This is a genomic window from Pseudomonas sp. CAN1 (assembly GCF_030462585.1).
Classification (GTDB): Bacteria; Pseudomonadota; Gammaproteobacteria; order Pseudomonadales; family Pseudomonadaceae; genus Pseudomonas.
Map to the genome: position 1 here is coordinate 113946 of NZ_JASMRU010000008.1, position 57671 is coordinate 171616.

The following is a 57671-nucleotide window of genomic DNA, read 5'->3' on the forward strand; positions in this document are numbered from 1 at the left end:
GCAAAACGTCGCCGTTCCTTCGACGGATCAGTCCCTTAGCCCCTGCACCCGGTCTAGCCCGGCGCCTTGCGCCACGCACCGCCCCTCAGCACTCCTGCGCCCTGCCTATATAGATGTCGCCGCGCCCGCGCGCCGGATGCTAATCGTCCCCATAGGTGGAGCCAGCGGCTGCAACTCCTTACAATCGCGCCTCGATTGCAGGAGCGCGCTTGTAGGAGACCGCACGATGCTGATGGTGATTTCCCCCGCCAAGACCCTGGACTACGACACCGCTCCGGTGACGCAGCGTTTCACCCTGCCCGAGCACCTGGACGATGCCCAGGAGCTGATCGGCATCCTGCGGGAGCTGACCCCGGCGCAGATCGCCGAGCTGATGCACCTGTCGGACAAGCTGGCCGGCCTGAATGCCGCGCGCTTCGGCAGCTGGCACCCGGAGTTCACCCAGGCCAACGCCAAGCAGGCGCTGCTGGCGTTCAAGGGTGACGTCTATACCGGCATGCAGGCCGAGGACTTCAGCGAAGCCGACTTCGATTTCGCCCAGCGCCACCTGCGCATGCTTTCCGGCCTCTACGGCGTGCTGCGTCCGCTGGACCTGATGCAGCCGTACCGCCTGGAAATGGGCACCAAACTGGCCAACGCCCGCGGCAAGGACCTCTACGCCTTCTGGGGCGAGCGCATCAGCGGCTGGCTGAACGACTCCCTCGCCGAACAGGGCGACGACGTGCTGCTCAACCTGGCCTCCAACGAGTACTTCGGCGCGGTGAAGCGCAAGGCCCTGAACGCGCGGGTGATCGACACCGAGTTCAAGGACCTGAAGAACGGCCAGTACAAGATCATCAGCTTCTACGCCAAGAAAGCCCGCGGGATGATGGCGCGCTACGTGATCAAGGAACGCCTGACCAACCCCGAAGGCCTGAAGGACTTCAACTACGCGGGCTACGCCTACAGCGCCGAGCATTCCAAGGCAGACCAGCTGGTGTTCCTGCGCGACCACGCTGACGATTGATCTGCCATTGCTGCAGTACCAGACGGGAGCCCTTAGGGCTCCCGTTTTTGTTTGCGAGCGCGAGGCCTGTTGCAGCGCCCTACGGGCATGATTGCGGGCATGTAGCGCCTACCGGGAAACATCGGTGTTGGGCGGTTCGCGAGCAAGCTCGCTCCTACAGTGCTGGCGCCAATCGGAGGCAGGTCCTGGGATAGGCACAGCCCGCCGCGGAGGATTTCGCGGACTAGGTCCGCTCCTACAGGGATATTCGGAGCAGTTCGTAGGGCGCATAACGCGCCAGCGTTATCCGCCGTGGTGGCAGCGGCGGATAACCCGTTCCGGGTTATGCGCCCTACGTACTTAAGCGGAAACGTCGGTGCTGCGCGGTTCGCGAGCAAGCTCGCTCCTACGAAAAGCCAATGCGCCGCTCTGGCTCTGGCTCTGGTTCTGGTTCTGGTTCTGGTTCTGGTTCTGAAGGCTTCCAGTGAAATTTCCGCACGCGCCGAACGCCCCTTTCAGGAGGCCGAAGGTGATCGGAGTTTCAGGGGTTGAGCGACATGGATGTCGCGAGAGCCGCGATGGGCCAGGGATGGCCCTTCGTGGGGGGACGCCTAGTTCGGGCCCCTGAAACTCCGAAGAACCGAGGGTACTTTTCGCGAAGCGAAAAGCCGGATGCAGGGGCAAGACCTTTTGGTTCCTTTTGGGGCGTTTGCCAAAAGGGACTCGCCCGAGGGGGCGAAACACAAGGCCCGCGCTCACGCCGAGGCGGCGCAGAACACCTCAGCAGAAGCAGCAAAAACCGGCACCACTTAAGCAAAGGCAAACGTCAGGCCTGCCGACGGCTCGCGGGCACGGCCCGTTTCTGCAGAAAATCACTCGCCACTGCCGCCCCGCTTCCGGTCTATTTCGCCCCCCGAATCGCCCCTGATTCCAACTGGCCTGTAAGCCATTGACCATACGACCACCCGGTCACCCATACCCAATCTGTACGTTTACTACCCAAAACACCCCCTGAAGACCACACACACCCAATGGTCAAAACGACCGTTCGTCCGCTTCAGGATTAATAGTGAGAAAATTTTTCGACCCGCCGGACAGGTCGATTGGATGGAAATCATCCTGATTCGCTCCCTGCCTTGTAATCCATTGGCCATTACCAGCCCTTGGCCATGACATGCATTTCACGATTGCACTTTGCAAGAGGCAAAGCTGAACGGCAGCTGAACGAATGTCTTAACGACGATACAGGGTCGTTTTCAACGAATTTTTCAATGGAACTTTCCCCAACCATGCACATTGCACTGGGCAAAGCGCCGTGCAATTGGCCATTAACTCGGCATCAGCTGATAGCAATTGGATATTTCAAATCATTTCGCAGGCGGGATGAGCGGAAGGAACTAACCGCATTTGAGATAAATCCTATTTGCGCAACGACCATCGTTGGCAAAACAGAAATGCCCCGGTGGAAATTGGCTTGTTCAGTTACAAGGTTATTTCGATCGGCTATCGACGACTTACCTTCAAACTGCAACCCAATGAAATCACTGAACTTTTCAGATGACGAGGCAATCATCTAACCAGACTAGAGCACGCCAGGCAGACACTGCACCAACTTTGCAATCTGCCTGAAACATAACAGGGCAACTATCGAAAGTTCGCCCCAATACTGTGCTCGAAAGTTTAGCACTCGATTCCCATGCCTGCCTGGAAGGAAATACGGAGAACACTCCAACAGTGAACTCCAGGGGTTCTTGCACCCTTTAAAAAGCGCCCTACCGGGCAACTTTAAACAGTTCGACCATTGAAGAGGTGAATGCGATGCGTATCAGCATCTTTGGTCTTGGGTATGTTGGCGCAGTATGTGCCGGCTGCCTGTCCGCACGAGGCCATGAAGTCGTTGGGGTGGATGTTTCCACCACCAAGATCGATCTGATCAACAACGGAAAGTCGCCCATCGTCGAGCCGGGCCTGGAGCCCCTGCTGGAGCAGGGCATCCGCACCGGTCGCCTGTCGGGCACCACCGACTTCAAGAAGGCCGTCCTGGACACCGACGTGTCGTTCATCTGCGTCGGCACCCCGAGCAAGAAGAACGGCGACCTGGACCTTGGCTACATCGAGTCCGTCTGCCGCGAGATCGGCTACGCCATCCGCGAGAAGAAGGAGCGCCACACCGTGGTCGTGCGCAGCACCGTGCTGCCGGGCACCGTGAACAACGTGGTGATCCCGATCATCGAGGACTGCGCGGGCAAGAAAGCCGGCGCCGACTTCGGCGTGGGCACCAACCCGGAGTTCCTCCGCGAATCCACCGCGATCAAGGACTACGACTTCCCGCCCATGACCGTCATCGGCGAGCTGGACAGCCAGACCGGCGACCTGCTCGAAGAAATCTACCGTGAGCTGGACGCGCCGATCATCCGCAAGACCATCGAGGTCGCCGAGATGATCAAGTACACCTGCAACGTCTGGCACGCGGCCAAGGTCACCTTCGCCAACGAGATCGGCAACATCGCCAAGGCCGTCGGCGTCGACGGCCGCGAGGTGATGGATGTGATCTGCCAGGACCGCAAGCTGAACCTGTCGCGCTACTACATGAAGCCCGGCTTCGCCTTCGGCGGCTCCTGCCTGCCCAAGGACGTGCGCGCCCTCACCTACCGCGCCAGCCAGCTGGACATCGAGCACCCGATGCTCGGCTCGATCATGCGCAGCAACCAGCACCAGGTGCAGAAGGCCTTCGACATCATCGCCGCCCACGGCAGCCGCAAGGTCGGCCTGCTCGGCCTGTCGTTCAAGTCGGGCACCGACGACCTGCGCGAAAGCCCGCTGGTGGAACTGGCCGAGATGCTCATCGGCAAGGGCTACGAGCTGCAGATCTTCGACCGCAACGTCGAGTACGCCCGCGTCCATGGCGCGAACAAGGAGTACATCGAATCGAAGATCCCGCACGTCTCCTCGCTGCTGGTTTCGGACCTGGACGCGGTCGTGAAGTCCTCCGACGTGCTGGTACTGGGCAACGGTGACGAGCTGTTCGTCGACGTGGTGAAGCAAGCGCCCGAAGGCAAGAAGGTCGTCGACCTGATCGGCTTCATGCCGAGCACCACTGACGACCGCGCCGAAGGCATCTGCTGGTAACGCGCCGCTCTTCGTAGGAGCGAGCTTGCTCGCGAACGCTCTCCGCCGCACCACCGTGCCCAGCGGGTTCGCGAACAGGTTCGCTCCGACAGGAGCCCCTCCTCCCCAGAAGCGACAGACGGATTTCGACGATGGAAACCTACAAACGAGTAATCGGTGAAGCCACCGGCTGGCTGGTCTTTCTCGGCCTGCTGATGCTGCTGGCGCTGCTGGTGCCGCCGACGGTGTTCGACGCCGACTCCAAGGACTTCCTGCTGCTGATCGGCGCAGTCGGCATCTGGCGCTACTCCATGGGCGGCCTGCATTTCCTGCGCGGCATGTTGTTCCTCTACGTGGTCTACCCGCACTACCGCCGCAAGATGCGCAAGCTCGGCGAGGCGGCCGACCCGTCCCACGTGTACCTGATGGTCACCAGTTTCCGTATCGATGCGCTGACCACCTCGATGGTCTATCGCTCGGTCATCGAAGAAGCCATTGCCTGCGGCTACCCCACCACCGTGGTGTGCTCCATCGTCGAGATGTCCGACGAGGTGCTGATCAAGCAGCAGTGGCAGAAGCTCAACCCGCCGGACCACGTGCAACTCGACTTCGTGCGCATCCCCGGCACCGGCAAGCGTGACGGCCTGGCCCACGGCTTCCGCGCCATCTCCCGCCACCTGCCGGACGAAGATGCGGTGGTCGCGGTGATCGACGGCGACACCGTGCTCGAGCCCGGCGTGGTGAAGAAGACCGTGCCCTGGTTCAAGCTCTTCCCCAACGTCGGCGGCCTGACCACCAACGAATTCTGCGAAGTGCAGGGCAGCTACGTGATGAGCGAGTGGCACAAGCTGCGCTTCGCCCAGCGCCACATCAACATGTGCTCCATGGCCCTGTCCAAGCGCGTGCTGACCATGACCGGGCGCATGTCGGTGTTCCGCGCCGCCGTGGTCACCGACCCGGACTTCATCACTGACGTGGAAAGCGATCACCTGGACCACTGGCGCCTGGGTCGCTTCCAGTTCCTCACCGGCGACGACAAGTCCAGCTGGTACAGCCTGATGCGCCTGGGCTACGACACCTTCTACGTGCCGGACGCAGCGATCAACACGGTCGAACACCCGCCGGAGAAGAGCTTCATCAAGGCCAGCCGCAAGCTGATGTTCCGCTGGTACGGCAACAACCTGCGGCAGAACTCCCGCGCCCTGGCCCTCGGCCCACAACGCCTGGGCTGGTTCACCAGCGTGGTGCTGTTCGACCAGCGCCTGTCGATGTGGACCTGCCTGCTCGGCCTGGTCGCCGCGATCATCGCCAGCATCAAGTACAGCATCGCCTTCCTGCTCATCTACCTGCTGTGGATCGGCATCACCCGCTTCGTGCTGACCCTGCTGCTGTCGCTGTCGGGCCACCACATCGGCCCGGCCTACCCGGCGATCCTCTATTACAACCAGATCGTCGGCGCGCTGGTGAAGATCTACGTGTTCTTCCGCCTCGACCAGCAGTCGTGGACCCGCCAGAACACCAAGCTCGACCGCGGCCTGGCCAGCTTCCAGCGCTGGTTCAACACCTGGTCCTCGCGAGCCATGACCTTTTCCGCGGCCAGCGTCTTCGTCGCCGTACTGCTGACCATCGTCTGACCCGACTTCTATCTACGAACAGGACTCGACCTCATGAATACCGCCGTCAACGTCAATGTCGTGCATGAATCCGAAGCCCAGCGCCAGCACGCCCGGGTCAAGCTGCCGGCTCGTATCCGCTACATCGCCACCAATCGAGAAGGCGCAGACGCCCGCCTGCTGGACCTGTCCGCCGGCGGCTTCGCCTTCACCTCGGCGAACAACACCCCGGTACAGGTCGGCGACCTGCACAAGGGCAAGCTGCTGTTCCAGATCGACAGCATCAGCTTCTCCCTGGAAGTGGAATTCCAGGTGCGCTCCTATGACCGCGAAAGTGCCCGCGTCGGCTGCGAATTCCAGCACCTGAAGCCGCGCGAGATCGCTGCCCTGCGCTACCTGATCACCTCCTACCTGGCCGGTGAAGTGGTCAGCGTCGGCGATATGCTCAACACCCTGCAACGCGAGAACTTCACCAAGGCCCGCAAGCACGGCGCTGGCTCGGGCGGCATGGGCTTCTTCGGCCGCTTCCGCGCGGTCACCGTGAGCACCGCGATCTTCGTCGTCGGCGTCGGCGCCTTCGCGGTGATCCTCAACCAGATCTACAACCTGTACTTCGTCACCCATGCCGATTCCGGCGTGGTCAGCGTCGCCAACCAGCAGATCACCATGCCCCGCGAGGGCACCGTGGAAAGCCTGGTGGAGCCCGGCGCCCAGGTCGCCAAGGGCGCACCGATCGCCTCCTTCTCCGCCAACCTGCTGGACCTGCTCAAGGGCAACCTGACCGAAGAACAGCTCAACCCGAGCAACATCGAGAAGCTCTTCGGCCACCAGATGAAGGGCACCCTGACCAGCCCCTGCGATTGCATCGTGGTGGAACAGCGCGTCGCCAACGGCCAGTTCGCCAACAAGGGCGACGTGATCTTCACCCTGACCCCGCGCGACAGCCTGGCCAGCGTGGAAGCGCGCTTCCCCTACCGCAATGCCGCCGAACTCTCCCCCGGCACCCACGTGAACTTCCAGGTCGCCGGCGACAGCGAAGTGCGCGGCGGCCGCATCCAGCGCACCGCGCCGGTGGACGGTGACCTGTCCTCGGAAATCCGCGTGCAGATCACCCCCGACCAGCCGCTCGACAGCCAGATGGCTGGCCGCCCGACTGAAGTCAGCATCGGCGGCCTGCCGGGCCGCACCCTGCTGAACAAGGCGATGGCCCTGGCCACCGCCCGCTAAGAGGACCGCCCGCATGAATCGACCTGTCCTGCGATACGCCCCGCACCTCGGCCGACATATTGGATTGGCCCTGGCCATCGCCGCGGCCGCCGGTTGCGCCGGCCTGCCCGACCAGCGTCTGGCCCAGGAGGCGCTGGAGCGCGGCGACATCGCCACCGCCCAGGCCAACTTCCAGGCCCTGGCCACCATGGGTTACGCCGACGCACAGGTCGGACTGGCCGACATGCAGGCCGCCACCGGCGACCCCGACGAACAGGCCCGCGCCGAGAAGCTCTACCGCGAAGCGGCGGAAAGCTCGCCGCGTGCCCGCGCCCGCCTCGGCAAGTGGCTGGCAGCCAAGCCCGGCGGCAGCGATGCCGAGCACCGCGAAGCCGAACAACTGCTGACCCGCGCCTTCGACGAAGGCGAGGACAGCGCACTGGTGCCGCTGATCGTCCTCTACCTGCAGTACCCGCAGGCCTGGCCGAACGTGAACCCGCAGCAGCGCATCGACCAGTGGCGCGCCCAGGGCCTGCCGCAGGCGGACCTGGCGCAGATCATCCTGTACCGCACCCAGGGCACCTACGACCAGCATCTGGGCGAAGTCGAACAGGTCTGCCAGCGCTGGCTGAACCGCATGGACGTGTGCTGGATGGAACTGGCCACCGTGTACCAGAAGCAGGGCAATGCGGATAAGCAGAAGGCCCACATCGAAGCGCTCAAGGCAGGCTGGAAGGCCGGCCGCGTGCCGTCCGAGCGCGTCGAGTCGGTGGCCGGCGTGCTGGCCGACCCGAACATCGGCACCGCCGACCCGCAGGCCGCCCAGGCGCTGCTCACCGAGATCGCCCCGACCTACCCGGCCGCCTGGGTCAGCCTGGCCAAGCTGCAGTACGACAACCCCGACCTGGGCGACCTCGACCAGATGCTCGACTACCTGAAGAAGGCCCAGGACGCCGCCCAGCCCCGCGCCGAGCTGCTGCTCGGGCGCCTCTACTACGACGGCAAGTGGGCACCGCAGGAACCGCAGAAGGCCGAGCAGCACCTGCTCAAGGCCGCCGCTACCGAGCCGCAGGCGCACTACTACCTGGGGCAGATCTACCGCCGTGGCTTCCTCGGCCAGGTCTACCCGCAGAAGGCCGTGGACCACCTGATCATCGCCGCCCGTGCCGGCCAGGCCAGCGCCGACATGGCCCTCGCCCAGCTCTATTCGCAGGGCCGCGGCATCCGCCCCAACCTGGTCAACGCCTATGTCTTCGGCGAGCTCGCCCAGCGCCAGCAGGTGCCCACCGCCAGCGACCTGATGGCGCAGATCGAACCGCAGATCCAGCCGGCCGACCGCAGCGCGGCCCAGCAGTTGCTCAAGCGTGAAGAACAGGCTCGCGGCGCCAACTGGCAAGCCACCGTCAGCCTTCTGCAGAACAACCAGGAACAAGAAAATCTATGAAGCGCACCGACCCGATGTCCACCCCGCTGTTTGCTCTCGTCGATGGAGTTCAGCCGCGCGCTCTGGCTTCCGCTGTCCGCCGCGCCCGTCTGTTCCCGATCATGTTCGGTGCCGGCCTGAGCCTGGCCGGCACCCTCTTCGGCAGCCTCGCCCACGCGGCGGAAGAGCCACCGAAGAACTTCGGCCTCGACATCAAGGTGACCGCCGAATCCGAGGACGACCGCGACCTGGGCACCGCCCACGGCGGCGACCTCAACGGCATCGGCCTCGACCTGCGCCCCTGGGCGTTCGGCCAGTGGGGCGACTGGAGCGCCTACACCATGGGCCAGGCGGTGACCGCCACCGACACCATCCAGACCGACACCCTGCAGGAGGACAACAGCGCCTCCAACGATTCCGACAACCAGGACGACGGCCGCGAGCGCGACGACAGCTACCTCGCCCTGCGCGAATTCTGGGTCGACTACGCCGGCCTTACCCAGTACCCCGGCGAGCACCTGCGCTTCGGTCGCCAGCGCCTGCGCGACGACAGCGGCATGTGGCAGGACACCAACATCGAAGCGCTGAACTGGACCTTCGACACCACCCTGCTGCGCGCCCACGCCGGCGTCGCCCAGCGCTTCTCCGAATACCGCACCGACCTCACCGAACTGGCCCCCGAAGACAAGGACCGCACCCACTTCTTCGGCGACATCTCCACGCAGTGGCTGCCCAACCACTGGGTCGGCCTGCGCCTGCACCACGCCGATGACAGCGGAAACCTGAAGGACCCGGGCGAGGAAGTCGACTCCCTCGACAAGACCTACACCGGCGACCTCACCTGGGTCGGCATCGAGGCCAACGGCGACGGCTACAACTACCGCTCGCAGATGCCGCTCAACTACTGGGCGAGCGCCACCTGGCTGACCGGTAACCGCGACCGCCTGAGCAGCACCACCATCGGCAACGACCGCATCGCCACCGGCAAGCAGAGCGGCGACGTCAACGCCTACGGCGTCGACCTCGGCCTGCGCTGGAACATCGACGAGCAGTGGAAGACCGGTATCGGCTACGCCCGCGGCAGCGGCGGCGGCAAGGACGGCGAGGACCAGTTCCAGCAGACCGGCCTTGAGAGCAACCGCTCCAACTTCACCGGCACCCGCTCGCGCGTGCACCGCTTCGGCGAGGCCTTCCGCGGCGAACTCTCCAACCTCCAGGACGCCACCGTCTTCGGTGCCTGGCAGCTGCGCGACGACTACGACGCAAGCCTCGTGTACCACAAGTTCTGGCGCGTGGACGGCGACTCGGACATCGGCAACAGCGGCATCAGCGCACCGATGGTGAACAACTCCAAGGACGTCGGCCAGGAAGTCGACCTGGTCGTCACCAAGTACTTCAAGCAGGGCCTGCTGCCGGCCTCCATGAGCCAGGCGATCGACGAGCCGTCGGCGCTGATCCGCTTCCGCGGCGGCGTGTTCAAGCCCGGCGACGCCTACGGCAGCCACGTCGACTCGACCATGCACCACGCCTTCGTCGACGTGATCTGGCGCTTCTGAGGACTGTAGCGATGACTATCCGAGCACCCTTCCCCGCTCCAACACCCTCACCCCAGCCCTCTCCCAGGGGGAGAGGGGGCGCCCTGGCGTTGGGTTGCGTGCCGTGCCAGCCGATCGCTCCGAACAGCCCCCTCTCCCTCCGGGAGAGGGTTGGGGTGAGGGGGCCGCAAGGCCAGCGCAAGCCCGGCGCCGTGCAGTGGTCCACCCTGCTGCTGGGCAGCGTACTGCTGGCCAGCACTCCGGCCTGGGCGGCGCAGCCCGCGGCCAAGGCCCCGGCGAGCGCTGCCGCGCACAAGGATGCAAATGCCGCGAAAGCCCAGCAGGACGGCGACAAGCCAGGGCAGGACGCCGACAAGCCAGGCCAGGAAGAACCCGGCCACACCCAGACGCTGAAGGAATCCGGCAACTACACCGTCACCGCCGCCCCCAGCGAACCGCTCAAGCTCGACCCGCCCAAGCTCCCTGACCTCAGCGGCTACACCGCCGAGGCGGTGGAGAAGAAGATCGAGCGCAACAAGCGCGGCAAGGCGCAGGTCCAGCGCATGGTCCAGCAGCAGCCGCTGAAGGAATTCACCGGCGGCAAGAACCGCCTCGCCGAATGGGTGAAGCGCCAGCGCCAGATGCCCCAGGCGATCTTCATCGACGGCGGCTACGTCAACCTCGCGGACCTCGTCGGCAAGCTGCCGAAAACCGCCCTGGAGCAGACCGAGCCGGGCGTCTACATCGCCCGCCTGCCCATCGTGGTGAGCCAGGGCGCGACCCTGGAAATCGACGGCAAGGTCAAGGAGCTGCGCCTGTCCCAGGACCGCGGCGCGTTCCTGGTCAACGACGGCAAGCTGTTCGTCCGCGATACCAAGGTCACCGCCTGGAACGAGGCGAAGAAGGAGCCGGCCTGGTTCAAGACGCCCAACGAGTTCCGCCCGTTCCTGATCTCCTGGGGCGGCGCCGAGGCCTACCTGGTGAACAGCCACTTCACCAGTTTCGGCTACAACGCCTCCAAGGCCTACGGCATCTCCATCTCGCAGTACAGCCCGGGCATGGACAAGACCATGAAGCGCCCGCGGCCCAAGGGCTGGGTGATCGGCTCGACCTTCGAGGACGCCTGGTACGGCTTCTACTGCTACGAGGCCGACGACCTGGTGGTGCGCGGCAACACCTACAAGAACAACATCGTCTACGGCATCGACCCGCATGACCGTTCGCACCGCCTGATCATCGCCGAGAACACCATCTACGGGACCAAGAAGAAGCACGGCATCATCGTCTCCCGTGAGGTCAACGACAGCTGGATCATCCACAACAAGACCTACGACAACCACCTCTCCGGGATCGTCCTCGACCGTAATTCCGAGCGCAACCTGGTGGCCTACAACGAGGTGTACCGCAACCACTCCGACGGCATCACCCTCTACGAGTCGGGCGACAACCTCATCTACGGCAACCAGGTGCTGGCCAACCTGCGCCACGGCATCCGCGTGCGCAACAGCGTGAACATCCGCCTGTACGAGAACCTCGCGGCCGGCAACAAGCTGATCGGCGTCTACGGCCACATCAAGGACCTTACCGACACCGACCGCAACATCGACCTCGACCCCTTCGACACCAAGGTCTCGCTGATCGTGGTCGGCGGCAAGCTCGCCGGCAACGGCTCCGGCCCGCTGTCGGTGGACTCGCCGCTGTCGCTGGAGCTGTACAAGGTGGCCATGCTCGGCCCGACCAAATCTTCCGGCATCTCCTTCAACGGCGTGCTCGGCCAGAAGCAGGACCAGATCCTGGACCTGCTGGTGCGCCAGCAACGCGCTGTGCTGATCGACCCCGTCGAAAGCCAGGCCGAACTGCAGAACTGAGGATCCGACAATCATGAACAGACTGACCATCAACCTGCTGCGCCTGTCGGGCCTCACCGCCGCCCTGCTGCTCGCCCACCAGGCCAGCGCTGCCGACGCGCCGAGCTACTCCGCGCAGCCGTCCGCCGGCCTCTGCCCCACCGCCTCGAACAACGCGGCGTACAACACCAAGTACCTGGGCTTCTTCACCCACCTGGTACCGGCCCAGGAAGACTGGCTGTTCCGTACCACCTACGACCTGCGCACCGATTTCGGCACCAGCGCCGAAGGGTGGCGCGAGCTCAAGCAACTGCGCGACGAACTCAAGCGCAAGGGCATCGACCTGGTCGTGGTCTACCAGCCCACCCGTGGCCTGGTGAACCGCGAGAAGCTCAACCCGCAGGAGAAGGCCAGCTTCAACTACGACCTGGCCAAGCAGAACTACCAGGCGACCATCGCCCAGTTCCGCAAGGCCGGCATCTACACCCCGGACTTCTCGCCGCTGTTCGACGAGAAGGAAGAGCACCCGTACTACTTCAAGGGCGACCACCACTGGACCCCGTACGGCTCGATGCGCAGCGCGAAGATCGTCGCCGAGACGCTGAAGGAAATCCCCGCCTACAACGACATTCCGAAGAAGGAATTCGAGAGCAAGCGCGTGGGMCTGCTGTCCAAGCTGGGCACCTTCCACAAGGCCGCCGCGCAACTCTGCGGCAGCAGCTACGCGCCGCAGTACGTCGACCGCTTCGAGACCGAGCCGGTGGGCGACACCGGTGGCGGCGACCTGTTCGGCGAGGGCGGTGATGCCCAGGTGGCGCTGGTCGGCACCTCCAACAGTGGCCCGGCATACAACTTCGCCGGCTTCCTGGAGCAGTACGGCAAGGTCGACATCCTCAACAACGCCGTGTCCGGCGGCGGCTTCGACAGCTCCCTGCTGGCCTACATGACCAGCAAGGAATTCCACGACAAGCCGCCGAAGATCCTCATCTGGGAATTCGCCACCCACTACGACATGGCGCAGAAGAGCTTCTACCGCCAGGCCATGCCGCTGGTGGACAACGGCTGCGCCGACGGCAAGCCGGCCATCAGCCGCAAGGTCAAGCTGCACGCGGGCAGCAACGAGGTGCTGATCAACAGCGGCGCCCTGCCGATCCGCTCGGGCAGCTACACCGCCGACGTCACCTACTCCGACCCCGGCGTGCACGAACTCAAGAACACCATCTGGTACATGAACGGTCGTCGCGAGCAGCTGAAGATCGAACAGTCCAAGGCCGTGGATACCGGCGGACGCTACGTCTTCGAACTGCGCAACGACGAAGACTGGTCGAACCAGCAGTTCCTCTCCCTGGAGATCGAGGCGCCGGACGACATGCCGGCGGGCCTGGAAGTCGAGGCCAAGCTCTGTCAGACGCCCAAAGCCAAGTCGGCCGACGTGGCCGCCAACTGAAGCGAGGGATGAACACCATGCCCAGCCTACGCAAGATCAAGACCCCCGTGGTCGCCCGCATCGGCCTGACCGTCGCGGTGCTCGGCGCCCTGTTCGGCGGCGAGACCACCCATGCCGCCGACCTGATGCCGCCGCCGGGCTACTTCTCCGCCGTCGGCGACAAGGGCAGCAAGAAGGACGCCGACAGCTGCCCCACTGCGCCCACGCCCTACACCGGCAGCCTGCAGTTCACCAGCAAGTACAAGGGCTCGGACTCGGCGCGGGCAACCTTCAACGCCGATGCCGACAAGGAGTTCCGCAGCCAGATCAAGGACATCACCGACATGGAGCGCGGCGCCACCAAGCTCATCACTCAGTACATGCGCAGCGGCAACAAGGGCGACCTGGACTGCGCGATGAACTGGCTGGATAGCTGGGCGAAGGCCGGTGCGCTCGAAAGCAGCGACTACAACCACACCGGCAAGTCCATGCGCAAATGGGCGCTGGGCAGCCTGTCGTCCTCCTACATGCGCCTGAAGTTCTCCAGCAGCCGTCCGCTGGCCGCCTATGGCGAGCAGTCGAAAGAGATCGAGAACTGGTTCAGCACCCTGGGCAGCCAGGTGGTGCGCGACTGGAGCGACCTGCCGCTGAAGAAGATCAACAACCACTCCTACTGGGCCGCCTGGTCGGTGATGTCCACCGCCGTGGTGACCAACCGCCGCGACCTGTTCGACTGGTCGGTGCAGGAATTCAAGGTCGCCGCCAACCAGGTGGACAACGACGGCTACCTGCCCAACGAACTCAAGCGCCGCCAGCGCGCCCTGTCCTACCACAACTACTCGCTGCCGCCGCTGACCATGATCGCCGCCTTCGCCCAGGTGAACGGCGTCGACCTGCGCCAGGAAAACAACGGCGCCCTGCAGCGCCTGGCCAACCGCGTGATGCAAGGCGTGGACGACCAGGACGCGTTCGACGAGAAGACCGGTAACGACCAGGACATGGCCGACCTGAAGGAGAACAGCAAGTTCGCCTGGCTGGAACCCTACTGCGCGCTCTACAGCTGCGCGCCGAAGACCCAGGACTGGAAGAAGAAGATGGAGCCGTTCAACAGTTTCCGCCTGGGGGGTGAAGTGACCAAGGTTTTCAACCGTCAGGGGGCGGGGAGCTGAAGCAGCGCCCGTCTCCTTGAAGGCGGAATTCCCGTCGGGCGGATAACGCTTCGCGTCATCCGGCCGGGACCTGTAGGAGCGAGCTTGCTCGCGAACAGTGTCTCCGGGAGCTCCAGCGCCGGGCAGTTCGCGAGCAAGCTCGTTCCTACGAAGAGCTGCCCATCCCGCACACGCGGGGCACGGCAACACCACCCGACCCACGCAATAAAGACGCGGGCGGGCGCAACAGATTGAGCACCACATGGGGAGGAATTGGCGGGTAGCCCCGGCCTTTCCTCAAGGCGTCGCGAAGACGCCGGAAGGTCCGGAGCCACTCAAGGTTTGAAGCTCCAGAGAGAGACGCGGAATGGTCTTTTCTTCCAACGTGTTCCTGTTCCTGTTCCTGCCGGTCTTCCTCGGCCTGTACTACCTGAGCGGGAACCGCTACCGGAACCTCCTGTTGCTGGTCGCCAGCTACATCTTCTACGCCTGGTGGCGGGTGGACTTCCTCCTGCTGTTCGCCGGCGTCACCCTGTTCAACTACTGGATCGGCCTGCGTATCGGCGCCGCCGGCGTTCGCACCAAGGCTGCCCAACGCTGGCTGCTGCTCGGCGTGGTGGTCGACCTGTGCGTGCTGGGCTACTTCAAGTACGCCAACTTCGGCGTCGAGAGCCTCAACGAGATCATCACCTCGATGGGCATGCAGCCCTTCGTGCTGACCCACATCCTGCTGCCCATCGGCATCAGCTTCTACACCTTCGAATCGATCAGCTACATCATCGACGTGTACCGCGGCGACACCCCGGCCACGCACAACCTGATCGACTTCGCGGCGTTCGTGGCGATCTTCCCGCACCTGATCGCCGGCCCCGTGCTGCGCTTCAAGGACCTGGTCGACCAGTTCAACCACCGCACCCACACCGTCGACAAGTTCGCCGAAGGCTGCACCCGCTTCATGCAGGGCTTCGTCAAGAAGGTGTTCATCGCCGACACCCTGGCGGCGGTGGCCGACCACTGCTTCGCCCTGCAGGCCCCAACCACCGGCGATGCCTGGCTCGGCGCGCTGGCCTACACCGCGCAGCTGTACTTCGACTTCTCCGGCTACAGCGACATGGCCATCGGCCTCGGCCTGATGATGGGCTTCCGCTTCATGGAGAACTTCAACCAGCCCTACATCAGCCAGTCCATCACCGAGTTCTGGCGGCGCTGGCACATCAGCCTCTCCACCTGGCTGCGCGACTACCTGTACATCAGCCTGGGCGGCAACCGCGGCACCACGTTCCAGACCTACCGCAACCTGATCCTCACCATGCTGCTGGGCGGCCTGTGGCACGGCGCCAACGTCACCTACATCATCTGGGGCGCCTGGCATGGCGTGTGGCTGGCCATCGAACGCGCCCTGGGCGTGAACGCCGCGCCGCGTGTGCTCAATCCGCTGAAGTGGGTGTTCACCTTCCTGCTGGTGATCGTCGGCTGGGTGATCTTCCGCGCCGAGAACCTGCACGTGGCCTGGCGCATGTACGCCGCCATGTTCAGCTTCGGCGACTGGCACCTCTCCGAGCTCAACCGCGCCAGCCTCACCGGCCTGCAGGTCGGCACCCTGGTGGTCGCCTACCTCGTGCTCGCCTTCTTCGGCCTGCGCCAGTTCTACAACCAGCCGATGCAGAGCAAGGCACCGAAGGCCGCCGCGAAGACCGAACAGGTCGACGCCGACGGCCCGGCCAGCGCCCAGCCGCGCACCCCGGCCATGGCCCAGCAGGACCCCGCGGCAATCGCCTATTCGCCCAGCGGCGCGGCCGTCTACCAGCCGCACTGGATGACCCAGCTGCCGGTCCTGGCTACCCGCGTCGCCCTGCTCCTGCTGTTCGCCGCCTCGGTGCTCAAGCTCTCGGCGCAGAGCTACTCGCCGTTCCTCTACTTCCAGTTCTGAGCGAGGCCAGACCATGACAGAAGCAATCAGGACTATCGCCAAACCCCTCCAGTACGCCTACATCGCCGCCTTCGGCGGGATGCTGCTGGGCCTCGCCGGCTGGTCGCTGAAGGCCTTCCCCAGCTTCTCCGCCGCCGAAGGCACCACTGTGCTCAACGGCAAGCTGGCCCACGCCTTCGAAGGCCACTACGACGGCGAATTCCCCATCAAGCGCCTGGGCACCAACCTCTGGGCTGCGCTGGACTACACCGTCTTCGACGAAGGCCGCCCCGGCGTGGTGATCGGCAAGGACGGCTGGCTGTTCACCGATGAAGAGTTCAAGCCCGCCCCCACCCAGCAGCAGCTCGACGACAACTGGGCGCTGGTGCGCGGCGTGCAGCAGGAGCTGGAACGCCGCGGCGTGAAGCTGGTGCTGGCGATCATCCCGGCCAAGACCCGTCTCTACCCCGAGTACGTCGGCAAGGAGCAACCGGCGGCGATGCACGCCTCGCTCTACAACGACTTCCTGCAGCGCGCCCGCCAGGCCGGCATGGCCGCTCCGGAGCTGCTCGGCACGTTGGAGAAGGCCAAGGACAACGGCCAGGTGTTCCTGCGCACCGACACCCACTGGACCCCGTTGGGCGCCGAAGCCGTGGCCCAGCGCCTGGGCGAAAGCATCCGCGCCGGTGCCGGCGCCGACCTGCCGAGCCAGAGCTTCGTCACCGAAGCCGGCAAGAGCGGCGCGCACAAGGGCGACCTGCTGACCTTCCTGCCGCTGGACCCGCTGTTCACCAGCCTGCTGCCCGAAGAAGACCAGCTGCAGCAGCGCCAGACCCACCCGGTCGAGGAAGCCGCAGCCGGCTCCGGCGACAGCAGCGGTGGCGGCGACCTGTTCGGCGACAGCGCCCAGCCGCAGGTCGCCCTGGTCGGCACCAGCTACAGCGCCAACCCGCGCTGGAACTTCGCCGGCGCCCTCAAGCAGGCGCTCTCGGCGGACGTCATCAACTACGCCAAGGAGGGCAAGGGCCCCCTGGAACCGATGCTCGAACTCCTGCAGGACGAAGGCTTCAAGCAGAAGCCGGCGCAACTGCTGGTCTGGGAATTCCCCGAACGCTACCTGCCGATGCACAGCGACCTGAGCCAGTTCAACCAGGACTGGGTGGCGCAATTGCGTGCGGCGGGTAACCGCGACGAACGCCTGGCCTCCAACCAGGCCCCGGCTCACTGAGCAGAACCATCCACGGCGCATCGAGCGCCGGAACAGGGCACCACCCGTGCCCAGACGAGAAAAAGTAGACGGAGGTACACCCCATGAACCGACTGACCTTTAACCGCATGAGCATCCGCACCCTGCAATCGTCCGCCCTGGCCATCGCCCTGGGCGCCGCCTCCTTCGGCGCCTTCGCCGGCGGTGAAGGCGCGCTGTACGGCCCGCAGGCTCCCAAGGGCTCGTCCTTCGTGCGGGCCTACAACGCCGGCAGCGCCGAGCTCAACGTCGCGGTCGGCAACGCCACCCTGAACGACGTCTCGCCGCTGGGCTCCAGCGACTTCAAGTTCCTCCCGCCGGGCAACTACACCGCCAAGGTCGGTAGCCAGAGCCTGCCGGTGAAACTCGACCCGGACGCCTACTACACCCTCGTCAGCCAGCCCGGCGGCCAGCCGCGCCTGGTGCCCGAGCCGCCGTTCAAGAACAAGCAGAAGGCCCTGGTCCGCGTACAGAACCTCAGCGGCAAGGCCCTCACCCTGAAGACCGCTGACGGCAAGACCGAAGTGGTCAGCAACGTCGCCCCGCAGAGCCACGGCGACCGCGAGATCAACCCGGTGAAAGTGAACCTGGCGCTGTTCGATGGCGCGAAGAAGGTCAGCGACCTCAAGCCCGTCACCCTGGAGCGCGGCGAAGTGGTCTGCCTCTACGTCACCGGCGACAGCAAGCTGAACCCGGTGTGGGTCAAGCGTCCGGTGAAGGCGGACTGAGTCAGTCGGCGATGACCTGCCAACGCGCACCACTCGCCCTCTCCCTAACCCTCTCCCTGAAGGGAGAGGGGACTGGATGGGCGCAGGTGGAAACCATGGCGTCAGCCGGCACGAACAACTCCCTCTCCCTTCAGGGAGAGGGCTGGGGAGAGGGTGCTACACCTCACTCCCAAACAGATATGCAAAACAACAAGACCGGCCCCACACCGGCAGAAAAACCAGTGCGCCGCAAAGACGGCCTGCACAGGAGAGGTCACCCAAACGGCACGCCGGCCCGCATGACGCGGCTCGGCCGACAGAACGCAAACGCTTAAGGAGAAACCCGATGATTCCAGTAATTCTTTCCGGTGGCAGCGGCTCGCGACTCTGGCCTCTTTCGCGCAAACAGTATCCCAAGCAGTTCCTCGCCCTGACCGGCGACCACACCCTGTTCCAGCAGACCCTGGAACGCCTGGTCTTCGAAGGCATGGAACCGCCGGTGGTGGTGAGCAACCTCGAACACCGCTTCATCGTCCAGGAGCAGCTCGAAGCGCTGAACCTGAAGACCCAGTCGATCCTTCTCGAACCCTTCGGCCGCAACACCGCCCCGGCGGTCGCCATCGCCGCCATGAAGCTGCTCGCCGAAGGCCGCGATGAACTGCTGCTGATCCTCCCCGCCGACCACGTGATCGACGACCAGCGTGCCTTCCAGCGTGCCCTGGCACTGGCCACCAACGCCGCCGAAAAGGGCGAGATGGTGCTCTTCGGCGTCCCCGCCGACCGCCCGGAAACCGGCTATGGCTACATCAAGTCCGGCGACGAGCGCGGCCTGCCGGACGGCGTCATCCGCGTCGAGCGCTTCGTCGAAAAACCCGATGAAGCCCGCGCCCAGCAGTTCGTCGAGGAAGGCGGCTACTTCTGGAACAGCGGCATGTTCCTGTTCCGCGCCAGCCGCTTCCTGGAAGAACTGAAGAAGCACGACGCCGACATCTATGACACCTGCCTGCTGGCCCTGGAGCGCAGCCAGCACGACGGCGACCTGATCAACATCGACGCAGCCACCTTCGAGTGCTGCCCGGACAACTCCATCGACTACGCCGTGATGGAAAAGACCCGCCGCGCCTGCGTGGTACCGCTGGCGGCCGGCTGGAACGACGTCGGCAGCTGGTCGTCGATCTGGGAAGTCCACGACAAGGACGCCGACGGCAACGTCACCATGGGCGACGTGGTCGTGCATGACAGCCACAACTGCCTGGTGCACGGCAACGGCAAGCTGGTCTCGGTGGTCGGCCTGGAAGACATCGTGGTGGTCGAAACCAAGGACGCCATGATGATCGCCCACAAGGACCGCGTGCAGGACGTCAAGAAGGTGGTCAACGAACTCGACGCCGCCGGCCGTAGCGAAACCCAGAACCACTGCCAGGTCTACCGTCCGTGGGGCTCCTACGACTCGGTGGACATGGGCGGCCGTTTCCAGGTCAAGCACATCAGCGTCAAGCCCGGCGCGCGCCTGTCCCTGCAGATGCACCACCACCGCGCCGAGCACTGGATCGTCGTTTCCGGCACCGCCCAGGTGACCTGTGACGACAAGACCTTCCTGCTCACCGAGAACCAGTCCACCTACATCCCGATCGCTTCGGTCCACCGCCTGGCCAACCCGGGCAAGATCCCGCTGGAGATCATCGAAGTGCAATCAGGCAGCTACCTGGGCGAAGACGACATCGAGCGTCTGGAAGACGTCTACGGCCGCACCACGGAGAACGTGGAAGTCCAGGCTGTAGTTCGCTAAGCCCCGGGACCTGGCGCTTCCCCCCATCGGCGCCAATGCCCCCGCACCTTCCGGTGCGGGGGCTTTTTTATGGGCGCTTGCCGAGGGATCCGCCCTATACGCTCTTCGTAGGAGCGAGCTTGCTCGCGAACCGCACTCTGCCGCCCTACCCGGCAAACGCTTGCGTAGGATGGGGGAGCTTGCGATACCCATGCTGCCCCGCGAGCCCGGCGATCGGACTGGGCACTCCGTGCAGGAGCGAGCCATACCCGCGATTTTCCTGCCTCTAGTTGGGTATTCCAGCGCCGCATCTGCGTACGCGCGAACTCTGTGTTTCGCCCCCTCGGGCGACCTACTTTGGCAAACGCCCCAAAGTAGGCAAAAGTCTCGCCCCTGCCATCCGGCTTTTCGCTTCGCGAAAAGTACCCTCGGTTCCTCGGAGTTTCAGGGGCCCGCGTTGACGGGCCATCCCTGGCCCGGCAACGCTCTCGCGACATCCATGTCGCTCGGCCCCTGAAACTCCGATCACCTTCGGCCTCCTGAACGGGGCAGTCGGAGTGTGCGGAGGTTTCTCTGGAAGACCTCAAGAGCAAAAGCGAGAGGCGGTGTTTACGTAGGGCGCATAACCCGGAATGGGTTATCCGCCGATACGACAACGGCGGATAACGCTGACGCGTTATCCGCCCTACGGTCTGTTCGCGAGCAAGCTCGCTCCTACGAAGAGCCTATGCCCCGCTTTGGCTTTGGCTTTGGCTTTGGCTTTGGCTTTGGCTCTTAGAGACTTCCAGAGAAACCTCCGCACACTCCGACTGCCCCGTTCAGGAGGCCTCGTTGAAGCGGAGTTTCAGGGGTTGAGCGACATGGATGTCGCGAGAGCTGCGATGGGCCAGGGACGGCCCTTCGCAGCGTGCCCCTGAAACTTCGCTTCAACGAGGGAATTTTTCGCCTAAGCGAAAAACCGGATGTCCGGGGCAAGACCTTTTGGTTCCTTTTGGGAGGGCGGCTATCCGACGTTTGCCAAAAGGGACTCGCCCGAGGGGGCGAAACACGGAGTCCACGCGCACGCCGAAGCGACGCTGGAACACCTAACTAAAAGCATCGATCACCCCGACAAGAGGCACCGTATTGCAGAGCGTCCTGGTAACACAGAAGCCCGCCGCGCAGGACATCGCGGACAAAGTCCGCTCCTACGAAACAGGATGCACCGGCACGGGGCACGTTCGCGAGCAAGCTCGCTCCTACAGGGAGCCAACCCCGCACCACATCAACCCGCCCCACCCCGCTGCCTGCTAAGGTAATGCCCCATACCCCCGCGGAGCTTTCCATGCTGTACGGCATCCTGCTGATCGTCACCTGGATCATCCTGCTGATCCGCTACCCCTCCCGCGCCCTGCCGATCTCCGGTGCCGGGCTGGTCGGGCTGGCCGCGGTCATCACCATCGCCATCTGGCAGGACAACAGCGACGCCCGTCAGTTGCAGCACCTGGAGCTGCGCATCGCCTACCAGCCCGACCAGTGCCAGCCCGGCCGCCCGCTGGCCGTCAGCCTGAAGAACGGCGCCTCGCGCCCGCTGCTGGAACTGCGCTGGAAGGTCGCCGCCTACCGCCCCGGCGACACCACCGACCTCGCCGAAAACCTCTACGAAGCCCCGCGCTATCGTGGCCCCGGCGCGCTGCTCGCCGGCGACAGCTGGAGCGACTGCCTGCCGCTGCCGCCGCTGCGCCCCGGTTACCGCGCCAGCACCCTGGAATTCCGCGCCGAGCGCGTAAACGCCCGCTTCGGCAACTGATTCACCTGCCCCGCACATTCCGGTACGGTAGTCCGCGCCAACAGCCCAAAGGACTGCCCCACCATGCCCCAGCCCGTCGCCCTCATCACCGGTTGCTCCAGCGGTATCGGCCGCGCCCTCGCCGACGCCTTCCAGGGCGCCGGCTACCAGGTCTGGGCCACCGCGCGCCGCGATGAAGACGTCGCCGCCCTCGACCAGGCGGGATTCCGTGGCGTGCTGCTGGATGTGAACGACGACCCCGCCGTCCAGCGCCTCGCCGAACTCCTGAACAACGAAACCGGTGGCCTTGACGTGCTGATCAACAACGCCGGCTACGGCGCCATGGGCCCGCTGCTGGACGGCGGCAGCCAGGCGATCCGCCGGCAGTTCGAAACTAACGTGTTCGCCGTGGTCGGCGTCACCCGCGCACTGTTCCCGGCGCTACGGGCGCGGCGTGGGCTGGTGGTGAACATCGGCAGCGTTTCCGGCGTGCTGGTCACCCCCTTCGCCGGTGCCTACTGCGCGTCGAAAGCCGCAGTACACGCGCTGAACGACGCCCTGCGCCTGGAGCTGGCGCCCTTCGGCATCGAAGTGATGGAAGTGCAGCCCGGCGCCATCGCCTCCAATTTCGCCTCCAACGCCAGCCGCGAAATGACCGCGGTGGTCAGCGAGGATTCGGCCTGGTGGCCATTGCGTAAGTTCATCCAGGCGCGTGCCGCCGCCTCCCAGGACAAGCCCACGCCGGCCACCGACTTCGCCCGCGAGCTGCTGGCCGCCGCGCAGAAGTCTCCACGCCCGCGCCTGGTACGAATCGGCAATGGCAGCCGCGCCCTGCCGCTGCTCTCGCGCTGGGTACCCAGCGGCCTGCTGGACAAGGTGCTGAAGAAACGCTTCGGCCTCGACGGCTCGCTATGAAGCACTTCCTCTTCCGCATCGCTCGCATCCTCCTGCCGTTCCTGGTGCTGCAACTGGCCGTGGCCATAGGCGTAACGGCCTACCGGGGCGAGCTGAGCGCAGCAGCCCTGTGCGAGACAACGATCTACGTCGGCTTCGCCTGTTGCGCGTTGGCCGCGCTGATGTTCAAGGGCGCCAACGACAGTGCCGGCCTGCTGCGCAATCGCGAGGTGATGAGCGCCGCCGCCACCTCGAATCGCCTGTGGCACGGTCTGATGGCGGATCTCGCCGATGGCCGCGCCTTCGCCAGCGCCCTGATGGCCAGCAGCGCGCTGCTATTTGCCGGTGCCTACTGGCTGAAGGGGTTCTGATGACTTACCCGATCCGCTACCTCGCCCTCGCCGGCATCCTCGCCGCGTTCTTCCTCAACGTAGTGGCGCGCGGGCTGCTGCGGGTCGGCGGTGTGCCGGCGACCTTGCTGGTGGCCGCGGTGATCGCCGCAGCCATGGCCTTGTGGTTCGCCCGTCGGCACAAGCGCCTGGCACAAACCGGCGAGCGCTGGCGCCTGACCGCGCTGTACGGCGCCGGTCTCGCGGTGCTCTACGCCATCCTCGTCGGCCTGGCCGCCTGGAAGAACACACCGAGCCCGGCGGCGCTGCTGCTCTACTTCCTCAACTACCTGTGCTATCCGCTGTGCGTCTGGTGGTTCTTCCGCCCCGGCGTGCTCGTGCGTTTCCTGCCAAGCGGAGCACGCTGACGGCCATTGACGTTTTCTTCACCTCAATTTCATCGGCGCTCGACTCCTCGCCGCCTATCGTGGCGCGGTCCTTTGAGGAGTCACCATGTCCCTGCCTTCGATTCTCCGTGGCGCTGTCGCCGCCGCCCTCCTGAGCACCGCCCTGCAGAGCATCAGCCCTCTCGCCCTGGCCGCTGGCGAGACCCCGGCCGACTGGGCCAGGCCTGTGGACAAGTCGTTCAACCTCTACCAGATGTCACCGACCCTCTACCGCAGCGCCCTGCCCGGTAGCGCCGACCTACCCGAGTTGCAGCGCCTGCAGGTGAAGACCGTGGTCAGCTTCATCAAGGACGACGACCGCGAGTGGATCGGCCAGCAGGACATCGACGCCGTGAGCTTCCCGACCCACGCCGACCGCGTCGATGACGCCGACGTGCTGAAGGTCCTGCGCATCCTGCAAAGCGCCGAGCAGAACGGCCCGGTGCTGATGCACTGCAAGCACGGGCGCGACCGCACCGGCCTGTTCGCCGCCATGTACCGCACGGTGATCCAGGGCTGGAGCAAGGAAGACGCGCTCAAGGAAATGGTCCAGGGCGGCTTCGGCACCGAGGACGACATGACCGACGCCGTCGCCTACGTGAAGAAGGCCGACATCGCCAAGCTGCAGCAGGCCCTGGCCAGCGGCCAATGCAGCACCTCGGCCTTCGCCGGCTGCCAGCTCAAGGGCTGGCTGGCGGACACCTTCGGCGAGGAGCGCCCGCTGCGTCCAGCGCACTGATCGGCACATCTGTCACACCGGTATGGCGAGAGTGCGCTAACTTGAGCGCACTCTTAGCGTTTCACAGGCACGCCATGACCAGTTCCCGCTTCAGCGCCGTCACCCACACCCGCTACATCGACCACGCCGGCCTGGATGCCTTCTGCGCCGACTACGACGGTTTCCTGCTCGACCTCTGGGGCGTGCTGATCGACGGTGTCGAGGTGTTCCCCGGCGCCCTCGACTGGCTCGCCCGCCGCGCCACCGAAGGCAAGCCGGTGTGGTTCCTCAGCAACGCCTCGCGCAGCGTCCCGGAAATGGCCGACACCCTGGTGCGCCTGGGCGTTTCCCGCGAGCTGTTCGCCGGCATCACCACCTCCGGCCAGTTGGCCATCGACGCCTTCACCCATGAGCGGGAATTCCAGCGCGGCGGCATCTACACCGTCGGCGTCGGCGATGCGCTGACCACCTGGCCGGCGGAAATCCGCGAGCGCTTCTGCGACGACATCCATGCCGCATCACTGATCCTCGGCGTCGGCAGCTTTCCCCAGGACGAACTGGAGGAACGCTTCGCCCCACTGCGCGGCGCCACCGACAAGCCCTTCCTCTGTGCCAACCCCGACCGCGTGGTGGTCTCCGGTGGCAAGACGGTGTTCGGTGCCGGCCGCCTGGCCGAAGCCTTCGCCGAGGAAGGCGGCCGCGTGTTCTGGTACGGCAAGCCCGATCCCTCGGCCTTTCGCATCGCCGAGCGGCAGCTGGAGGCACGCGGCGCCAAGCGCATCCTGTTCGTCGGCGACTCGCTGGTGACCGACGTACCCGGCGCGCTGGCCGCACGCATCGACACTCTCTGGCTGGCCTCCACTGGCATCCACCGCCAGGCTCTGGGCGTGCCGTTCAACGGCGAGCTGGACCCGGAGAAGACCAACGCACTGCTCGATGGCTACCCGGTTCGTCCGCACTTTGCCGCGCCGGGGCTGGTCTGAACTCAGGACACCTGCCTGAGCCCGAGCACCGATGAACGAGCTGATCGACCTGCTGCAATGGCCAGCCATGCTGGTCACCGTCCTTGCCGCCTGGCTGGTCGGCTCCCGCGAACGCAAACGGCGCGAGATCGGCTTCTGGGTCTTCCTCGCCAGCAACGCGCTGTGGATCGCCTGGGGCATCCCGGCCAAGGCCTATGCACTGGTGCTGTTGCAGCTGTGCCTGGCAGCGATGAACATCCGCGGCAGCTACAAGAACCGCCAGCGCGAACGCGCCGGCCGCTGAGCCGTTTTTCGTAGGAGCGAGGGGGACGCCTAGTTCTTGCTCGCGAACCGCATGGCACCAGCGCTGGGCTGATCGCGAGCAAGCTCGCTCCTACGAAGAGCCCCACCCCTGCGCGGATACCAGCCTTTTGTAGGAGCGGATCTTATCCGCGAATCCCACCAGCAACTGGGCGGTTCAGGAAATACACCGCTACCGCGGTGATCGCGGAGAAGCTCCGCTCCTACAAGAGCAGAATTTCAGCGGCCCGTAGGGCGCATAACCCGGAACGTGTTATCCGCCAATATCGGCGGATAACGCCTGCGGCGTTATTCGCCCTACGCGGATGCCGGTATGGCGCCGCGTTTCGACCGCAAAAGAAAACGGGAGCCGCAGCTCCCGTTTTCATTCACCCGCTCAGATCACTGCGCCGCCGTAGCCGCGCCGTCGGAGTGTTCCGCATCGCGGCTCTCCGGGTTGACGATCACGGTGGCGGTGATGCCCGCCGCCAGCAGCACGCCGTCCGGCACGTCGTCGATATGGATGCGCACCGGCACGCGCTGGGCCAGGCGCACCCAGTTGAAGGTCGGGTTGACGTCGGCCACCAGCTCGCGGCTTTCCGGGTTGTCGCGGTCGTAGATGGCGCGGGCGATGCTTTCGACGTGGCCCTTCAGGCGCTCGCCGCTCATCAGTTGCAGCTCGGCCGGGTCGCCGACGCGGATGTGCGGCAGCTTGGTTTCTTCGAAGTAGCCGTAGACCCAGTAGGAGTTCTCGTCGACCACGGCCATCTTCGCCTCGCCGACGCGGGCGTAGTCGCCACGGTGGACGTTGAGGTTGGTCACGTAGCCGTCCACCGAGGCGCGCACCTGGGTGCGCTCCAGGTTCAGCTTGGCGGCGTCCAGCGCGGCGAGGGCCTGCTGGTAGTCGGCTTCGGAAGCAGCGGCAGTGTTGCTGGCGTCGTCCAGGCTCTCGCGGGAGACGACTTCCTCGTCCATGGCGCGGCGGCGCTTGGCGTTGAGCAAACGCATCTGCAGGGTGGCCTTGCGCGAATCGACCAGGGCCTGGGCCTGCTTCACGGCGATCTGGTAGTGGTCCGGGTCGATCTGCATCAGCAGGTCGCCCTTCCTCACCTGCTGGTTGTCGCGCACCGGCACGTCGACCACCACGCCGGAGACGTCGGCGGCGACATTGATGATGTCGGCGCGCACCCGGCCGTCGCGGGTCCAGGGCGTATCCATGTAGTTCACCCAGAGGGCGCGGCCGATCAGCGCGGCGACTGCCAGGATGATCAGGGTCGCCAGCAGGCTGATGATGGATTTGAGAGTCATGGGTGCACGCTCGTTACTTGTAGATAGTGAGAGACAGGCCGCCGAACAGGCAGGCGAACAGGCACACGCGGAACAGCGCCGGGTGCCAGGTGTAGCGGTACAGGCCGATGGAGGCGAAGATGCGGTCGATGCCCCAGCAGAGCACTGCGGCGACCAGGAACATCAGGGTCAGGGTCGGCATGTAGACCCCGTGGAACGCGATCTCGCGGGGCAGGTCAGGCAACATGGGTCGATTTTCCAGAAGAGGTTTCGCCGTCGCGCAGCGGCGACTGCGCATCGAGCAGGCTGCTGCGGATGAAGTGCAGGTAGCTGAGCACGCGGCGCAGCGGCGAGCTTTCGAAGTCCGGCGCGCGCGGCTCGTCGGTGGTCTTCACGCAATCGATGGCCTGCTCGACGGCGGCCAGGGCGCGCTCGCGGTTGGCCGCGCAAGGTTTGACGAACAGACGGATCAGCGCACGCCCCATGGCACGGATCGACTGCCGCCAGGGCGTCGACTCGGCGTAGCAGGGCTCGCTCGGCAGGTTTTCCTGCTCGACGCGCAGTTCGATGATCGAATGGCCGATCTCCAGCACCACGAAGGTCCAGCGCAGCAGGCGACGCTGCATCTGCGGGCTGCGTGCGGCGACGCCGTAGGCCTGGTTGAGCAGGTCGCGGGTGCCGCTCTCGAAGGACGAGACCAGGCCGTCGAGCTTGCCGCTGATGGCTTCCACCACGCGCAGGCGCAGGTCCTTCTCCAGGCGGCGCCACAGCCAGGCGCTGGTCGGCGGCATGATCACCGCGGCGACCACCGCGGCCAAGCTCTGCGAGATCACCAGGGCGATGTACTCGTTGAGCATGCGGCCCGGATCGTAGACGGTGAGGTTCGCCGGGATCGCACCAAAGCTGAAGAACACCAGCAGGCCCAGGCCGTAGCCGGCGTACTGCGGCTTGATGGAGAAGAACGCACCCACCGCGAACACCGGCGCCAGGGCGAAGGCCAGCAGGGCGAAGCCGTCCAGGTGCGGGAAGACGAAGAAGGTTTCGCTGAAGCCGAGGATCGCCGCGATGAAGGTACCCACGGCCATCTGCATGGCCATTTTCGCCGGGTCCGGCGCGGCCGAGACCAGCGCAGCAACGGCGGCGGCGTTGAGCACGAAGGTGCTGCCGCTGGGCCAGGCGGTCTCGATCCAGAAGATGCCGAACACCAGCACCATCAGCGCGGTACGACCGCCGGCCACCAGCGAGGCGACCAGGTTGGCCTTGGGCGAGAAGCCGTGCTTCCAGTTCTCCCGCTCGTGCTTGTGCGCGGCCAGGGAGGCATGGGTCAGGGCGTAGTTGTAGAGGTCGTCGGCGAGGCGGTAGAGCAGTTCGCCGGCGGTGTTGTAGTCCATCAGCGCGGCCGGCTCATCCTGCTCGGCGAGCAGTTGCGCGCGGCCAGCACGGATGCGTTGCATCATCCGCGTACGGTGGCTTTCCAGCTGCGCGGCGAGGCGCTCGGCGTCACGGTCGGTGACCGACTGGCCACGCCACGGGGCGAGCACCTGGGCCAGTTCGTCCAGGCACGGCTGCAGGGCGCGCAGCACGGCTTCGGCTTCCTGCGCACGCAGGCGCGAGAGCAACTGGTGCAGCGCGTGGTAGCGGGTGGTGAGGACCATGAACTCGTTGTTCAGGCGCGACAGGCGGCCGGAACGCAGGCGCATGTGCGGGTCTTCGAAACGGGTGACGCTGCGCAGCGCTTCCAGGCCCACGGCCTGGGAGGCGAAGGCCACGTTGGCGGCCTCGAACTTCGGCCGCTCGCCGCCGCCGAGGTTGTCCAGGACGAAGCCGGCGAAGGCGCCGAAACGCTGGTACAGCGCGTTGCGCATGGCGGTGCTGGAGGTCTGCGGGAACAGCGTGGCGCTGACCACCATGGAGCAGAGGATGCCCAGGCTGATTTCCAGCACGCGCCAGATCGCCGACATGAACGCGGCTTCCGGGTGCAGGGTGGCAGGCAGGCCGATCAGCGTGGCGGTGTAGCCGGCGAGCACGCAGGCATAGGAACGAAAGTCGCGGTAGCGCGCGGCGCCGACGGTGCACAGGCCGATCCACAGCGCCGAGACCAGCAGGAACAGCTCGCGCTGCTGGGCGAAGATGGCGATCAGCGCGACCATCACGGTCAGCCCGACCACGCTGCCGAGAATCCGGTAGAAGCTCTTGGCGAAAACCTGGCCGCTCTGCGGCTGCATGACGATGAACACGGTGATGGTCGCCGTGCTCGGCTGCGGCAGTTCCAGGCGCATGGCCAGCCACAGGGTCAGCAGCGCGGCGAGCAGCACCTTGGCGATGTAGATCCAGGTGATGCCGTCACTGCGGCCCCACTCCAGCAGCGCGCGACGCAGGGCGTCCAGCGGCGCCAGCTGGCGGGTGGCGGTGCTGCCGTTGTAGGAATCGCCGGCCATCTCAGCGCTCGCCGACCGCGCGGACGCCGACGGTCTCGGGGACCATCTTCGTCTCTTTCGGGCCTTCCTGCTTGTCCATCATGCCGCCGCCCAGGGCGACGACCAGGCCAGCATGGATGGCCAGGCGCGAGGCGCGCACCTGCTGCTCGACCAGCTGCTGCTGGAACAGGCGGGACTGCGCGTTGAGCACGTTGAGGTAGTCGGTCAGGCCGCCACGGTAGGCCTTGGTGGCGATGTCGTAGGTGCGCTGGGCCGAGGCCACGGACTTGGCAGCGAAGCCTTCCTGCAGCTCCATGGAGTGCATGCGGATCAGTTGGTCGGAGATGCCCTTGAGCGCGTTGATCAGCGTCTGGTTGTACTGCGCCACGGCGGCGTCGTAGCCGGCGGATTCCTGGCTCAACTGCGAGCGGCGGCGGCCGCCATCGAAGATCGGCAGGGAGATCGCCGGTCCGACGCCATAGGTGAATTTCTCGGCGTTGAGGAATTCCAGCATGCCGCCGCCGACCGCGCTGTAGCCGATGCTCGCGACCAGGTCGACGTTGGGGTAGAACTCGGCGCGGGCGACGTCCACGCCCTTGGCCTGGGCTGCGACCTTCCAGCGGCTGGCAACCACGTCGGGGCGGTGGCCGAGCAGCTCCATCGGCAGCTTGCTGGGCAGGCCGGGGCCGGCGGCGAGCTTCAGGGTCGGGCGCTGGATCGACACGCCGGCGCCGGGGCCTTTGCCGGCCAGGGCGGCGATCTGGTTGCGGGTCAGCTGGATTTCCTCGTCCACCGCTTCGATCTTGCGCTCGGTTTCCGGCAACGGGACTTCCGCCTGGCTGACTTCGAAATGCGTGCCGATGCCGCCATCGAGACGACGCTGGGCCAGGGCCAGGATGCCCTGCTGCTGCGCCAGCATGGCCTTGCCGATGTCCAGCTTGGCGTACTGCAGCGACAGCTGGATGTAGGCGCGGACGATGTTGCTCTCCAGCTCCAGCTGGGCGACGCGCGCCTCGGCGGCGGTCATCTTGGCGATGTCCAGGTAGCGTTCGGTGTTGCTGCGCTCGCGGCCCCAGAGGTCGAGCGAATAGCTCAGGCCGATGGCCGCGTTGTTGTTCCAGGTGGTGGTGTCGGCCAGGTCGCCGGGGCCGTAGAAGTAGTCGGTCGGCCAGCGGTGGCGGGTCAGCGAGGCGTCCCCGCTAATCTGCGGCGACTCGGCGGACTCGGCGATGCCGGCCATGGCCATGGCCATGCGCACCCGCGCCTCGGCCTGGGCCAGGGTCGGGCTGCCCTCCAGCGCGGTCTGCACCCAGGCATTCAACTGCGGATCGCCATAGGCGCGCCACCACTGTTCGGCCGGCCAGCCAGCTTCCTGGTTGGCGTGCGCGATGGCGGCGTCGGTGGCCAGCTCGGTGTCACCCAGGCGTTGTTCCTGCGGGGCGATGCCGTTGGTGCTGATACATCCGGCGATTGTTGAAAAAATGACAAAGGAGCCGACGAACGTCAGTCCTTTCATGAGGTGACGCGACACGATGGAGGTCCTGGAAGTGGTCTAGCTTTTCAGCGTGGGGCTTTTAAGCGTGGAGATGCCGGCAAAGCCAATGACGGCGATTGAATTCTAGGGATGGGGAAGGGAACGGATAAGCCGGCTGATTTGTGATTGTTTATTACCGATAATGAAACAATGTGTGTCGCCATCCATGTGACAATAGGCCGCCCCCGCTCTGCTCCGCGCATTGCCACCCATCAAGGACATGCCACCGGCGACCCGGTAACGCTCCACCGACGTCACCAACCAGGACAGACGCCCCACTCACGAGGCCCCAATGGACACACTGCAGACCATGCGTGCGTTCGCCTGTGTCGCGGAAACCGGCAGTTTCACCGCCGCCGCGCAGCAGCTGAACACCACCACCGCCTACGTATCCCGCGCGGTCGCCAATCTGGAGTCCCACCTGCGGACCCGCCTGCTCAACCGCACCACCCGGCGGATCGCCCTCACCGAGGCCGGCCAGCGTTACCTGCTGCGCTGCGAGCAGATCCTCGCCTATGTCGAGGAAGCCGAAGCCGAGGCCAGCGACGCCCACGCCCGCCCCGCCGGCCGCCTGCGCGTGCATTCGATGACCGGTATCGGCCAGCACTATGTGATCCGCGCCATCGCCAACTACCGCCAGCTGCACCCGGATGTGACCTTCGAGCTGACCATGGCCAACCGCGTGCCGGACCTGCTCGACGAAGGCTTCGACGTGGCCATCGTGGTCGCTTCGGAACTGCCCGACTCGGGACTGGTGTCCCAGCGCATCGGCGAGACCTACAGCATCCTCTGCGCCTCGCCCGACTACCTGGCCCGGCGCGGCACGCCGAAAACCCCGACCGAGCTGATGGAGCACGATTGCCTGCGCCTGATCAGCCCAGTGTTGCCGCTGGACAAGTGGCTGTTCGACGGCCCCAACGGCCAGGAAATGATCACCCTCGGCCCGTCGCCCTTCCAGGTGAACGTCGGCGACGCCATGACCGAGGCCATCGGCTCGGGCATGGGCATCAGCGCCCTGCCCGTCTACTCGGCCATCGACGGCCTGCGCGACGGCTCGCTGGTGCGCGTGCTGCCGCACTACAAGCTGCAGATTCTCAACGTCTATGCGCTGTATCCGTCGCGCCAGTACCTGGACGCGAAGATCAAGACCTGGGTCGCGTATCTGCGCGAAAACCTGCCCGGTGTGCTCCAGGCGGATGGCGCCGGGCTCGCCGATGTGGGACCCTGACCATCGTTTTGCCGTGTTTCGCGGGCAAGCTCACTGTGTAACTCCCTACCCCGGTGTTCAGTGAGCTTGCCCGCGAACCCTCCCCTCGCAGCACCTCCCCGCGGAATTTCCCTACCGCTCAAGCGCCTGATTCCCACCTGCGCTTAACGATCCTCCGCTTACCGCTTTCTCCCGCAAGCCTCAGATTCTCCCCCTTTGTCCAACCGGGAGAAATCGATGAAGAACTGGATCCTGCTCGGGCTCTGCCTGCTCGTTACGGTGACCCTGTACGGGACCTACCAGAACACCTGCCCGACCTTCGTCAGCGACCACGGCGACCTGCTGCACTCCGCGGCCCTGCAGGGCATCTGCGGTTTCGTCGACACGCTGGTGCATCGCTAGAAACCGACGTTCGATAATCGCCCGGCGCGCACGCAAGCCTTGCGCCGCTCTGGTTCGGCAGTGGTAGGGTTAAGCCCCCTCCGCCTCCCCGCCGTCCGAGAGCCATGAAAAAGAACGTCTTCGTCTTCAGCCGCCTTGCCGCGGAACACCTCGACCGCCTGCGCAGCCAGTTCAACGTCACCGTGCTCGACCCGAAACTGGGCGATGTCGATGCGCAATTGGCCGCCGCCCTGCCAACCACCCACGGCATGATCGGCGTCGGCCGCCCGCTGGGCGAGAAGCAACTGGCCCAGGCCACCCAGCTGGAAGTCATCTCCAGCGTCTCGGTGGGCTACGACAACTACGACCTGAACTACCTGAACCAGCGCGGCATCCCGCTGACCAACACCCCGGATGTGCTGACCGAAACCACCGCCGACCTCGGCTTCGCCCTGATCATGGCCGCCGCCCGGCGCACCGCCGAGCTGGACGCCTGGACCAAGGCCGGCGAGTGGAAACGCACCGTGGACGCCCAGCACTTCGGCGTCGACGTGCACGGCAAGAAGCTCGGCATCCTCGGCCTGGGGCGCATCGGCGCGGCCATCGCCCGCCGTGGTCGCTTCGGCTTCAACATGGACATCCTTTACCACGGCAACAGCCGCAAGCCGGAACTGGAACAGGAGTTCGGCGCGCGCTTCTGCGGCTTCGAGGAGCTGCTGGGCGAGGCGGATTTCGTCTGCGTGGTAGTGCCGCTGTCGGACAAGACCCGCAAGCTGATCGGCAAGCGCGAACTGGAGCTGATGAAGCCCAGCGCCATCCTGGTGAACATCGCCCGCGGCCAGGTGATCGACGAGGCCGCGCTGGTGGAAGCGCTGCAGGAGAAGCGCATCCTCGCCGCCGGCCTGGACGTCTACGAGAAAGAACCGCTGGCCGAGTCGCCGCTGTTCGCCCTGCCCAACGCCGTGACCCTGCCGCACATCGGCTCGGCCACCCACGAAACCCGCCAGGCCATGGCCGAGTGCGCGCTGGACAACTTCGAAGCCGCCCTGCGCGGCGAGCGGCCGAAGAACCTGGTCAACCCGCAGGCCTGGAAGGCCTGATCGCGAGATGCTTTTCGTAGGAGCGAGCTTGCTCGCGAACCAACTCCGCTAAGTGGCGATTCGCGAGCAAGCTCGCTCCTACATTGGCCATTAAGCCCGGGCTGGCTGCAACACTGGCCGGGGCTTACGGAACACCAGCACGTTACCCACCATCACCAGCCCCAGCCCGGCCAGGGCCGGCAGGCTCCACTGGTAGCCCTCGGCAAAGGCCGAGACATTCAGCGCCACTACCGGGAACAGCACGGTGCAGTAGGCCGCGCGCTCCGGCCCCATGCGCCCGACCAGGGTCAGGTAGGCGGTAAAGCCGATCACCGATCCGGGAATCGCCAGGTACAGCAGGGACCAGACGTACTGCGGGCTGCTGTCGAAGGTCAGCGGTACGCCTTGCACCACGCAGATCGCCAGCAGGATCAGCGAGCCATAGAACATGCCCCAGGCGTTGGTCGACAGCGGCCGCAGCCCGGCCTTCTGTTGCAGGCTCGACAGCAGGTTGCCCGCCGAGAAGCACAGCGTGCCGAGCAACGCCAGACCCAGTCCGTAGAACGTTTCCGGCGTGGCCTGGTGCCCGGACAGCTCCGGCCAGAACAGTAGCGCCAGCCCCGCCAGACCGAATGCGCCGCCGCCCAGCACGTTGGGCGCGATGCGCTGGCCGAAGAAGATCCGCGCGTTCAGCGCATTCCACAGTGTCGCGGTGGAGAACACCACGGCGACCAGCCCGCTGGGGATCCACTGGCTGGCGGTGTAGAAGCACAGGAAGTTCACGCAGAACAGACACAAGCCCTGGGCAAAGCAGATCGCCTGCCCGCGCCGTCCCAGCGGCTGCAACCGCCGCGAGACCAGCAGCAGGGCGAACAGCACCAGCGCCGCCAGGCTGAAGCGGTAAGCGATGGACAGCGGAATGGCGACCACGCCGACCTGCAGCTTGATGGCGATCCAGGTGGTGCCCCAGATGAGTACGGTGAGCAGGTAGAGCGAGAGGTTCATGGCGGTCTCCGAGTTCTTGCCGAAACAGTCTCTCGCCCAGCCCTGGCGCCGGCTTGCAGATTCTTGCGCTTATTGCGACAACCGGGCTGGCAAGGCGCGCCCGCGCGGGTAGAGTGATGGCAACAGAGGAACACCCATGTCAGCCATTTCGCAGCTCGAAGTCTTCCAGTCGATGAACGCCTCGCCCAACGCCCGCCTGGAGCGTTGCGCGGAGCTGGGCGACGGGTTGTCTGCGGCGATCTGGAGCAACAGCCACGACGCTCGCGACTACCACGCGCCGAGCCATCACACGCTGTCCTGCTACCTCAACGACGGCACCGGCACCTTCCGCCGTGGCGCGCCCGGCACCACCGGCGCGCCGGACAAGCTCTGCGTGATGCCGGCCGGCGCCGAATCGGCGTGGATCGTCAACGGCGACATCCGCCTGGCGCACCTGTACATCGGCCAGGAACAGTTCGCCCTCGGCTGCATCCGCCTGCTCGACCGCGAGCCGCGCGAGCTGCAGTTGCACGAACGCACTTTCCTCGACGACCCGCAGCAGGCCGCACGCTTCCGCCAGTTGGTGAAGCTGGACTGGCAAGAGCCGGGCGAACGCATCCGCACCAGCACCCTGGCCCATGACCTCATCGATCACCTGCTGCTGAACCAGGTCGGCCTGCGCGAAGGCCTGAAGCTCAAGGGCGGGCTGGCCCCGACCATGCGCCGGCGCGTCGCCGAGTACATCGAACAGCGCCTGGACCAGCCGCTGTCCCTCGGTGAACTGGCGATGCAGACGGCCCTCTCGGAATACCACTTCGCGCGGATGTTTCGCGAAAGCTTTGGCATGCCGCCGCACCAGTATGTACTGGCCCGCCGCGTGGCCCTGGCGCAACGCCTGCTGCGCGACACCCGCCAGCCACTCAGCCAGGTTGCCCTGGCCTGCGGGTTCTCCAGCGCCAGCCATTTCGCCAACCGCTTCCGCTCGGTGGTGGGCGGCACGCCGGGGGAATATCGGCAGGCGTTCGAGGAGTAAGGTTTCGGCCGGACGCGCTTCGCGTAGGAGCGGACCTTGTCCGCGAAATCCTCCGCGGCGGGCTGCCTGCATCCCTGGTTCTGTCGCAGGTATTACGCCGGCACCGTAGGAGCGAGCTTGCTCGCGAACCGCACTCTGCCGCCCTCTCCGCAGAAAACCGCCCATACCCATGCTGCCGATGCACGGGGAATCGATGGGTATCGCTGCGCTCCACGCCATCCTACGTTTGTGCTTCGCCGTGGGCTCGGTAGGGATGGAAATTCCAATCGCGGACAAGGTCCGCTCCTACGAAAAGCGGTTACGCCGGCGCGGGGCTGGTTCGCGAGCAAGCTCGCTCCTACGAAGAGCCCACTCCACACCGGTCGGGCTTTGGCTCTTGAGGACTTCCAGAGGAGTATCCCCACACTCCGAACGCCCCGTTCAGGAGGCCTCGTTGAAGCGGAGTTTCAGGGGTTGAGCGGCATGGATGCCGCGAGAGCCGCGATGGGCCAGGGACGGCCCTTCGTGGGGGGACGCCTAGTTCGTGCCCCTGAAACTCCGCTTCAACGAGGGAATTTTTCGCCTAAGCGAAAAACCGGATGTCCGGGGCGAGACCTTTTGGTTCCTTTTGGGGCGTTTGCCAAAAGGGACTCGCCCGAGGGGGCGAAACACGAAGCCGGCGCGCACGCCGAAGCGACGCAGAAATACCCATGCCAAAGCAACAAACCTGCAACGCCAGAGCAAAAGGAAGCGCAGGCACTGCCGACGAGTCTCGGGTACAGCCCGCCGCTACAAGGGGCGCTGCACCGCAGTGTTCACAGGAAAGAATGGAGCCCGCCGCGCAGGACATCGCGGACAAAGTCCGCTCCTACGACAGCAGAAACTCCTGCGCTAGGCCGGTTCGTGCGCAGAAGCCTCAGCCCAGCACGGCCAGCACGCCACCAATCACCGGCATGGCTGCCGCCGTCGGCAACGCCCAGCGTGGCCGCCAGGCCAGCAGCAGGACCAGCACCGCGCCAGCGATCATCAATAGACACGCCCAGTAGACGATGCCCAGTTCGACGCCCATGCAGTGAATCGAATAGGCCAGCGCCAGCGCGCCATCCACCAGCGCCGCAATGCGCAACAGCCGCACGCGCGACTCGGAGGGCGCGCTGCCGAACAGGTCGCGATGATGTCGGGACAGCGACAGGCAGGCCGCCGCCAGCGCCAGCAGGTTGAGACCGAACACCAGCAGCATCAGGCGTACTCCTCGTTACGGGCACGGCGCGCACGGGCAGGTTCGGCGCGTTCCTGGCCCAGCCGCCAGCCGAGGAAGGCGCACAGCCCGCCGATCAGCAGCAGGCCGAGATCGATGCCGACCATCATCCAGTCGCCATTGGCGAAGTGCGTGGTCACCCGCCCCGGCTCGGGGCCGAACAGGCTCAGCACCGGCAGCAGCAGAGCCAATGCGGCCAGGGCGACAAACTGCTCGCGAGCCATGGCGCGGCTGCCACGGCGCAGCAGCGCGTGGGCCAGCGCCAGCAGCCAGATCACCACGAAGGCAGTGGCTTCCCAGCGGGTACGCTGGAGCATGTCGGCCGGCAGCAGGCGCGACGCCGCCAGCAGGCCCAGCGAGGCAATCGGCAGCCCGCCGCACACTGCGCCATTGAGCGTGCGCACCAGCGTCACGCCGCGATGGCCGCGGGTCTCGCGCTTGCTGACCCACACCTGCAGGCCGCCGAAGACCATCACGCAGCCCACCAGGCCGAGGGCGAAATACATCACCCGCAGCAGCTCGTTGCCGAACTGCGCCATGTGCAGGCCGGTCAGCCAGGCGTAGGTCTTGTAGCCCGGCTTGTAGGGCTTCTGCAGGTGGATCAGCGCGCCGCTGCCGGAGTCGAAGGACACGGTGCGCTGGTCGTTGACCATGCTCTTGTCCACGGCCTTGCGGATCTGCACCATCGCCGCCGCATCGCCGGGGTTCTCGATGTTGATCCAGCCCACCTGGCTGTCGTCGCCCCAGGCCTCGCGGGCCTTGAGGATCATGTTGTCGATGGACTTGGTCGCCTTGGCCGGCTTGCCCAGCGCCTCGCGCTCGAAGGCGCCCTGCACGTCATGGAAGAAATGCTCCATGTCGTTCTTGTAGGCCACCTTGATGCCGGCGGTCATGTAGAAGGTGATGAAGATCGCCAGGCCGGTGTAGGCCATCAGCAGGTGGAACGGCAGGCCGAGCACACCCAGCACGTTGTGCGCATCCAGCCAGGCACGCTGCTTCGCCGCCTTCGGTCGCAGGGTGAAGAAGTCCTTGAAGATGCGCCGGTGGACGATCACCCCGCTGACCAGCGCCACCAGCATGAACACGCCGGCCACGCCGACCACGTAGAGGCCGAGGATGCCGCCGTGGAGTTCGTAGTGCAGTTCGAGGAAGAAGTTGCCGCCGACGGTCCTGGGCAGCACTTCGCCGCTCTGCGCGTCGACCAGGAAGGACTGGAACGGGCTGAAGTCCGCCGGCTCCCAGCCAGCGGTCCAGTACGGCATGCGCTCGCTGGGCGGATGCATCCAGTAGCCGTGGGCCTTGGGCGCGCGCTCGACGAGCAGCTCGCGAATCTGGTCGGCGCCGACGCTGACCTCCTCCAGCTTGTGCAGCTGCGGGATCATCCAGCGCGTGAGTTCCTTGTCGAACACCGCGACGGTGCCGGAGAACAGCACCACGAAGAGAATCCAGCTGACCAGCAGCCCTGCCCAGGTATGCAGGCCGGACATGGATTGACGCAGGCTCATGGGCGTACCCCGTAGCTGGTCGGCAGGAACGCTGCCACCCCCAGCACCACGCTGAGAGCCACCGGCAGCCAGATTGCGCGCCAAGGGCTCTTCGCGCCGAAGGCATAAATGATCGCAGCGACCCAGACGATGAAGCAGGCCAGGCTGGAGAGCGATACCCGGTCCGGGCGCGACATCGGCAGGTAGACGCTGAGGAAGGCGGTGGCTGTGTAGGCCAGGGCGTAGCCGCCGACCACGGCGCTGAGGATGCGGGCGGTCACGGCGCCAGCTTGGGTTGCGGTCATTTGGCGGGGTCTCGGCTGGAGCGGGCGCGGGGAAGCGCGCATGCGATTGAGTTCTGGCAAAGCGGCCCAGGTCCTTCCGGGCACGCGATTGAAAAGCGGAATTATATGATATTGGTTCTCAATTGAAAGATCTCAGCAGCTCCGTTTGTGAGTATCTGTGTCGGAAATCCGCTGTACGGCGTAGGTCGCGGTCACATCCATGGCGCGCAGCAGGTGATTCATCATCAGGTTGGCCTCGGTGGCGAGCTGCGCCGGCGGCTCCTCATGAAGGATGCGCGAGGAGCCTGGGGTCAGCTCCACCGCGGCCACTATCGTGCCCCGGCCGAACAGGTACTCGTAGAGCAGCAGATAGTCGGTACCGGGCAGGTCCTTGAATTCGGCGACGCGGCGCAGGACGTTGATGGCGCCGACAATCCACTCGCGGCTTTCGGGAAACTCCAGCACGCCCAGGCTCCAGGTCTGGGAGCTGTCATCGTAGTGATTCCACGCCGGCGAACGCTGGTGCCGCCCCCAGCCATTGATCCAGGCCTCTGCAGTGGTGCCCTGGCCCAACTCGCACAGTTCACTCCAGGTCATGCCTCCTCGTCGGTGCCGGTCGCCGTCCACCCATCGATCGAGATCCTTGAACGGCTCCGCGGAGCCCGCCTCCATTCTCAGGAACTCTTCGAGTCTGGAGCGGCTGATGGCAACCCTCAGGTACAGCTGGCATGGCTCGGCCATGGGACCCCCTGTTGTTCTTATTGCGGTTGATTCTCTCCGAGTGCGATGACCCGGAGTGCTGAAACGTTAATCCTAGGGCTTCGCCCGCGTTCGTTTCAGCCTCCGCTTTCGACCGTGAAGGGATAATCTTCTGACCGGACTGTACGAATGTTCAATTCCCTCCCCAGCGGTAACGCCGAGGAGGACCATTCGCGGGGGATTGTCCTACCAGCGATAGGTCGCCGTCCCGGTCACGACGCGGCCATTGCCGTAGATACAACGGGTGGCGTCGTAGCAGCCGGCGATGTATTCGCGGTCGGTAAGGTTGTTGGCGTTGACCGCGAAACGCCAGGGGCCGGTCTGGTAGTGCACCGCAGCGTCGAGCAGCGTGTAGCTGGGCACGTTCAGCGAGTTGTCCGGGGCACCGGGGTTGCGGCCGTTGTAGCGCACGCCGCCGCCGAAACCGAAGCCTTTCAGCTCGCCATCACGCAGGGTGTAGTCGGCCCATAGCGAAGCCAGGTTGCGCGGCGTGGGGATGCTGATCGGGGTCTTGCCGTCGCTGTCGTCGTTGGCCTTGGTGATCTTCACGTCCTGGTAGGTGTAGGTGGCGATCAGGTTCAGCTCGTCGCTCAGGCTGGCCACGCCTTCCAGTTCCAGGCCGCGCGAACGTACTTCGCCGGTCTGCACGCTGCTGTTGGGGTGGGTCGGGTCCGGGTCGAGGGTCAGCACGTCGCGCTGGGTGATCTCGAACACGGCGGCGGTGACCGAGCTATCCGAGCCCTTGGGCTGGAACTTCACGCCCACTTCATATTGCTTGGCCTTGGTCGGGTCGAAGGGCTTGCCCGCGTAGTCGGTGCCGGCATTGGGCGTGAAGCCCTCGCTGTAGCTGAAGTACGGCGCCAGGCCGTTATCGGCGAGGTAGACCAGCCCTACCCGACCGCTGAAGGCTTCGTCCTTCTGGCTGGCGTGGGTGTCACCGGAGGTGCTGCTGTTGTCGGTGGTCGAGCTGGCCCAGTCGTAGCGACCGCCCAGGGACAGCACCCAACGCTCGTCGAAGTGCAGCTGGTCCTGCAGGTAGACACCGGTCTGACGCTGAGTCTGGTCGGTGTAGGTCCAGTCGTCCGCGGTGAAGGCGGATTTATCCACAGGGCCGTAGGAAGGGCCGCCATAGAGGTCCAGCGGCGTGGTCATGACGTAGGCCTGCGGGTCCTCGGTCTTCTGCCGCTGCCAGTCCAGGCCCAGCAGCAGGGTGTGGCGCAGCCAGCCGGTGCTGAAGTCGGCCTGGGCCTGGTTGTCCAGGGTCCAGCGCTCGTATTTGGGATTCTCGATGCCGGCGAAGCGCAGCAGGGTGCGGTCGTCGCCGCCGTCCATGCCCCAGTAGCCGGTGGTGCCGGCGCCGTAGACCATGTTGTCGTTCAGGTCGAGGTGGGCGTAGCGCAGGTTCTGGCGCACCTGCCAGACATCGTTCAGACGGGTTTCGAACTCATAGCCGAGGCCGTACTGGGTTTTCTCGTACTTGGAGAAGTGTTCGTCGCCGGTGAAGTAGTCGCGGTGGATCTTGCCGTAGGCGCTGCGGGTCAGGGCACCGTTGGCCGGGAGGAAATTATCCTGGGCGTTGGTGTCATCCTTCAGGTAATTCGCCATGACGGTCAGGTGAGTGTCTTCATCCGGCTGCCAGGTGAGCGACGGCGCCAGCGCCAGGCGCTTGTCCTCCCAGGGCGTGTCGCGGATATCGCCTTCGTGGCCGACCATCACCACGCGATAGCTCCACACGCCCGCCTCATCCAGCGGGCCGGTGCTGTCGATGCCCAATTGCTTGCGCGCATCGGTGCCGTACTGCACCTGGATTTCGTGGCTGGCGATGCTGCTCGGGCGCTTCGACACCTGGTTGATCACCCCGCCCGGATCGCCCTGGCCGTAGAGCACGCCGGCCGGGCCACGGAGCACTTCGACGCGCTCCAGCATGTAAGGGTCGACCATCCAGCTGGCGAGGTTGATGGTGTTGGGCAGCTGCAGGCCGTCCTGGTAGGTGGTCGGCGAGAAGCCGCGGATCACGGTGTACCAGTCGGAACGGTTGTTCGAGCCGTAGGACGACACGCCCGGCGTGTAGCGCAGCGCCTCGTTCACCGACTGCACGCCCTGGGCTTCCATGCGGTCGCGGGTGACCACCGAGATCGACTGCGGCGTCTCGTGGATCGGCGTGTCGGTCTTGGTCGCGGTGACGCTGCGCTTGGCCACATAGCCCTGCACCGGCCCCTTGGGGTCTTCGGCGGCCTGGCCAGTGATGGTCTGCGCCTTCATTTCCAGCGTGCCCTCGGTGGCGCTGCGCTGCAGGCGGAAGCTGCCGTCGTCGCTGGCCTCTGCGGCCAGCCCGCTGCCGGAAAGCAGCACAGCGAAGCCCGACTCCACCGAGTACTCGCCGGCGATGCCCGAACTGCTCAAACCGCGGGTCAGCGCCGGGTCGAAGCTGAGCAGCACACCGGCCTGGCGGGCGTAGGCGTTCAGTGCATCTTCCAGGCTGCCGGCCGGCACGCTGAAGTGCTGCGCGGCCGGCGCGGCGATAGCGGTGGAGAGTGGCAGCAGCGGCAGGCTGGCGGCCAGGCCGAGGGCGGCAACGCGCAGGGCGCTGGCCAGCGGGCGCAGGCGCGCGGAGGGGGCGGCAGGCATGGGATTTCCTTGTGCAAAGAAGCGGGACTGCACAGAGGCCGTACGACGAAAGAAAACCTGCAGAGCGATCTGAAAATATTTTCCGTCAGCGCCCGCGCGCCGTATCCATGGCCCGCTCCAGCCCTTCGAACACCCTGGGCGACAGGCACTGGGCGACGTTGAAACGCAGGTAGCCGGTGGCGCTCTGGCTCAGGCTGAAGACGTTGCCCGGCGCCAGCACCAGGTTGTCCGACAGCGCCGCCCGCGACACCTCGGCAGCATCCAGCCCGCCTGGCAGGCAGGCCCAGATGAACACCCCGCCGCGCGGCTCCAGCCAGGGCTGGATGTCCAGCGCGCGCAGGCGCTGCAGGGTTTCGCCCATGGCATCGGCGAGGCGCCCGCGCAGGCTGTCCAGGTGGCGGCGGTAGCTGCCCTTGCGCAGCAGCTCGTAGAGCATCTCGGCACTGAACGGACTATTGCCGAAACTGGTGGCCAGCTTCAGATCGACCAGGCGCTCGCACCATTCCGGCTTGGTGGCGATGTAGCCGCAACGCACCGAGGCCGACAGCGTCTTGGAGAAGCTGCCGACCTGGATCACCCGCTCCAGCCCGTCGAAGGCCGACAGGCGTGGCGCGCTCTCGTGCTCGAAGTCGCCGAAGATATCGTCTTCGACGATCAGCAGGTCATGGGCCTCGGCCAGCTTCAGCAGGCGATGGGCAACCAACGGCGAGAGCACCGCGCCGGTGGGGTTATGGAAGGCCGAGTTGGTGATGTACAGGCGCGGCCGGTGCTGTTCCAGCAGGCTCGCCATGGCGACGACATCCGGCCCGCTCGGCGTGTACGGCACGCCGACCACCTGCACCCGGTGCGCCCGCAACAGGGCCTGGAAGTTGAAGTAGCCGGGGTCATCCACCAGCACGCAGTCGCCCGGCTCCAGCAGGAAGCGGCAGACCAGGTCAATGGCCTGGGTACCGTTGTCGGTGAGCACCACCTGCTGCGGGCCGACCGGCACGCCGTAGTCCGCCAGCCGCCGCGCCAGTTGTTCGCGCAGGCCGGAATGGCCGTAGGGGCGACCGTACTCCAGCAGGCCTGATTGCGGCGCACGGGCGATCTGCCGCAGCGCGCGGCGCAGCTCTTCCTCCGGCAGCCAGGACGGCGGCAGCCAGCCGCAACCGGGCTTGAGCGAAGTGTCCGCGGCCTCCAGGGACTGTCTCGAAATCCACAGCGGATCGATGCTGCGGTCCAGCGTCGGGCCGACGTCCGCCAGGGACAGCGGCGGCGCATGCCCGGCGACATAGAAGCCGGAACCGCGCCGCGCCGCGATCAGGCCGTCGGCGGCCAGGCGGTCGTAGGCTTCCACCACGGTGGTCTTGGACACTTGCAGCTGCTCGGCCAACTGGCGAATCGACGGCAGCCGTTCGCCCGGCACCAGCGCCCGCGCGGCCAGGCGCTCGCGCACATGCTGCATCACCGTATCGACCCGCGTGCCCTTTGGCCTGCCCATGTTGCCCTCGACCCAATTTGTACCGAGATAATTTACGGACAGTTTGCGCAAATTGTACCTTTCTGTCACTGGCCGCCCGGCAGCCCCGCGCGCATCCTCAAGGCTCGCTCTCCTGCCGGATGCCCCACCATGAACAACACCCAAACCCTCGCCAGCCACAGCAACCTGAGCGGTTGGCTCAGCGGCTTCCTCGGTGTGCTGATCTTCAGCGGCTCGCTGCCGGCGACTCGCGTGGCAGTGGCCGACTTCGACCCGACCTTCCTCACCCTGGCCCGCGCCAGCATCGCCGGCCTGCTGGCCGCGGCGATCCTGCTGCTGCTGCGGCAGAAGCTGCCGGCGCGCAAGGACCTGATCCCCCTGCTGGTGGTCGCCGGCGGCGTGGTGGTGGGCTTCCCGCTGCTGACCGCTCTGGCGCTCAAGCACGTCAACTCGGCCCACGCCATCGTCTTCGTCGGCCTGCTGCCGCTGGCCACCGCGCTGTTCGGCGTGATGCGCGCCGGCGAGCAACCGCGCCCGGCGTTCTGGATCTGCTCGGGGCTGGGCAGCGCCGTGGTGGCCGGCTTCGCCCTGTCGCAGAGCGGCGCGGGCAACTTCACTGGCGACCTGCTGATGCTCGCCGCCGTCGCCGTCTGCGGCCTGGGCTACGCCGAGGGCGGCCGCATCGCGCGCCACCTGGGCAGCTGGCAGGTGATCTGCTGGGTGCTGGTGCTGTCCCTGCCGCTGATGCTGCCGCTGGCCTGGTACACCCAGCCGGAGAGCTTCGCCGGCACCAGCTGGCCGGCCTGGCTGAGCCTGGGCTATGTGTCGCTGTTCAGCATGCTGATCGGCTTCTTCTTCTGGTACCACGGTCTGGCCACCGGCGGCATCGCCGCGGTCGGCCAGCTGCAGCTGCTGCAGCCGTTCTTCGGCCTGGCGCTGGCCGGCCTGTTGTTGCACGAACAGATCAGCCCGCTGATGGCCGGCGCCACCGTCGCCGTGGTTCTGTGCGTCGCCGGAGCAAAACGCTTCGCCCGCTGACCGCCGGTTTCCTTCCGCGTCCCGCCCGAGAAAAATCGCGGTATCATCGGGCGTTTGCGTACTCGGCTGGACTGCCGGAAGGACACTCGGATGAAGCCACCCGCCGAATCTCCATTGCCTGCCGTGGAGCGCGAGGAACTCGTGCCACGGCCACGGCTGACCCTGGGCAGCCACGTGCACAGCGGCTTCGACCTGCGCAGCGGGCGCATGCAGAACATCTCCCGGCACCGCGCCGCGCTGGCCTTCCTGTATGCCGACATGCCCGTCTCGGGCAGCGTCACGCCGCGCTCGGGCCGCGAAATCCGCGTGTTCCGCGATGACCAGATCGTCCGCGTCAGTCGCCAGCTGGAGCTGGAGCACGCCTGGCGCCTGGACCTGCGCGAGCTGGGCTTCAAGCCGGCGATGCGCCGCAGCGATGCGCTGGAAGACAGCGCCGGGGAAATGTTCGAACTGCCCGACGACAGCGCCTGGCAGGAGTTCATGCGCGAAGGCCTGCCGCAGCTGCGCGAGCAGGGCTGGGAAATCGACATCCGCGCCGAATTCGTCTTCGACCTCACACCGGTGGAGAACTGGTACGCCGAGATCGAGGAAACCGACGACCGCCAGTGGTTCGACCTGGAGCTGGGCATCGAGGTGGAAGGCCGCCGCATCAGCCTGCTGCCAGCGCTGATCGAGCTGATCCGCCGCATGCCGGCGCTGATCGACCCCGCCGCCCTCGCCCGTCACCCCGATGACGAACAACTGGTGCTGCGCCTGGATGCCGGGCGCAACCCGATCCACACCTGGCAGACCGCCTCCGACCGTCCGCTGCGGGTGTCCCTGCCGTTCGGCAAGCTGAAGCCGCTGCTGGGCACGCTGTCGGAGTTCTACCTCGGCGAACAGCCGCCGGTACGCCGCCTGCGCATAGGCGCGCCGGACGCCGCACGCCTCACCGAGCTGGAAGAACTGCCGCTGACCTGGCAGGGCGGCGAGCAGCTGCGCGAGATCGCCCACCGCCTGCGCGACTACCGCGCCGAGCCGGCACCGATTCCCGCTGGCCTCAACGCCGAACTGCGCGGCTACCAGCACGAAGGCCTGAGCTGGATGCAGACCCTGCGCGAAGTCGGCGCCAGCGGCATCCTTGCCGACGACATGGGCCTGGGCAAGACGCTGCAATCCCTCGCCCACGTTCTGCTGGAAAAACAGGCCGGGCGGCTGACCAGCCCGGCGCTGGTGATCATGCCTACGAGCCTGATTCCCAACTGGCTGGACGAGGCCGAGCGCTTCACCCCCGAGCTGCGCGTGCTCGCCCTGCACGGCGCCGGGCGGCGCAAGGCGTTCGCGAAGATCGCCGAGCACGACCTGATCCTCACCACCTACGCCCTGCTGCCGCGGGATGCCGAGAAGCTCGCCCAGCACGAGTATCACCTGCTGATCCTCGACGAAGCGCAGAACATCAAGAACGCCAGCACCAAGGCCGCCCAGGCCGCACGCCACCTGCGTGCGAGCAACCGGCTGTGCCTGACCGGCACGCCGCTGGAGAATCACCTGGGCGAGCTGTGGTCGCTGTTCCACTTCCTGCTGCCCGGCTGGCTGGGCGATGCCCGGCAGTTCGCCACGGACTACCGCACGCCCATCGAACGCCATGGCGACCAGGGCCGTCTGGCACACCTGGCCGCGCGCATCCGCCCGTTCCTGCTGCGGCGCACCAAGGAGCAGGTGGCCTCGGAGCTGCCGCCCAAGAGCGAATTCATCCAGCACATCGAGCTCAGCGAGGCACAGCGCGACCTCTACGAAACCGTACGGCTGGCGCTGGACCGCAAGGTCCGCGACGAGATCGCCCGCCGCGGCCTGGCGCGCAGCCGCATCATCATCCTCGAAGCGCTGCTCAAGCTGCGCCAGGTCTGCTGCGACATCCGCCTGGTAAACAAGGACGCCCCGCCGCCCACCGGCAAGTCGGCGCGTGCGGTGACTTCGGGCAAGCTGGTGTACCTGCTGGACATGCTCGAAGAGCTGCTCGCCGAAGGCCGCCGCGTGCTGGTGTTCTCGCAGTTCACCTCGATGCTCGCGCTGATCGGCGAGGCACTGGCCGAGCGCAACCTGGAGTACGCCCTGCTGACCGGCGACACCCGTGATCGCCGCGCGCCGGTGAAGGATTTCCAGGAAGGCCGCGTGCCGCTGTTCCTGATCAGCCTGAAGGCCGGTGGCGTAGGCCTGAACCTCACCGCCGCCGACACCGTGATCCACTACGACCCCTGGTGGAACCCGGCCGCCGAGAACCAGGCCAGCGACCGCGCCTACCGCATCGGCCAGGACAAGCCGGTGTTCGTCTACAAGCTGATCGCCCGCGGCACGGTGGAAGAGAAGATCCAGCTGCTGCAGCGCGACAAGGCCGCACTGGCCGCCGGCATCCTCGACGGCAGCGCCACCGACTGGCAGCTGGACGACGCGGATATCGACGCGCTGTTCGCGCCGCTGCCTCGCGCCGTGTAACGCGCAGGGATGGCCCTTAGGCCATCCCTCTCAGATCACTGCTGGCGCGGACGAGTGGCGTCGACAAACGGCAGCGTGGTGCCCGGAATCATGGTCTCCGGCAGCTTGCCGTCCCAGCGTTCGGCCTTGGTCAGCTCGATCAGGTTCTGGTTCTGCGCCAGCGCCTCCGCCTTGGCGCGGATGGCGTCGGCCTCGGCCTGGCCGCGCAGGCGGGTCGCCTCGGCATCGGCCTTGGCCTGGGCCAGCTTGGAGTCGGCCTCGGCCTGCGCCTGGGTCACCTGGATCTGCGCCTGCACCTGCTCGGTGGCCAGGTTCTGCTGGCGGGTCTGGATCGCCACTTCGGCCTTCATCCGCTCCTCGATGGAGCGCTCGTAGGCTTCGGAGAAGTCGATGTTCTCGACCTGCACGCTGTCGATCATCACCGGGCCGGCGATGGAGGTCTTGATCGCCGTGGCGACGTCGGCGACGAACTGCCCGCGGTTCTGCACGGCCTGGATCGCGGTGTAGCGCCCGAAGACATTTTCCACCTGGGTCGGCACCTGCCGGCTGACCAGGCGATCCACCAGGGCGTCGAGGTCACCGTAGCCGGTGTAGACCTTGGCCACCTCATCCGGAGTGACGTGCCAGGACACCGACACCGCCAGCGTGGCGCTCTGCTGGTCGCGGCTGTAGGCCTGCAGTTGTTCGTAGCGGGAGGTATGGTTCTGCACCGAGAGTGTCTTCACCGTCTCGATGAACGGCATCTTCCAGCCCAGCCCCGGCTCAGCGACGCTGACCAGCTTGCCGTTGCGCAGCACGATGCCGCGCTCCTTCTCATCAATGGTGTAGAACGAGCCGCCGACGGCCACCAGCAGCAGGACGGCGATCAGCCCTCCGCCGATCATCTTCAGGGGCAACGCGGTGAGCGGCGCAGAGGGGTTCGAATTGGCCAAGATCTCTCTCCTTGAGCATGAAGCTTCCATTGGGGGGCGAACCAATAGCAGAAAAGCGGCCACTTCCGAAGGAGATAAGCGAAAAAATCCAACCGCTCTCTCAGACCGCCGGCACCAGCGTCACCCACCAGCGGGTGCGGTATTGCGCGCGCACCGGCAGGCTGCGCTGCAGCGCGGCGACCGCCTGCTCCGGCTGATCCAGCGGGAACACGCCGGAGATGGCCAGGTTCGCCACCGCCGGATCGCAGCGCAGCACGCCCGGCCGGTAACGCGCCAGCTCGGCGCACAGGCGGCCCAGGGTCCATTGCCGCGCCACCAGGTAACCGTCGCTCCAGGCCAGCGAGTCGACATCCAGCGCCGTTTCGCCATACAGGCCCTTGCGGTCGAAGCGCACCTGGCGCCCGGCCTGGATCACCCCGACGGATTCATTGCGCAGCGCCGGCGTCACGGCCACCGCGCCCTCCTGCACGGACAACCGCGCATCGCTGCCATCCAGGCGCACGGCGAAACGCGTGCCCAGCGCCTGCAGGCGACCGAGCGGCGTGTCCACCCAGAAGGCGCGGCCGGCGCTGTCCGGGGCTGTCTGTACCAGCATCTCGCCGCTGTACAGGCGCACGCGGCGGGCGTGGGCGTCGTAGGCGATGTCCACGGCGCTGTCGGTGTTGAGCTGCAACCAGCCGCCATCGGGCAGCGCGATGCGTCGGCGCTCGCCCACCGAAGTGCGCTGCTGCGCCAGCCAGGGAGAATCACGCAGGCCAATGGAACCACTACCCACCACCGCCGCCGTGCCGGCGAGCAGCAGGAGGCTTTTCAGCGCCCGGCGCCGCGCCGGGTCGGCGGCGGCCTGACGCAGCGAGCGGCTGGCTACGCCGGGGGTAATGCCGCCCAGGCGGCCATCGAAGAACTCCAGTCGCTGCCAGGCCTGCTCGTGGCTGGGGTCGGATGCCCGCCATTGCTGGCAGGCGGCAAGCTCGTCGGCAGCGGCCAGGCCCGAGGCCAGGCGCACACGCCAGCCGATGGCCTGCTCCACCACCGCGTGTTCCAGACGCTGGGACGCGTCCATGGCGCCGGGCGGGTTCACGACAAGCCGGTTCATGAGTAGAGCGCCTGGTAGCAATGGCCGAAGGCCTGGGTCATGTACTGCTGCACCGAGCTGAGCGAGACGCCCAGGCGCTCGGCGATCTGTGGATAAGTCAGGCCGTCCAGCTGCGACAGCAGGAAGGCGCTACGCACGGCTGGGCGCAGGCCGTCGAGCAGCCGGTCGATCTCCATCAGCGTCTCCAGCACGATGGCCCGCTCCCCGGCGGACGGCGCCTCGGCCTCCGGCTGCTGGGCCAGGCTGTCGAGCCAGGCACGCTCCAGGGTCTGGCGACGGAAGTGATCGATCATCAACCCGCGAGCGACGGCGGCGAGGAAGGCGCGGGGTTCGCGCAGGCCTTTCAGCTCATGGCGGCCGAGCAGGCGGACGAAGGTGTCCTGCGCCAGGTCCGCGGCCTGATGCCGGCACTCCAGGCGCCGATAAAGCCAGCCGAGCAGCCAGGAGTGATGGCCGACATAGAGTTCGCCGATCTGCGAGTGGTGAGTAGCCGACGTCACGAGTGCCCCCCTGCGCGCGAACGCCAAGCATCGAGGTGCAACTGTGACAGCACCTCAAATGCGAAAACTTATCATTTGCGCGAAAGATGCCATGGCGGCGCCATCACGGCAAGCGCCGCGTGAGGGATGACGATGGTTGGTGAGGACGCTCGTTCTGCTTTCCGTGCCCTGACGTAGATGGCGGACCCGTCGATTGACCTCAGCGTTGGATGCAGAAACTCCTGACAGCACGAACAGGAAAGCCACTACATAGCCTTGCCCGTGAATGTAGGAATCTACTCCTGCGCCGAGACAACGAACTCGGACCCGGCAGAGGCAGACGCCCCGGGCAAACCAGAGATCTTTCCGGCGCACATGATTTCCCCACAGCCCTGGCCAGTCACTCCTTGCTGCGCCGGGGCTTTTTTATGCCTGGCCGTCACGCTCAGCGCATGCCCCAGCCATGGCTGACCAGCACCGACTGCCCGGTGAGCGCGGCCGAGGGGAAGCTGGCGAGGAACAGCACGGTCTGCGCCACGTCGTCCACGGTGGTGAACTCGCCGTCCACGGTGCCGCCGAGCATGACCTTCTTCACCACGTCCTCTTCACTGATGTCCAGCTCCTTGGCCTGTTCGGGAATCTGCTTCTCCACCAGCGGCGTGCGCACGAAGCCGGGGCAAACCACGTGGGAGCGCACGCCATGGGGGCCGCCCTCCTTCGCAAGAGTGCGTGCCAGGCCCAGCAGCCCGTGCTTGGCGGTGACATAGGCGGATTTCAGCGGCGAGGCTTCGTGGGAGTGCACCGAACCCATGTAGATCACCACCCCGCCGCGCCCCGCCGGGTACATGTGGCGCAAGGCCGCACGGGTGGTGAGGAAGGCGCCGTCGAGGTGGATGGCGAGCATCTTCTTCCAGTCGCCGAAAGCGAAATCCTGGATCGGGTTGACGATCTGGATGCCGGCGTTGGACACCAGGATGTCGACGCTGCCCAGCGTGGCGACCACCCGCTCGATACCGCTGTCCACCGCCTGTTCGTCGGTGACGTCCATGGCCACTGCCAGGCCCTTGCCGCCAGCGGCTTCGATCTCATCCACCACACGCTGGGCAGCGTCCTGCTGCAGGTCGGCGATGGCCACCGCCGCGCCGGCCTTGGCCAGGGTCAGGGCGATCTGCCTGCCGATGCCGCTGGCTGCGCCGGTCACCACCGCGACCTTGCCGTTCAAAGTGTTCATCCGAGAGCTCCCGAAAAGGTTGGAACTCTCACTCTAGACGGTTCAGTCGCGGGTCAGTTCGATGCTGCCGTCGCGTTGCTGCCGGTAGATCGTGTAGGGCAGCGCCAGCGTATCGGTAGCAGCGGAAAGTACGCCGTCGAAAAGCGGCCAGTAGAGACCTTGCGGAGCATCCGGCAACGGCGGCGAGAGTCCTGCACTGCGCTGGCCACTACCGCCAGGGTCGCCATGCAACGCACAGAAGTTGTAGGCGACACCACTGTAGATACGCGGAATCTCCGTGCAGTAAGTGCGGCCCAGCTTCAGCTCCTTCACGCGTTCATGGGCATCGCTATCCAGCGTCCGCACCGACCCGCAGCCAGCGACTGCAACAGCGATTGGCAGTGCCATGAATAGACGAATCAGCATCGCTCATCTCCCTGGTAGCCAGGCTTCCACTCAGTCGTTGCGCAGCTCGATGCTGCCGTCGCGGTTCTGTCGATACAGGGTGTAGGGCAAGGCCAGGGTATCGACGACGCCAGAGAAGGCCAGGTCCAGCAGCGGCAGGATCGGTGGACCGAAGGTGTAGTTGGCTGGTGTGGCAGGCGGCGTGTAGCCATTCTCGGCCGGGGGTTCGCCGTACAGCTGGCAGGCATCCCAGACCACACCACCGTAGACCCGCGGAATAGCGCCGCAATAGGTCCCCTTCAGGTTCAGATCACTCGTCTTCGCCACATCATCGCTGCGCAGGGTGTGGTAGGAGCCGCAGCCGCTCAGCAAGGCGACGCCGAGCAGCAAGCAGGAACGAGACATCGACATATCGAAACTCCCTCTCGATAGCGGAAGTGGCAGCTTACCAGCCCTTGAGCTGATCCCAGCGCCAGTTGCGGTACTGGTAGACCAGCGTACCCAGTAGCCCGTAGGCGGCAGCCATGGCGAAGAGGATGAGGATGCGGTCGGCCACGGCTGAAAGCGGCAGGTTCATCTGGTTCATCTCCACCACCGCACGGATCGCCCAGGTGGACGGGATCGCGTCGGCCAGCAGCTGCACCCATTGCGGCATGGCCTGGGGCGGCCAGGTGAAGCCGGCCATGTAGAACAGCGGCAGGGTTATGAAGGTCATGGTCAGGTAGACCGCCTCCTCCGAGGGCAGCACCTCGGCGATGAACTCGCTCATGGCGATCACCGCCAGCAGGAACGGCAGCACCAGCCCCATCAGCATGAAGAACGACGCCGTCTGCCGGTAGCCCATCATCCACGGCCAGATCACGTAGAACAGCATCGCCAGCACCGTCCAGATCAGCAGCTGCGCGGCATAGCGGCCGAAGCGGGTGGAGGTGGGCTGGCGCAGCGAGCGCGGGGTGCCGCCGCGCAGGTTGAGGTTCACCCGCGTGCAGGAGAGCAGCAGGCTGTGCTGCAGGATCAGCGTCACCAGCCCCGGCAGGACGATGGCGGCGAAGCTGGTGCCGGGGTTGAACAGGTCAGTGAGCTGGCCAACTGCTGGTTGCAGCAGCACATTCGCCTGCACCTCGGAGAAGCCGCCGCGCATCAGCCGTTCACGGTTGTAGCGCAGCGACAGCTCGGTGTAGGTGGCGCTGATGTCCTGCTGGATCTGCCCGTTGGCCATGCGGTTGGTGGCGTCGCCGAAGATCGGCACGGTGACGGCCTCGCCGCGCAGCACGCGTTTCTCGAAGTCCAGCGGGATCACCACGATGGCGAACAGCTTGCGCCAGGCCAGGTCGTGCTGTGCCTCGGGCAATTGGTCGTAACCGACCGTGGCGATCTTCGGTGCGGCATCCAGCAGGCGCACCAGCTCGCGGGACACCGCGCTGTGGTCCATGTCGATCACCGCCACCGGCAGGTCGTCCATGGTGCGATGGGCGTAAGGCAGGGTGGTCAGCGCCACCGACAGCACCATCAGTAGCCACAGCGGCTTGCCGAGCATGCCGGTCAGGGACTGGCGGAAGACATTCCAGAAGTTCTCCATGGTGGCTCCTTACGCCGGGCTCAGGTCGAGGCGCCGGCGCAGGCGCATCTTGGCGATCATGTAGGCGATCAGCGGGTAGAGCAGCAGCTTGCAGCAGGTGTACAGGCCGGATTCGGCCGGTGCCTTGCGCAGGAACTGGTCGAACAGGCCGTGCAGGGTGTGGGTCAGCGGCTCGGCCTCGGAGATGATGCGGGCGATCTGCGGCATCGCCAGTTCCGGCAGCAGTACCCCGGAGTAGGTCTGCGCCACGCCGATCAGCAGGCCGATCAACGAGTAGGCGCTGAAACGGTTGGCAGTGAAGATGAACAGCATCAGCCCGACGCTCTGCGCCGCGGCCACGTAGCAGACGGTGATCGCCAGCATCCACCAGGGATTGCCGTTGATCCGCGCACCATTGAGTTCCACCAGCAGGAACAGCTCGACGATCAGCAGCGTACTGAACAGCAGCGTGTACGGCGCCATCTTGCCCAGCAGCCGCGCGCCGAGGGCCTGGGCGCGCAGGATGTGCGGCGAGGAGGCACGCAGCTCCGGCGCTTCGCGGGCCAGCACATGCACGGTGGCGACGATGACGAACAGCTGCAGCAGGTGGACGATGGCGGCGAACTGCTGGAAGTAGATGTAGTTGCCGCTGGCGTTGAACAGGCTTTCGTAGGACACCGCGACGCTGGCCAGCGCCGGCATGGCGCGGTCCATCCCGGCGGCCAGGCGCGGGCGCAGTTCGGCGTTGACCGAACTCATCAGCCCGCTGAAATCCTGGGTCGAGTAGAAGCCGGCGGAGTAGAACAGCGAGTTGTAGTACAGCTCGGCCACCGGCTGGCGACCGGACAGCGCGTCCGCCTCGAAGTCGCGCGGGATGTAGAGCAGCGCATAGTCGTCGGCCATGCGCAGGCGGCGCAGACCTTCCTGCAAGCCGCCGCCGAGCACCTCGACCTTGGCGTGGGAACCGGCGTCCAGCTCGCGGACGATGCGCCGCGACAGGCTGCTGTGGTCGGCGTCGACCACCGCCACCGGCATGTCCAGCAACGTGCCGGCCTGGTACACGCCGCTGATCACCACGAACAGCAGCAGCGGCCAGAGCCAGCCGAGCCAGTGGATGGTCCAGCTGCGCAGGGCGACCCGCGTCTCGCTGCCGAAGGCCTGGGCGAAACGCAGCAGGTTGCGCCTTACTGCTTCCACTGCCACAGCGCGCTCATGCCGGGGCGCAGGCCTGGCACCGGCTGGTCCGGATACAGGCGCACCTCGAAGGTCTTCAGGTCGAAGTCACCGGTGGCGCGGGTGGCGCGCTTGGTGGCGAAGTCGCCGAGCGGTGCGATGTAGCTGACCTTCGCCTTCACCTCGATACCCTTGAGTGCCGGAACCTGGATCGCCACTTCATCGCCTTTTTTCACGTCGGCGAGGATGTCTTCGCGCAGGTTGTACACGAAGTAGCTGTCGGACAACCGCACCAGCGTCAGCAAGGGACTGTAGGCATTGACCAGCTCGCCCTGCTCCGCCGGGATCGGCCCGACCTCGCCGTCCACCGGCGCCACCACGCTGAGGTCGTCGGTCTGCGCCTGCAGTTCGAGAATTTGCGCATCGGCGCGGCGCACTGCAGCCTCCAGTGCTTGGCGACGCTCCTCGCGGTCACCCTGGTTGCCCTGGTCGAGGTTGGCCTGGGCCTCGGCAACGCGGTTGCGCGCCACGTCGCGGCCACGACGGGAAAGGTCCATCTGTGCCTGGGAAACGAAGCCGCGACCGGCCAGCTCCTCGTTGCGCTGGTATTCCAGCTCGGCGTTGCGCAGTTCGGCCTGGGCCTGGGACAGGCTGGCCTGAAGGGCGCGCAGGGTTTCCTCGCGGGTGCCATGCAGGGATTCGTCGAGATTGGCCTGCACCTGGTTGCGCGCGGCGCGCAGGGAATCCAGCTGGGCCTCGAGCTCCGGGCTGCTGAGGCTGATCAGCACCTGGCCCTGTTTCACGTCGTCGCCACGGCGCACATGCAATTGCTCGACGCGGCCCTTGGCCTTGGAGGCGACTATGACGTTGGTGGCGTCCGCCTCACCCTGCAGCAGCAGCGGCTGGGTGTGCAGGCGCAGGTAAAGCGTGATGGCGATGATCACCAGGATCAGCAGGGGGGCGAACAGCTTCCATCCCTTCATGGAGTGGTCTTCTCAGGCGGCGGATGCACCGATGGTAGTGCATCCGCCGGCGCAGCGGCGGATCGCGATCAAGGTCGGCGCGCTCAGCGCTCGTCGTCGCTGATCAGGTCACGCTCGCCGCCACGCTGCGTGCCGCTGGGCGAAGGGAAGCGCGAGGACGCGTAACGCACCACCAGGATCGCCAGCGCCAAAAGCAGGAGCGCCACCGAGACCAGAATGATGCCGTCGTCGGGCACGTGGTTGTGCTGGATGTCGGCGATCATCAGGCGGGTCAGCGCGGTCATCGCCACGTAGATCAGGAAGCGCACCGGCATGTGGTTGGTCTTGAAGTAGATGCCGACCATGGCACCCAGTTCGAGGTAGATGAACAGCAGCAGGACGTCATCGATGGTCGCATGACCCTTGCTCATCATCTCGCCGAAGGCCACCGCCGCCGACCAGAAAACCGTGGCGCCGATGGCGAACAGCGCCAGGTAGTGGAAGGCCTCCACCAGCAGGTTGCCCAGGGATTCGGCACAGCCGTGCATCCGTACGCGCAGGCGCTCGGCCCAGTTGAGTTTCATTCGTCGCTTCCCTCCATCACAAATCAGCATCACAAGGCTTGGTTGGCTTGAAGCCTGCAAGGGCTACGCCATTGATCTTGCGCAGTCATGGCACAGATCGACTGCGCGAATATGACTGCGAACTTTTTCGGCCGGCCCCGAGTCCATTCAGGGGCATGCCACAAAACAGGCAGGAACGAGTGATGGAAAGTCCCTTTCAGAAGCTGACCGACGCATTCCAGGAACAGTACCGCGTCAATTTCAGCCTTGAACGGCCCGACGGCAGCATCGTACTGACCCTCTCCACCGAGGCGGGCGTGGCCGCGCGCCGGCTGATCCGCAACGCCCAGCTACAGGACCCGGAACAGCTGCAACTCTTCATCCAGAGCATCCGCTTCGGCATCGCCATCGAACAAGGCGGCACGGCGCCGCAGTTGCTGGCTGCCATGACCCGCGGCGAAAACGGCCTGCCGATCGCGTCCTGACGCCATTCCCCGCAAGAATTCCTTCCTACAGAGCCATCTGACTGACGTTTCTTTGCGCCGGTCACGTGGACCTGCTGCGCGCGCCTACGGGGCGCGCGCACTGCTTTGGGCCGTCGACCGTAGTGGCCCGATAGCRGCACTGTCTTCGCTGACGTCTACGCTGGTGCAAATCGATTCGCGCAGGGGCAGTAGCATTGCGCAATCAATTTACTGTATAAATACACAGTAATTTCGCAACTCCCCAATCAAAGAGAAGGCACAGAGGTGATGAATGGCCGTCGAAGTGGTGTACCGCAGCAGCCGCGATCCGGAGCGCCTGTTCATGGATAAGGCAGAGGCCGACCGGCACGACAAGATGCTGGAGCTGGCGGAAACGCTGGCGGACGTGCTGCAGAGGGCGGTGCCGTCGCTGAAGGAGGATCAGGTCGAGGAGATCGGGATCTTCATGGCCAAGAATCGCGATGCCTTTGCCCGTGCCTTCAAGAATCAGCCGGATGCGTTGAGTGAGATATTCAATGAGGCGGTGGTTGAGGAGTAAGCCTCGACGCATTGTTCAGGGCAAGAGCAGGTAGGCGCTTCCTGCTCGGGTGTTCCAGCGCCGCTTCGGCGTGCGCACGGACTTCCTGTTTCGCCCCCTCGGGCGACCTCCTTTGGCAAACGCCCCAAAGGAGGCAAAGGTCTCGCCCCTCCATCCGGCTTTTCGCTTCGCGAAAAGTACCCTCGGTTCTTCGGAGTTTCAGGGGCCCGCCACGAAGGGCCATCCCTGGCCCATCGTGGCTCTCGCGACATCCATGTCGCTCAACCCCTGAAACTCCGATCACCTTCGGCCTCCTGAAAGGGGCACTCCGGAGCGTGCGGATATTTCACTGGAAGACCTAAAAATCCAGAGCCAGAGCCGGTGTCTGTTCGTATGGCGCATAACCCGGAACGGGTTATCCGCCGATGCCACAACGGCGGATAACGCTGACGCGTTATGCGCCCTACGAATGATCAAGCCCCGGAGCGGGGCCTGATCCTGTAGGAGCGGACCTTGTCCGCGAAATCCTGCGCGGCGTACTGCGCGGTCAGGCCACCCCCGTCCTTCAATGCCATTTGTAGGAGCGAGCTTGCTCGCGAACCGCACCCTGCCGCCCTCCCCGGCGGAACACTGATGCTGTCGACGCACAGGGAGCGATGGGTATCGCTGCGCTCCACGCCATCCTACGTTTGTGCTTCGCCGTGATTTCGATACCGAGGGGAACTCTGTTCGAGGACAAGGTCCGCTCCCGCGACGACCTAGAGCTCCGGCGCAGGGGCGGGTTCGCGAGCAAGCTCGCTCCTACAGGGACCGGGTAGCTCAATGCCCGGAATACTCCCCGTAGAGAATCCGCTCGGCGAGCTTGTCAGCGACCCGCGCCGGTGACAGGTGGTCGGCCTGGGCGTGGGCGTAGACCTCAGTCAGGCGGTCGGCGATGCGCGCCAGGTGGGCGGTAATGTTGGGCAGCGACTCGCCCTGGTGCTGCAGGGCCACGTAGATCAGCCCGCCGGAGTTGATCACGTAGTCCGGCGCATAGAGGATGCCGCGCCCTTCCAGCTCGTCGGCGACATCCGGTTGCGCCAGCTGGTTGTTCGCCGCACCCGCCACTGCTGCGCAACGCAGGTGGCCAACGACCTGGGAAGTGAGCACGCCGCCCAAGCCACAGGGTGCGAGGATGTCGCAGGGCGTGGTGAGCAGCGCTTCATTGGGCACCGGGCGCGCGCCCAGTTGCTCCACCGCGAGCTGCACCTTGCCCGCGTCGATATCGCTGACCAGCAGTTCGGCGCCCGCGGCGGACAGGTGCTCGGCCAGCGCGTAACCGACATTGCCCAAACCCTGAATCGCCACGCGCAGGCCATCGAGGTCGTCGCTGCCCAGCCGTGCCTGGGCGCTGGCGCGGATGCCGGAAAACACGCCCAGCGCCGTATGCGGTGAGGGATCGCCGCCGCTGGTGGTGCTGGTGACGTGGCGGGTGAACTGGGCAATGCAGTCCATGTCCGCGCTGGAGGTGCCGCTGTCCACTGCGGTGACGTAGGCGCCGCCGAGGGTGTCGATCATGCGGCCGAAGGCCTCGAAGAGTTCACCGCGGTTCTTCACGTGCGCCGCGCGCAGGATCACCGCCTTGCCGCCGCCCTGGCGCAGGCCGGCCAGCGCGGCCTTGTAGCTCA

50 protein-coding genes (1 of these 50 only partly in view) are annotated in these 57671 nt (G+C 65.9%); 28 read left to right on the top strand and 22 right to left on the bottom strand.

The genetic code is table 11. The features are described from left to right. The first annotated feature begins 226 nt into the window (after positions 1–226). The 20 genes from yaaA to QO207_RS13950 all read left to right on the top strand — a co-directional run bounded on the left by yaaA (position 227) and on the right by QO207_RS13950 (position 25342). On the top strand, positions 227–1006 hold the full coding sequence (yaaA, locus tag QO207_RS13855) for a peroxide stress protein YaaA (protein WP_301532958.1): 780 nt from the start codon (positions 227–229) through the stop codon (positions 1004–1006). A 1797-nt stretch (positions 1007–2803) separates the two neighbouring features. Then, a complete protein-coding gene (gene algD, locus QO207_RS13860) occupies positions 2804–4114 on the top strand; it encodes a GDP-mannose 6-dehydrogenase (RefSeq protein WP_301532959.1) in 1311 nt (436 codons plus the stop codon). Between the two features lie 131 nt (positions 4115–4245). Next, positions 4246–5727 (top strand): mannuronan synthase, encoded by a 1482-nt coding sequence (gene alg8, locus QO207_RS13865; protein WP_301532960.1) that lies wholly within the window; start codon positions 4246–4248, stop codon positions 5725–5727. Between the two features lie 33 nt (positions 5728–5760). Then, complete coding sequence (locus QO207_RS13870; RefSeq protein ID WP_301532961.1) at positions 5761–6933, top strand: alginate biosynthesis protein Alg44; 1173 nt, start codon at positions 5761–5763, stop codon at positions 6931–6933. A gap of 13 nt (positions 6934–6946) precedes the next feature. Next, positions 6947–8356: an alginate biosynthesis TPR repeat lipoprotein AlgK gene (algK, locus tag QO207_RS13875; RefSeq protein ID WP_301532962.1), complete on the top strand. Its 1410-nt coding sequence runs from the start codon at positions 6947–6949 to the stop codon at positions 8354–8356. A 101-nt stretch (positions 8357–8457) separates the two neighbouring features. After that, the gene (locus tag QO207_RS13880) at positions 8458–9891 is read left to right on the top strand and encodes an alginate export family protein (RefSeq protein WP_301533074.1); all 1434 of its coding nucleotides are present in this window, start codon (positions 8458–8460) and stop codon (positions 9889–9891) included. Between the two features lie 155 nt (positions 9892–10046). Then, a complete protein-coding gene (algG, locus tag QO207_RS13885; RefSeq protein WP_301532963.1) occupies positions 10047–11738 on the top strand; it encodes a mannuronan 5-epimerase AlgG in 1692 nt (563 codons plus the stop codon). A 13-nt stretch (positions 11739–11751) separates the two neighbouring features. Beyond that, positions 11752–13164: an alginate O-acetyltransferase gene (locus tag QO207_RS13890; protein ID WP_301532964.1), complete on the top strand. Its 1413-nt coding sequence runs from the start codon at positions 11752–11754 to the stop codon at positions 13162–13164. A gap of 35 nt (positions 13165–13199) precedes the next feature. Beyond that, positions 13200–14312: a mannuronate-specific alginate lyase gene (locus tag QO207_RS13895; RefSeq protein WP_301533075.1), complete on the top strand. Its 1113-nt coding sequence runs from the start codon at positions 13200–13202 to the stop codon at positions 14310–14312. Between the two features lie 346 nt (positions 14313–14658). After that, entirely contained in the window at positions 14659–16221 is a 1563-nt protein-coding gene (locus QO207_RS13900) for an MBOAT family protein (protein WP_301532965.1), read from the top strand. 13 nt (positions 16222–16234) lie between these two features. Further along, the gene (locus tag QO207_RS13905) at positions 16235–17428 is read left to right on the top strand and encodes an alginate O-acetyltransferase (protein WP_301532966.1); all 1194 of its coding nucleotides are present in this window, start codon (positions 16235–16237) and stop codon (positions 17426–17428) included. Positions 17429–17535: 107 nt separating this feature from the next. Beyond that, positions 17536–18174: an alginate O-acetyltransferase AlgF gene (algF, locus tag QO207_RS13910; RefSeq protein WP_301533076.1), complete on the top strand. Its 639-nt coding sequence runs from the start codon at positions 17536–17538 to the stop codon at positions 18172–18174. 325 nt (positions 18175–18499) lie between these two features. After that, positions 18500–19942, top strand: a complete 1443-nt coding sequence (locus tag QO207_RS13915; RefSeq protein ID WP_301532967.1) for a mannose-1-phosphate guanylyltransferase/mannose-6-phosphate isomerase — start codon at positions 18500–18502, stop codon at positions 19940–19942. A gap of 1303 nt (positions 19943–21245) precedes the next feature. After that, positions 21246–21710 (top strand): multidrug transporter, encoded by a 465-nt coding sequence (locus QO207_RS13920; protein ID WP_301532968.1) that lies wholly within the window; start codon positions 21246–21248, stop codon positions 21708–21710. Between the two features lie 63 nt (positions 21711–21773). Then, positions 21774–22604 (top strand): SDR family oxidoreductase, encoded by an 831-nt coding sequence (locus QO207_RS13925; RefSeq protein ID WP_301532969.1) that lies wholly within the window; start codon positions 21774–21776, stop codon positions 22602–22604. Further along, positions 22601–22954 (top strand): hypothetical protein, encoded by a 354-nt coding sequence (locus QO207_RS13930; RefSeq protein WP_301532970.1) that lies wholly within the window; start codon positions 22601–22603, stop codon positions 22952–22954. The genes QO207_RS13925 and QO207_RS13930 overlap by 4 nt, the downstream gene beginning before the upstream one ends. Further along, positions 22954–23340 carry a hypothetical protein gene (locus QO207_RS13935; protein WP_301532971.1) on the top strand — a complete coding sequence of 129 codons (387 nt, stop codon included), beginning with the start codon at positions 22954–22956 and terminating at the stop codon, positions 23338–23340. Before QO207_RS13930 ends, QO207_RS13935 begins: the two co-directional genes overlap by 1 nt. 85 nt (positions 23341–23425) lie before the next feature. Next, positions 23426–24097, top strand: a complete 672-nt coding sequence (locus tag QO207_RS13940; RefSeq protein ID WP_301532972.1) for a dual specificity protein phosphatase family protein — start codon at positions 23426–23428, stop codon at positions 24095–24097. Between the two features lie 74 nt (positions 24098–24171). After that, entirely contained in the window at positions 24172–25059 is an 888-nt protein-coding gene (locus QO207_RS13945) for a TIGR01459 family HAD-type hydrolase (RefSeq protein WP_301532973.1), read from the top strand. A gap of 31 nt (positions 25060–25090) precedes the next feature. Next, positions 25091–25342, top strand: coding sequence for a hypothetical protein (locus QO207_RS13950; RefSeq protein ID WP_301532974.1), 252 nt, complete (start codon positions 25091–25093; stop codon positions 25340–25342). A 398-nt stretch (positions 25343–25740) separates the two neighbouring features. On the opposite strand, the gene QO207_RS13955 is transcribed toward QO207_RS13950, so the two are convergent. Genes QO207_RS13955 through QO207_RS13970 form a run of 4 tightly spaced genes read right to left on the bottom strand, consistent with a single transcriptional unit; the run spans position 25741 to position 30558 of the window. Continuing rightward, on the bottom strand, positions 25741–26646 hold the full coding sequence (locus tag QO207_RS13955; RefSeq protein WP_301532975.1) for an HlyD family secretion protein: 906 nt from the start codon (positions 26644–26646) through the stop codon (positions 25741–25743). A gap of 13 nt (positions 26647–26659) precedes the next feature. Then, complete coding sequence (locus QO207_RS13960) at positions 26660–26860, bottom strand: DUF1656 domain-containing protein (RefSeq protein WP_301533077.1); 201 nt, start codon at positions 26858–26860, stop codon at positions 26660–26662. A gap of 1 nt (position 26861) precedes the next feature. Further along, the gene (locus tag QO207_RS13965) at positions 26862–29063 is read right to left on the bottom strand and encodes an FUSC family protein (RefSeq protein WP_301532976.1); all 2202 of its coding nucleotides are present in this window, start codon (positions 29061–29063) and stop codon (positions 26862–26864) included. A 1-nt stretch (position 29064) separates the two neighbouring features. Continuing rightward, complete coding sequence (locus tag QO207_RS13970; protein WP_301533078.1) at positions 29065–30558, bottom strand: efflux transporter outer membrane subunit; 1494 nt, start codon at positions 30556–30558, stop codon at positions 29065–29067. Between the two features lie 310 nt (positions 30559–30868). Between QO207_RS13970 and QO207_RS13975 the strand changes: the two genes are divergently transcribed. From QO207_RS13975 to QO207_RS13985, 3 genes are all read left to right on the top strand, one after another. After that, the gene (locus tag QO207_RS13975) at positions 30869–31804 is read left to right on the top strand and encodes a LysR family transcriptional regulator (RefSeq protein WP_017519048.1); all 936 of its coding nucleotides are present in this window, start codon (positions 30869–30871) and stop codon (positions 31802–31804) included. A gap of 216 nt (positions 31805–32020) precedes the next feature. Further along, complete coding sequence (locus QO207_RS13980; protein ID WP_301532977.1) at positions 32021–32185, top strand: hypothetical protein; 165 nt, start codon at positions 32021–32023, stop codon at positions 32183–32185. 104 nt (positions 32186–32289) lie between these two features. Next, positions 32290–33264: a D-glycerate dehydrogenase gene (locus QO207_RS13985; protein WP_301532978.1), complete on the top strand. Its 975-nt coding sequence runs from the start codon at positions 32290–32292 to the stop codon at positions 33262–33264. A 90-nt stretch (positions 33265–33354) separates the two neighbouring features. On the opposite strand, the gene QO207_RS13990 is transcribed toward QO207_RS13985, so the two are convergent. Continuing rightward, positions 33355–34248, bottom strand: coding sequence for a DMT family transporter (locus QO207_RS13990; protein ID WP_301532979.1), 894 nt, complete (start codon positions 34246–34248; stop codon positions 33355–33357). Positions 34249–34384: 136 nt separating this feature from the next. Here QO207_RS13990 and QO207_RS13995 point away from each other — a divergent pair, with 136 nt between their 5' ends. Further along, positions 34385–35260 (top strand): helix-turn-helix domain-containing protein, encoded by an 876-nt coding sequence (locus QO207_RS13995; RefSeq protein WP_301532980.1) that lies wholly within the window; start codon positions 34385–34387, stop codon positions 35258–35260. Between the two features lie 895 nt (positions 35261–36155). Here the strand turns inward: QO207_RS13995 and QO207_RS14000 are convergent. From QO207_RS14000 to QO207_RS14025, 6 genes are all read right to left on the bottom strand, one after another. Continuing rightward, positions 36156–36479, bottom strand: coding sequence for a DUF3325 domain-containing protein (locus QO207_RS14000; RefSeq protein ID WP_301532981.1), 324 nt, complete (start codon positions 36477–36479; stop codon positions 36156–36158). Further along, positions 36479–38002, bottom strand: coding sequence for a PepSY domain-containing protein (locus QO207_RS14005; RefSeq protein ID WP_301532982.1), 1524 nt, complete (start codon positions 38000–38002; stop codon positions 36479–36481). The genes QO207_RS14000 and QO207_RS14005 overlap by 1 nt, the downstream gene beginning before the upstream one ends. Continuing rightward, on the bottom strand, positions 37999–38286 hold the full coding sequence (locus tag QO207_RS14010) for a DUF3649 domain-containing protein (RefSeq protein ID WP_301532983.1): 288 nt from the start codon (positions 38284–38286) through the stop codon (positions 37999–38001). The genes QO207_RS14005 and QO207_RS14010 overlap by 4 nt, the downstream gene beginning before the upstream one ends. Positions 38287–38418: 132 nt before the next feature. Continuing rightward, entirely contained in the window at positions 38419–38862 is a 444-nt protein-coding gene (locus QO207_RS14015) for a hypothetical protein (protein ID WP_301532984.1), read from the bottom strand. 348 nt (positions 38863–39210) lie between these two features. Next, on the bottom strand, positions 39211–41652 hold the full coding sequence (locus QO207_RS14020) for a TonB-dependent siderophore receptor (protein WP_301532985.1): 2442 nt from the start codon (positions 41650–41652) through the stop codon (positions 39211–39213). Between the two features lie 85 nt (positions 41653–41737). Beyond that, entirely contained in the window at positions 41738–43135 is a 1398-nt protein-coding gene (locus tag QO207_RS14025; RefSeq protein ID WP_301532986.1) for a PLP-dependent aminotransferase family protein, read from the bottom strand. Between the two features lie 129 nt (positions 43136–43264). On the opposite strand from QO207_RS14025, the gene QO207_RS14030 reads away from it, so the two are divergent. Both QO207_RS14030 and QO207_RS14035 read left to right on the top strand, forming a co-directional pair. Then, positions 43265–44152 (top strand): DMT family transporter, encoded by an 888-nt coding sequence (locus QO207_RS14030; RefSeq protein WP_301532987.1) that lies wholly within the window; start codon positions 43265–43267, stop codon positions 44150–44152. Between the two features lie 441 nt (positions 44153–44593). Further along, on the top strand, positions 44594–46624 hold the full coding sequence (locus QO207_RS14035) for a DEAD/DEAH box helicase (protein WP_301533079.1): 2031 nt from the start codon (positions 44594–44596) through the stop codon (positions 46622–46624). A 35-nt stretch (positions 46625–46659) separates the two neighbouring features. Here QO207_RS14035 and QO207_RS14040 read toward each other — a convergent pair whose 3' ends face one another. From QO207_RS14040 to QO207_RS14085, 10 genes are all read right to left on the bottom strand, one after another. Next, complete coding sequence (locus tag QO207_RS14040; protein WP_301533080.1) at positions 46660–47508, bottom strand: SPFH domain-containing protein; 849 nt, start codon at positions 47506–47508, stop codon at positions 46660–46662. 148 nt (positions 47509–47656) lie between these two features. After that, positions 47657–48652: a FecR domain-containing protein gene (locus QO207_RS14045; RefSeq protein ID WP_301532988.1), complete on the bottom strand. Its 996-nt coding sequence runs from the start codon at positions 48650–48652 to the stop codon at positions 47657–47659. Next, entirely contained in the window at positions 48649–49152 is a 504-nt protein-coding gene (locus tag QO207_RS14050) for a sigma-70 family RNA polymerase sigma factor (RefSeq protein ID WP_301532989.1), read from the bottom strand. Before QO207_RS14050 ends, QO207_RS14045 begins: the two co-directional genes overlap by 4 nt. 424 nt (positions 49153–49576) lie before the next feature. Continuing rightward, entirely contained in the window at positions 49577–50362 is a 786-nt protein-coding gene (locus QO207_RS14055; RefSeq protein WP_301532990.1) for a 3-hydroxybutyrate dehydrogenase, read from the bottom strand. A gap of 42 nt (positions 50363–50404) precedes the next feature. After that, positions 50405–50767 (bottom strand): YceK/YidQ family lipoprotein, encoded by a 363-nt coding sequence (locus tag QO207_RS14060; RefSeq protein ID WP_301532991.1) that lies wholly within the window; start codon positions 50765–50767, stop codon positions 50405–50407. A gap of 30 nt (positions 50768–50797) precedes the next feature. Continuing rightward, entirely contained in the window at positions 50798–51157 is a 360-nt protein-coding gene (locus QO207_RS14065; protein ID WP_301532992.1) for a YceK/YidQ family lipoprotein, read from the bottom strand. 34 nt (positions 51158–51191) lie between these two features. Next, entirely contained in the window at positions 51192–52325 is a 1134-nt protein-coding gene (locus QO207_RS14070) for an ABC transporter permease (RefSeq protein WP_301532993.1), read from the bottom strand. Between the two features lie 9 nt (positions 52326–52334). Then, entirely contained in the window at positions 52335–53507 is a 1173-nt protein-coding gene (locus tag QO207_RS14075; protein WP_301532994.1) for an ABC transporter permease, read from the bottom strand. Beyond that, positions 53489–54460, bottom strand: coding sequence for an HlyD family secretion protein (locus tag QO207_RS14080; protein ID WP_301532995.1), 972 nt, complete (start codon positions 54458–54460; stop codon positions 53489–53491). Before QO207_RS14080 ends, QO207_RS14075 begins: the two co-directional genes overlap by 19 nt. Before the next feature lie 83 nt (positions 54461–54543). After that, positions 54544–55023, bottom strand: coding sequence for a phosphate-starvation-inducible protein PsiE (locus QO207_RS14085; protein WP_301532996.1), 480 nt, complete (start codon positions 55021–55023; stop codon positions 54544–54546). Positions 55024–55205: 182 nt separating this feature from the next. On the opposite strand from QO207_RS14085, the gene QO207_RS14090 reads away from it, so the two are divergent. Together QO207_RS14090 and QO207_RS14095 are read left to right on the top strand one after the other, a co-directional pair. Then, positions 55206–55487, top strand: a complete 282-nt coding sequence (locus QO207_RS14090) for a DUF3509 domain-containing protein (protein WP_301532997.1) — start codon at positions 55206–55208, stop codon at positions 55485–55487. A gap of 271 nt (positions 55488–55758) precedes the next feature. Continuing rightward, positions 55759–56025 (top strand): YebG family protein, encoded by a 267-nt coding sequence (locus QO207_RS14095; protein WP_301532998.1) that lies wholly within the window; start codon positions 55759–55761, stop codon positions 56023–56025. 798 nt (positions 56026–56823) lie between these two features. Here QO207_RS14095 and QO207_RS14100 read toward each other — a convergent pair. Next, positions 56824–57671, bottom strand: the 3' portion of a protein-coding gene (locus QO207_RS14100) for a Glu/Leu/Phe/Val dehydrogenase dimerization domain-containing protein (RefSeq protein WP_301532999.1). Its footprint extends 187 nt past the window's final position; only the last 848 of its 1035 coding nucleotides appear in the window; its start codon lies off the right edge, out of view — the gene reads right to left on this strand; the stop codon is at positions 56824–56826.

Coding starts and splice junctions, on each gene's coding strand:
- QO207_RS14005 (WP_301532982.1), bottom strand. CDS start 38,002: ATGAGCCTGCGTCAATCCATGTCCGGCCTGCATACCTGGGCAGGGCTG.
- QO207_RS14090 (WP_301532997.1), top strand. CDS start 55,206: ATGGAAAGTCCCTTTCAGAAGCTGACCGACGCATTCCAGGAACAGTAC.
- QO207_RS13975 (WP_017519048.1), top strand. CDS start 30,869: ATGGACACACTGCAGACCATGCGTGCGTTCGCCTGTGTCGCGGAAACC.
- algD (WP_301532959.1), top strand. CDS start 2,804: ATGCGTATCAGCATCTTTGGTCTTGGGTATGTTGGCGCAGTATGTGCC.
- QO207_RS14045 (WP_301532988.1), bottom strand. CDS start 48,652: ATGAACCGGCTTGTCGTGAACCCGCCCGGCGCCATGGACGCGTCCCAG.
- QO207_RS13915 (WP_301532967.1), top strand. CDS start 18,500: ATGATTCCAGTAATTCTTTCCGGTGGCAGCGGCTCGCGACTCTGGCCT.
- QO207_RS14040 (WP_301533080.1), bottom strand. CDS start 47,508: ATGATCGGCGGAGGGCTGATCGCCGTCCTGCTGCTGGTGGCCGTCGGC.
- alg8 (WP_301532960.1), top strand. CDS start 4,246: ATGGAAACCTACAAACGAGTAATCGGTGAAGCCACCGGCTGGCTGGTC.
- QO207_RS14060 (WP_301532991.1), bottom strand. CDS start 50,767: ATGCTGATTCGTCTATTCATGGCACTGCCAATCGCTGTTGCAGTCGCT.
- QO207_RS13985 (WP_301532978.1), top strand. CDS start 32,290: ATGAAAAAGAACGTCTTCGTCTTCAGCCGCCTTGCCGCGGAACACCTC.
- QO207_RS13980 (WP_301532977.1), top strand. CDS start 32,021: ATGAAGAACTGGATCCTGCTCGGGCTCTGCCTGCTCGTTACGGTGACC.
- algF (WP_301533076.1), top strand. CDS start 17,536: ATGAGCATCCGCACCCTGCAATCGTCCGCCCTGGCCATCGCCCTGGGC.
- QO207_RS14080 (WP_301532995.1), bottom strand. CDS start 54,460: ATGAAGGGATGGAAGCTGTTCGCCCCCCTGCTGATCCTGGTGATCATC.
- QO207_RS13900 (WP_301532965.1), top strand. CDS start 14,659: ATGGTCTTTTCTTCCAACGTGTTCCTGTTCCTGTTCCTGCCGGTCTTC.
- QO207_RS13945 (WP_301532973.1), top strand. CDS start 24,172: ATGACCAGTTCCCGCTTCAGCGCCGTCACCCACACCCGCTACATCGAC.
- QO207_RS13935 (WP_301532971.1), top strand. CDS start 22,954: ATGACTTACCCGATCCGCTACCTCGCCCTCGCCGGCATCCTCGCCGCG.
- QO207_RS14070 (WP_301532993.1), bottom strand. CDS start 52,325: ATGGAGAACTTCTGGAATGTCTTCCGCCAGTCCCTGACCGGCATGCTC.
- QO207_RS14010 (WP_301532983.1), bottom strand. CDS start 38,286: ATGACCGCAACCCAAGCTGGCGCCGTGACCGCCCGCATCCTCAGCGCC.
- QO207_RS13970 (WP_301533078.1), bottom strand. CDS start 30,558: ATGAAAGGACTGACGTTCGTCGGCTCCTTTGTCATTTTTTCAACAATC.
- QO207_RS14085 (WP_301532996.1), bottom strand. CDS start 55,023: ATGAAACTCAACTGGGCCGAGCGCCTGCGCGTACGGATGCACGGCTGT.
- algK (WP_301532962.1), top strand. CDS start 6,947: ATGAATCGACCTGTCCTGCGATACGCCCCGCACCTCGGCCGACATATT.
- QO207_RS14025 (WP_301532986.1), bottom strand. CDS start 43,135: ATGGGCAGGCCAAAGGGCACGCGGGTCGATACGGTGATGCAGCATGTG.
- QO207_RS13880 (WP_301533074.1), top strand. CDS start 8,458: ATGTTCGGTGCCGGCCTGAGCCTGGCCGGCACCCTCTTCGGCAGCCTC.
- QO207_RS13995 (WP_301532980.1), top strand. CDS start 34,385: ATGTCAGCCATTTCGCAGCTCGAAGTCTTCCAGTCGATGAACGCCTCG.
- QO207_RS13990 (WP_301532979.1), bottom strand. CDS start 34,248: ATGAACCTCTCGCTCTACCTGCTCACCGTACTCATCTGGGGCACCACC.
- QO207_RS13870 (WP_301532961.1), top strand. CDS start 5,761: ATGAATACCGCCGTCAACGTCAATGTCGTGCATGAATCCGAAGCCCAG.
- QO207_RS13925 (WP_301532969.1), top strand. CDS start 21,774: ATGCCCCAGCCCGTCGCCCTCATCACCGGTTGCTCCAGCGGTATCGGC.
- QO207_RS14030 (WP_301532987.1), top strand. CDS start 43,265: ATGAACAACACCCAAACCCTCGCCAGCCACAGCAACCTGAGCGGTTGG.
- QO207_RS13955 (WP_301532975.1), bottom strand. CDS start 26,646: ATGACTCTCAAATCCATCATCAGCCTGCTGGCGACCCTGATCATCCTG.
- QO207_RS13930 (WP_301532970.1), top strand. CDS start 22,601: ATGAAGCACTTCCTCTTCCGCATCGCTCGCATCCTCCTGCCGTTCCTG.
- QO207_RS14055 (WP_301532990.1), bottom strand. CDS start 50,362: ATGAACACTTTGAACGGCAAGGTCGCGGTGGTGACCGGCGCAGCCAGC.
- QO207_RS14015 (WP_301532984.1), bottom strand. CDS start 38,862: ATGACCTGGAGTGAACTGTGCGAGTTGGGCCAGGGCACCACTGCAGAG.
- QO207_RS13950 (WP_301532974.1), top strand. CDS start 25,091: ATGAACGAGCTGATCGACCTGCTGCAATGGCCAGCCATGCTGGTCACC.
- QO207_RS13965 (WP_301532976.1), bottom strand. CDS start 29,063: ATGGCCGGCGATTCCTACAACGGCAGCACCGCCACCCGCCAGCTGGCG.
- QO207_RS14065 (WP_301532992.1), bottom strand. CDS start 51,157: ATGTCGATGTCTCGTTCCTGCTTGCTGCTCGGCGTCGCCTTGCTGAGC.
- QO207_RS13940 (WP_301532972.1), top strand. CDS start 23,426: ATGTCCCTGCCTTCGATTCTCCGTGGCGCTGTCGCCGCCGCCCTCCTG.
- QO207_RS14020 (WP_301532985.1), bottom strand. CDS start 41,652: ATGCCTGCCGCCCCCTCCGCGCGCCTGCGCCCGCTGGCCAGCGCCCTG.
- yaaA (WP_301532958.1), top strand. CDS start 227: ATGCTGATGGTGATTTCCCCCGCCAAGACCCTGGACTACGACACCGCT.
- QO207_RS13920 (WP_301532968.1), top strand. CDS start 21,246: ATGCTGTACGGCATCCTGCTGATCGTCACCTGGATCATCCTGCTGATC.
- QO207_RS14035 (WP_301533079.1), top strand. CDS start 44,594: ATGTTCGAACTGCCCGACGACAGCGCCTGGCAGGAGTTCATGCGCGAA.
- QO207_RS14095 (WP_301532998.1), top strand. CDS start 55,759: ATGGCCGTCGAAGTGGTGTACCGCAGCAGCCGCGATCCGGAGCGCCTG.
- QO207_RS14000 (WP_301532981.1), bottom strand. CDS start 36,479: ATGCTGCTGGTGTTCGGTCTCAACCTGCTGGCGCTGGCGGCGGCCTGC.
- QO207_RS13905 (WP_301532966.1), top strand. CDS start 16,235: ATGACAGAAGCAATCAGGACTATCGCCAAACCCCTCCAGTACGCCTAC.